The 55719-nt window shown below is 66.8% G+C and carries 54 protein-coding genes and 1 pseudogene (2 of these 55 only partly in view); 27 read left to right on the forward strand and 28 right to left on the reverse strand.

The genetic code is table 11. From position 1 onward, the window contains the following. Nucleotides 1–1281 carry the 5' portion of an ethanolamine ammonia-lyase subunit EutB gene (locus tag C7R54_RS00520; protein ID WP_129148247.1) on the reverse strand. 93 nt of this gene lie to the left of the window's left edge, so the window shows 1281 of its 1374 coding nt (coding positions 1–1281); it begins with the start codon at nt 1279–1281; its stop codon lies off the left edge, out of view. A 175-nt stretch (nt 1282–1456) separates the two neighbouring features. Between C7R54_RS00520 and C7R54_RS00525 the strand changes: the two genes are divergently transcribed. Beyond that, on the forward strand, nt 1457–3076 hold the full coding sequence (locus C7R54_RS00525; protein WP_129148248.1) for a gamma-glutamyltransferase: 1620 nt from the start codon (nt 1457–1459) through the stop codon (nt 3074–3076). After that, nucleotides 3073–4152: a sigma 54-interacting transcriptional regulator gene (locus tag C7R54_RS00530; protein WP_129148249.1), complete on the forward strand. Its 1080-nt coding sequence runs from the start codon at nt 3073–3075 to the stop codon at nt 4150–4152. Before C7R54_RS00525 ends, C7R54_RS00530 begins: the two co-directional genes overlap by 4 nt. Here the strand turns inward: C7R54_RS00530 and C7R54_RS00535 are convergent. From C7R54_RS00535 to C7R54_RS00545, 3 genes are all read right to left on the reverse strand, one after another. After that, nucleotides 4139–5098, reverse strand: coding sequence for a tripartite tricarboxylate transporter substrate-binding protein (locus C7R54_RS00535; RefSeq protein ID WP_129148250.1), 960 nt, complete (start codon nt 5096–5098; stop codon nt 4139–4141). The genes C7R54_RS00530 and C7R54_RS00535 overlap by 14 nt on opposite strands. A 104-nt stretch (nt 5099–5202) precedes the next feature. Beyond that, a complete protein-coding gene (locus C7R54_RS00540) occupies nt 5203–5535 on the reverse strand; it encodes a DUF4387 domain-containing protein (protein ID WP_129148251.1) in 333 nt (110 codons plus the stop codon). A gap of 10 nt (nt 5536–5545) precedes the next feature. Further along, nucleotides 5546–6901: an acyclic terpene utilization AtuA family protein gene (locus C7R54_RS00545; protein ID WP_129148252.1), complete on the reverse strand. Its 1356-nt coding sequence runs from the start codon at nt 6899–6901 to the stop codon at nt 5546–5548. Nucleotides 6902–7282: 381 nt separating this feature from the next. Between C7R54_RS00545 and C7R54_RS00550 the strand changes: the two genes are divergently transcribed. The 10 genes from C7R54_RS00550 (at nt 7283) to C7R54_RS00595 (ending at nt 18890) form a co-directional block, all read left to right on the forward strand. Next, a complete protein-coding gene (locus tag C7R54_RS00550; RefSeq protein WP_129148253.1) occupies nt 7283–7708 on the forward strand; it encodes a universal stress protein in 426 nt (141 codons plus the stop codon). 75 nt (nt 7709–7783) lie between these two features. Beyond that, on the forward strand, nt 7784–8953 hold the full coding sequence (locus C7R54_RS00555) for a zinc-dependent alcohol dehydrogenase (RefSeq protein ID WP_129148254.1): 1170 nt from the start codon (nt 7784–7786) through the stop codon (nt 8951–8953). 129 nt (nt 8954–9082) lie between these two features. After that, a complete protein-coding gene (locus C7R54_RS00560; RefSeq protein WP_129148255.1) occupies nt 9083–11371 on the forward strand; it encodes an FdhF/YdeP family oxidoreductase in 2289 nt (762 codons plus the stop codon). Further along, on the forward strand, nt 11368–12444 hold the full coding sequence (coxB, locus tag C7R54_RS00565; protein ID WP_240039331.1) for a cytochrome c oxidase subunit II: 1077 nt from the start codon (nt 11368–11370) through the stop codon (nt 12442–12444). Before C7R54_RS00560 ends, coxB (C7R54_RS00565) begins: the two co-directional genes overlap by 4 nt. Beyond that, nucleotides 12441–14378 carry a cytochrome c oxidase subunit I gene (ctaD, locus tag C7R54_RS00570; RefSeq protein ID WP_129148256.1) on the forward strand — a complete coding sequence of 646 codons (1938 nt, stop codon included), beginning with the start codon at nt 12441–12443 and terminating at the stop codon, nt 14376–14378. Before coxB (C7R54_RS00565) ends, ctaD (C7R54_RS00570) begins: the two co-directional genes overlap by 4 nt. Further along, a complete protein-coding gene (locus C7R54_RS00575; RefSeq protein ID WP_129148257.1) occupies nt 14375–15010 on the forward strand; it encodes a cytochrome c oxidase subunit 3 in 636 nt (211 codons plus the stop codon). The genes ctaD (C7R54_RS00570) and C7R54_RS00575 overlap by 4 nt, the downstream gene beginning before the upstream one ends. A 118-nt stretch (nt 15011–15128) precedes the next feature. Then, nucleotides 15129–16046, forward strand: coding sequence for a cytochrome c oxidase assembly protein (locus tag C7R54_RS00580; protein WP_240039332.1), 918 nt, complete (start codon nt 15129–15131; stop codon nt 16044–16046). Next, complete coding sequence (locus tag C7R54_RS00585; RefSeq protein WP_129148259.1) at nt 16043–17422, forward strand: cytochrome c; 1380 nt, start codon at nt 16043–16045, stop codon at nt 17420–17422. The genes C7R54_RS00580 and C7R54_RS00585 overlap by 4 nt, the downstream gene beginning before the upstream one ends. Nucleotides 17423–17500: 78 nt before the next feature. Further along, complete coding sequence (locus tag C7R54_RS00590) at nt 17501–17758, forward strand: hypothetical protein (RefSeq protein WP_129148260.1); 258 nt, start codon at nt 17501–17503, stop codon at nt 17756–17758. Between the two features lie 265 nt (nt 17759–18023). Continuing rightward, nucleotides 18024–18890, forward strand: coding sequence for a manganese catalase family protein (locus tag C7R54_RS00595; protein WP_129148261.1), 867 nt, complete (start codon nt 18024–18026; stop codon nt 18888–18890). Nucleotides 18891–18919: 29 nt separating this feature from the next. On the opposite strand, the gene C7R54_RS00600 is transcribed toward C7R54_RS00595, so the two are convergent. After that, nucleotides 18920–19843: a LysR family transcriptional regulator gene (locus C7R54_RS00600; protein WP_129148262.1), complete on the reverse strand. Its 924-nt coding sequence runs from the start codon at nt 19841–19843 to the stop codon at nt 18920–18922. A 154-nt stretch (nt 19844–19997) separates the two neighbouring features. Here C7R54_RS00600 and C7R54_RS00605 point away from each other — a divergent pair, with 154 nt between their 5' ends. After that, nucleotides 19998–20768, forward strand: coding sequence for an SDR family oxidoreductase (locus C7R54_RS00605; protein WP_129148263.1), 771 nt, complete (start codon nt 19998–20000; stop codon nt 20766–20768). An 89-nt stretch (nt 20769–20857) separates the two neighbouring features. Here the strand turns inward: C7R54_RS00605 and C7R54_RS00610 are convergent, their stop codons facing one another. The 13 genes from C7R54_RS00610 to C7R54_RS00670 all read right to left on the reverse strand — a co-directional run bounded on the left by C7R54_RS00610 (nt 20858) and on the right by C7R54_RS00670 (nt 35100). Then, nucleotides 20858–21217 carry a cytochrome C oxidase subunit IV family protein gene (locus C7R54_RS00610; RefSeq protein ID WP_129148264.1) on the reverse strand — a complete coding sequence of 120 codons (360 nt, stop codon included), beginning with the start codon at nt 21215–21217 and terminating at the stop codon, nt 20858–20860. Continuing rightward, nucleotides 21214–21846, reverse strand: coding sequence for a cytochrome c oxidase subunit 3 (locus C7R54_RS00615; RefSeq protein ID WP_129148265.1), 633 nt, complete (start codon nt 21844–21846; stop codon nt 21214–21216). Before C7R54_RS00615 ends, C7R54_RS00610 begins: the two co-directional genes overlap by 4 nt. Beyond that, entirely contained in the window at nt 21843–23486 is a 1644-nt protein-coding gene (ctaD, locus tag C7R54_RS00620) for a cytochrome c oxidase subunit I (protein WP_129148266.1), read from the reverse strand. Before ctaD (C7R54_RS00620) ends, C7R54_RS00615 begins: the two co-directional genes overlap by 4 nt. Continuing rightward, complete coding sequence (gene coxB / locus C7R54_RS00625) at nt 23483–24430, reverse strand: cytochrome c oxidase subunit II (protein ID WP_129148267.1); 948 nt, start codon at nt 24428–24430, stop codon at nt 23483–23485. Before coxB (C7R54_RS00625) ends, ctaD (C7R54_RS00620) begins: the two co-directional genes overlap by 4 nt. Then, on the reverse strand, nt 24427–25221 hold the full coding sequence (locus tag C7R54_RS00630; RefSeq protein WP_129148268.1) for an SCO family protein: 795 nt from the start codon (nt 25219–25221) through the stop codon (nt 24427–24429). The genes coxB (C7R54_RS00625) and C7R54_RS00630 overlap by 4 nt, the downstream gene beginning before the upstream one ends. Then, nucleotides 25218–25535: a hypothetical protein gene (locus C7R54_RS00635; RefSeq protein WP_129148269.1), complete on the reverse strand. Its 318-nt coding sequence runs from the start codon at nt 25533–25535 to the stop codon at nt 25218–25220. The genes C7R54_RS00630 and C7R54_RS00635 overlap by 4 nt, the downstream gene beginning before the upstream one ends. Continuing rightward, nucleotides 25528–26688 (reverse strand): hypothetical protein, encoded by a 1161-nt coding sequence (locus C7R54_RS00640; protein ID WP_129148270.1) that lies wholly within the window; start codon nt 26686–26688, stop codon nt 25528–25530. Before C7R54_RS00640 ends, C7R54_RS00635 begins: the two co-directional genes overlap by 8 nt. Next, nucleotides 26685–27401 carry a c-type cytochrome gene (locus tag C7R54_RS00645; RefSeq protein ID WP_129148271.1) on the reverse strand — a complete coding sequence of 239 codons (717 nt, stop codon included), beginning with the start codon at nt 27399–27401 and terminating at the stop codon, nt 26685–26687. Before C7R54_RS00645 ends, C7R54_RS00640 begins: the two co-directional genes overlap by 4 nt. Beyond that, nucleotides 27398–29407, reverse strand: coding sequence for a quinol:electron acceptor oxidoreductase subunit ActD (locus C7R54_RS00650; protein ID WP_129148272.1), 2010 nt, complete (start codon nt 29405–29407; stop codon nt 27398–27400). Before C7R54_RS00650 ends, C7R54_RS00645 begins: the two co-directional genes overlap by 4 nt. Beyond that, nucleotides 29400–32393: a 4Fe-4S dicluster domain-containing protein gene (locus tag C7R54_RS00655; RefSeq protein ID WP_192903564.1), complete on the reverse strand. Its 2994-nt coding sequence runs from the start codon at nt 32391–32393 to the stop codon at nt 29400–29402. Before C7R54_RS00655 ends, C7R54_RS00650 begins: the two co-directional genes overlap by 8 nt. Nucleotides 32394–32395: 2 nt before the next feature. Then, complete coding sequence (locus C7R54_RS00660; RefSeq protein ID WP_129148273.1) at nt 32396–33046, reverse strand: cytochrome c3 family protein; 651 nt, start codon at nt 33044–33046, stop codon at nt 32396–32398. Between the two features lie 105 nt (nt 33047–33151). Beyond that, on the reverse strand, nt 33152–34159 hold the full coding sequence (locus tag C7R54_RS00665; protein WP_129148274.1) for an SDR family oxidoreductase: 1008 nt from the start codon (nt 34157–34159) through the stop codon (nt 33152–33154). Between the two features lie 107 nt (nt 34160–34266). Continuing rightward, nucleotides 34267–35100 (reverse strand): IclR family transcriptional regulator, encoded by an 834-nt coding sequence (locus C7R54_RS00670; RefSeq protein WP_129148275.1) that lies wholly within the window; start codon nt 35098–35100, stop codon nt 34267–34269. A gap of 210 nt (nt 35101–35310) precedes the next feature. Between C7R54_RS00670 and C7R54_RS00675 the strand changes: the two genes are divergently transcribed. The 4 genes from C7R54_RS00675 (at nt 35311) to C7R54_RS00690 (ending at nt 39153) form a co-directional block, all read left to right on the forward strand. Next, a complete protein-coding gene (locus tag C7R54_RS00675; protein ID WP_129148276.1) occupies nt 35311–36321 on the forward strand; it encodes a Bug family tripartite tricarboxylate transporter substrate binding protein in 1011 nt (336 codons plus the stop codon). Nucleotides 36322–36390: 69 nt separating this feature from the next. Continuing rightward, nucleotides 36391–37320, forward strand: a complete 930-nt coding sequence (locus C7R54_RS00680; RefSeq protein WP_129148277.1) for an NAD(P)-dependent oxidoreductase — start codon at nt 36391–36393, stop codon at nt 37318–37320. Then, nucleotides 37310–38365 (forward strand): glutamate cyclase domain-containing protein, encoded by a 1056-nt coding sequence (locus tag C7R54_RS00685; protein ID WP_158021116.1) that lies wholly within the window; start codon nt 37310–37312, stop codon nt 38363–38365. Before C7R54_RS00680 ends, C7R54_RS00685 begins: the two co-directional genes overlap by 11 nt. Beyond that, on the forward strand, nt 38362–39153 hold the full coding sequence (locus C7R54_RS00690; RefSeq protein ID WP_129148279.1) for an MBL fold metallo-hydrolase: 792 nt from the start codon (nt 38362–38364) through the stop codon (nt 39151–39153). The genes C7R54_RS00685 and C7R54_RS00690 overlap by 4 nt, the downstream gene beginning before the upstream one ends. 14 nt (nt 39154–39167) lie before the next feature. Here the strand turns inward: C7R54_RS00690 and C7R54_RS00695 are convergent, their stop codons facing one another. From C7R54_RS00695 to C7R54_RS00715, 5 genes are all read right to left on the reverse strand, one after another. Continuing rightward, nucleotides 39168–40220, reverse strand: coding sequence for a tripartite tricarboxylate transporter substrate binding protein (locus C7R54_RS00695; RefSeq protein ID WP_158021117.1), 1053 nt, complete (start codon nt 40218–40220; stop codon nt 39168–39170). A 79-nt stretch (nt 40221–40299) separates the two neighbouring features. Beyond that, nucleotides 40300–40950 carry a 3-oxoacid CoA-transferase subunit B gene (locus C7R54_RS00700; RefSeq protein WP_129148281.1) on the reverse strand — a complete coding sequence of 217 codons (651 nt, stop codon included), beginning with the start codon at nt 40948–40950 and terminating at the stop codon, nt 40300–40302. A 1-nt stretch (nt 40951) separates the two neighbouring features. Then, a complete protein-coding gene (locus tag C7R54_RS00705; protein WP_129148282.1) occupies nt 40952–41620 on the reverse strand; it encodes a 3-oxoacid CoA-transferase subunit A in 669 nt (222 codons plus the stop codon). A 2-nt stretch (nt 41621–41622) separates the two neighbouring features. Then, entirely contained in the window at nt 41623–42063 is a 441-nt protein-coding gene (locus tag C7R54_RS00710) for a Zn-ribbon domain-containing OB-fold protein (protein WP_129148283.1), read from the reverse strand. Beyond that, entirely contained in the window at nt 42060–43229 is a 1170-nt protein-coding gene (locus C7R54_RS00715; protein ID WP_129148284.1) for a thiolase domain-containing protein, read from the reverse strand. Before C7R54_RS00715 ends, C7R54_RS00710 begins: the two co-directional genes overlap by 4 nt. 105 nt (nt 43230–43334) lie before the next feature. Between C7R54_RS00715 and C7R54_RS00720 the strand changes: the two genes are divergently transcribed. Beyond that, entirely contained in the window at nt 43335–44054 is a 720-nt protein-coding gene (locus tag C7R54_RS00720) for an IclR family transcriptional regulator (RefSeq protein ID WP_129148285.1), read from the forward strand. Between the two features lie 160 nt (nt 44055–44214). Continuing rightward, entirely contained in the window at nt 44215–44805 is a 591-nt protein-coding gene (locus C7R54_RS00725) for a biliverdin-producing heme oxygenase (protein WP_129148286.1), read from the forward strand. A 31-nt stretch (nt 44806–44836) separates the two neighbouring features. On the opposite strand, the gene C7R54_RS00730 is transcribed toward C7R54_RS00725, so the two are convergent. Continuing rightward, nucleotides 44837–45742: a LysR substrate-binding domain-containing protein gene (locus tag C7R54_RS00730; protein WP_129148287.1), complete on the reverse strand. Its 906-nt coding sequence runs from the start codon at nt 45740–45742 to the stop codon at nt 44837–44839. A gap of 168 nt (nt 45743–45910) precedes the next feature. On the opposite strand from C7R54_RS00730, the gene C7R54_RS00735 reads away from it, so the two are divergent. From C7R54_RS00735 to C7R54_RS00745, 3 genes are all read left to right on the forward strand, one after another. Then, nucleotides 45911–46297, forward strand: coding sequence for a carboxymuconolactone decarboxylase family protein (locus C7R54_RS00735; protein ID WP_129148288.1), 387 nt, complete (start codon nt 45911–45913; stop codon nt 46295–46297). Nucleotide 46298: 1 nt separating this feature from the next. Beyond that, nucleotides 46299–47189: a 3-hydroxyisobutyrate dehydrogenase gene (mmsB, locus tag C7R54_RS00740; protein ID WP_129148289.1), complete on the forward strand. Its 891-nt coding sequence runs from the start codon at nt 46299–46301 to the stop codon at nt 47187–47189. A gap of 119 nt (nt 47190–47308) precedes the next feature. Further along, entirely contained in the window at nt 47309–48277 is a 969-nt protein-coding gene (locus C7R54_RS00745; RefSeq protein WP_129148290.1) for a Bug family tripartite tricarboxylate transporter substrate binding protein, read from the forward strand. A gap of 46 nt (nt 48278–48323) precedes the next feature. Here C7R54_RS00745 and C7R54_RS00750 read toward each other — a convergent pair whose 3' ends face one another. Continuing rightward, nucleotides 48324–48758: a winged helix-turn-helix transcriptional regulator gene (locus C7R54_RS00750; RefSeq protein WP_129148291.1), complete on the reverse strand. Its 435-nt coding sequence runs from the start codon at nt 48756–48758 to the stop codon at nt 48324–48326. Between the two features lie 122 nt (nt 48759–48880). Here C7R54_RS00750 and C7R54_RS00755 point away from each other — a divergent pair, with 122 nt between their 5' ends. After that, nucleotides 48881–49501 (forward strand): FMN-dependent NADH-azoreductase, encoded by a 621-nt coding sequence (locus C7R54_RS00755; protein ID WP_129148292.1) that lies wholly within the window; start codon nt 48881–48883, stop codon nt 49499–49501. Nucleotides 49502–49585: 84 nt separating this feature from the next. Here the strand turns inward: C7R54_RS00755 and C7R54_RS00760 are convergent. From C7R54_RS00760 to C7R54_RS00770, 3 genes and pseudogenes are all read right to left on the reverse strand, one after another. Then, a pseudogene (locus C7R54_RS00760) lies at nt 49586–50204 on the reverse strand (hypothetical protein). Further along, on the reverse strand, nt 50192–51271 hold the full coding sequence (locus C7R54_RS00765; RefSeq protein ID WP_129148293.1) for a type IV toxin-antitoxin system AbiEi family antitoxin: 1080 nt from the start codon (nt 51269–51271) through the stop codon (nt 50192–50194). Before C7R54_RS00765 ends, C7R54_RS00760 begins: the two are co-directional and overlap by 13 nt. Before the next feature lie 32 nt (nt 51272–51303). Further along, nucleotides 51304–52176 carry a LysR family transcriptional regulator gene (locus tag C7R54_RS00770; RefSeq protein ID WP_129148294.1) on the reverse strand — a complete coding sequence of 291 codons (873 nt, stop codon included), beginning with the start codon at nt 52174–52176 and terminating at the stop codon, nt 51304–51306. A 265-nt stretch (nt 52177–52441) separates the two neighbouring features. On the opposite strand from C7R54_RS00770, the gene C7R54_RS00775 reads away from it, so the two are divergent. The 4 genes from C7R54_RS00775 to C7R54_RS00790 form a co-directional block, all read left to right on the forward strand. Next, the gene (locus tag C7R54_RS00775; RefSeq protein WP_129148295.1) at nt 52442–53020 is read left to right on the forward strand and encodes a DUF4865 family protein; all 579 of its coding nucleotides are present in this window, start codon (nt 52442–52444) and stop codon (nt 53018–53020) included. Between the two features lie 188 nt (nt 53021–53208). Continuing rightward, nucleotides 53209–53808, forward strand: a complete 600-nt coding sequence (locus tag C7R54_RS00780; protein WP_129148296.1) for an RNA polymerase sigma factor — start codon at nt 53209–53211, stop codon at nt 53806–53808. Then, nucleotides 53805–54860 carry a FecR family protein gene (locus tag C7R54_RS00785; protein WP_129148297.1) on the forward strand — a complete coding sequence of 352 codons (1056 nt, stop codon included), beginning with the start codon at nt 53805–53807 and terminating at the stop codon, nt 54858–54860. Before C7R54_RS00780 ends, C7R54_RS00785 begins: the two co-directional genes overlap by 4 nt. A gap of 136 nt (nt 54861–54996) precedes the next feature. Continuing rightward, nucleotides 54997–55719 carry the 5' end (the start) of a TonB-dependent siderophore receptor gene (locus C7R54_RS00790; RefSeq protein WP_158021118.1) on the forward strand. The gene runs 1740 nt beyond the window's last position, so 723 of the gene's 2463 nt are visible here — the first part of the coding sequence; the start codon lies at nt 54997–54999; its stop codon lies beyond the right edge, outside the window.

The following is a 55719-nucleotide window of genomic DNA, read 5'->3' on the forward strand; positions in this document are numbered from 1 at the left end:
GAACTCCGGCGCGGGCCGCCGCCCCAGCAGTTCCCGCATGGCCAGCGCATCGTGAAACGATGTGCTCTGGTATCCCAGCATGATGTCGTCGGCGCCCGGCACGCCCATGACGAAATTCACGCCCGACGCCACCAGCAGCGTCAACAACGCGTCCATGTCGTCCTGGTCCGCTTCCGCGTGGTTCGTGTAGCAGACATCGCAGCCCATGGGCACGCCAAGCAGTTTGCCGCAGAACTGGTCTTCCAGGCCGGCCCGCGTAATCTGCTTGCCGTCGTAGAGATATTCCGGCCCGATGAAACCCACCACCGTATTCACCAGGAACGGCGAATAGGCGCGCGCCACCGCGTAGGCGCGCGCCTCCAGGGTCTGCTGGTCGACACCGTGATGCTGGCCCGCCGACAGCGCGCTGCCCTGCCCCGTCTCGAAATACATCACGTTGGTCCCTACCGTTCCGCGTTGCAGCGACAGCGCGGCCTCATGGGCCTCGGCCAGCAAGGCCAGGTCGATGCCGAAGCCGCGGTTCGCGCCTTCGGTGCCCGCGATCGACTGGAACAGCAGGTCGACCGGCGCGCCGCGTTCAACCAGCCTCATGCCCGTGGTCACATGCGTCAGGATGCAACTCTGCGTGGGAATATCCAGGCGCTCCCGCATGTCGTCCAGGCGGCACAGCAAATCCCTGGCCATGGCGGGACTGTCGGTGGCGGGGTTGATGCCTATCACGGCGTCGCCCGCCCCCAGCAGCAGGCCGTCGAGGATGCTCGCCGCGATGCCCCGCGCGTCGTCGGTGGGATGGTTGGGCTGCAGGCGCACGGATAGCCGTCCAGGCAAGCCCACCGTATTGCGGAAGCGGGTGACCACGCTGCACTTCGCGGCGACCAGCATCAAGTCCTGCAAGCGCATCAGCTTGCTCGCCGCCGCCACCATTTCGGGCGTCAGTCCGGGACGCAGCCGGGTCAGGGCCGCGGTATCCGTCGTATCGGCCAGCAGCCAGTCGCGAAACTCGCCGACCGTCATGTGGGACACGGGCGCGAACGCCTCGGCGTCGTGGGTGTCAAGGATCAGCCGGGTGACTTCATCCGTTTCGTAGGGCACCAGCGCAACATCCAGGAAGGTCCGCAGCGGCAGGTCGGCCAGCACATATTGCGCCGCCACGCGCTCCTCGCTGGAGCGGGCGGCGACGCCCGCCAGGACATCGCCGCTACGCAGCGGCGTGGCGCGTGCCATGACGTCCTTCAGCCCGTCGAACACATGGCGTACAGTTCCTATGGTCGTCGCGTACACGGTTCACCCTTCCCCTTCCTGGAGTCCGCTGCCATCTTACTCCGCGTACCAGCCGGTAATCGTCTCCTGGTAATCACCCCCCTGGTACTCGCGTTCCCGCTGGTCGGCTATCCTTCCACGGTCCGCCGGGTCCGGCGTACGCACCGCCCATTCCCCCCAACCCGGAGCCCCGCCCATGGAACAGCCACAGCCTCCCGCCATCGCTGCGAGCAGCGAAAACCTGTCGCGCACGCAGGTGGTGGACAAGCCCATGGTCGAAAGCCGCGGCGGCATCGTCGCCGCGCAAAGTCGCCGCGCGGCCCTGGCGGGCGTGGCGGTGCTCGACGCGGGGGGCGATGCCGTCGACGCCGCCGTCGCCACCTCGTTCGCGCTGGGCGTGGCCGAGCCCTGGATGAGCGGCGCGGGGGGCGGCGGGGCCATGGTCGTCTGGCGCGCCGACGAGCAGCGCGCCTACGCCATCGACTTCGGCCTGCACGCCCCCGCCGGCCTCGACCCCGCCGCTTACCCGCTGGCGCCCGAAGCACCCCGCAGCGAGTTCTTCGGCTGGCCGGCGGTGCGGGACGACCTCAACCTGCGCGGCCCCAAGGCCATCGCGGTGCCTGGCACCGTCGCCGGCATGGGCCTGGCGCATGACCGCTACGGCAGGCTGCCTTGGCGCGACGTCCTGGCGCCGGCCGTCGACATGGCCAGGCAGGGCTTGCTGGTCGACTGGTACGCCGGGCTGCTGATCGCCTCCTGCGCGCGCGACCTGGCCCAGGATCCCCACGCGGCGGCCATGTTTCTCGACGACGGGCAATGGCCCATCGTGGGCGGATGGACCGCCCTTGCGGAACGGCGCCTGGACCAGGGCCCGTTGGCGCGGACCTTGGAGCACCTGGCCAGCCACGGCGCGGCGGCGTTCTACACCGGCGACATCGCCGAGGCCCTGGCGCGCGACATCCAGGACAAGGGGGGCTACCTGAGCAGCCAGGACCTGCGCCATTACGCCGCCAGGATGGAAGCGCCCCTGACCATCCCCTATCGCGGCGCCCGCATCCATGCGGCGCCGGGATACACCGCCGGCCCCAGCCTGAAGGTGGCGCTGGATGACCTGCAAGCCGCGCTGGACGCGCCGGCCGCCGGCCGCGACCTCCCTGGGCCACAGGCCTATGTCGCCATGGCACGCGCGCTGGACCGGTCGTTCAAGCAGCGGCTGGCGAGGATGGGCGACCTCGACGCGCCCAAGGCGCCCGCTTGCACCAGTCATTTCTCCGTGGTCGACCGTCACGGCAACATGTGCGCCGTCACGCAGACGCTGCTCTCCGCCTTCGGCGCCAAGGTAGTATCGCCATCGACCGGTCTGCTGATGAACAACGGCATCATGTGGTTCGATCCGGAACCCGGCCGTCCCAACTCGCTGGCGCCCGGCAAGAAATGCCTGATGAACGTGTGCCCGGTGGTGGGAGAAACCGCGGCGGGCGACCGCTACGCCCTGGGCGCGTCCGGCGGACGCAAGATCATGGGCGCGGTGCTGCAACTGTCGGTCTTTCTCAACGACTACGGCCTGACGCTGGAAGACGCCTTCCGGCAGCCGCGCATGGACATGAGCGGCAGCGGCACCGTCATCGCCAACAGCAGGTTGCCGGCGGCGGTGATCGATGCGCTGGGCGCGGCCTTTCCCACGGTGCGGACGCAGGCGACGCTCTATCCCTACGCCTATGCGTTCCCCTCGGCCGTCATGGCCAGCGGGGACCGGCATTTCGGCGCGACGGAAGTCACCTCTCCGTGGTCGGACGCCATAGGCCAGCAAGAATGACCGCGATCGCTGCCCCGCTCGCCGAGACCATCGTCGGCGACCATCCCTCCATCGTCGCCCTGCGCGACCTGGTCCTGCGCGTGGCCCGCAGCCGCGCCAGCACGGTGCTGATCTACGGCGAGACCGGCACGGGCAAGGGCGTGGTGGCGCGCGCCCTGCACGACCACTCGGCGCGCGCGGGCAAGGACTTCACCGAGATCAACTGCGCGGCCATTCCCGGCAACCTGCTCGAATCCGAACTGTTCGGCCATGAACGGGGAGCCTTTACCGGCGCCGTCGCGCGCAAGACCGGCCTGCTGGAAACGGCCAACGGCGGCAGTGTCTTCCTGGACGAGGTGCGCGAACTGGAACCCATGATGCAGGCCAAGATCCTGACGCTGCTGGACAGCCGCCGCTTCCGCCGCATCGGCGCGGTACGGGAAGTTTCCACCGACGTGCGCGTCATCGCCGCCACCAACAAGATCCTGCTGGGCGAGGTCCACGCCGGAAAATTCCGCGACGACCTTTACTACCGGCTGCAAGTGGTGTCGATCAACCTGCCGCCCTTGCGCGAGCGCGGCGAGGACGTGTTCGTGCTGGCCGAACGCTTCCTGGACCGCTACGGCCGCATGCACGCCAGCGGATTCAGGCGCCTGGCGCCAGACGTCGAGAACGTCTTTCGCCGCTATGCCTGGCCGGGCAATGTGCGCGAACTGGGCAACCTGCTCGAACGCATCTGCATCCTGGAGAACGGCGACACGGTCGGCATGGAGCACCTGCCCGCGCGCATCGTGCGCGACGCCATGCCCGACGCCGAAGCGGCTTCGGCCGGGATGGCGGCCTCCGTCGCCGAAGCGGGACCGGCCGCCATGCCCGGCACGATCGCGGCGCAGGCCGCGCCCGCAACGCCATTCGACGCGGCGCACGGGGACTATGCCGCCCGCACGGCGGCCTTCCAGGCCGGCATGATTGCGGCCGCCCTCGCGGCGACGGCGGGCAACCTGGGCTCGGCCGCCGCCCTGCTGGGCCTCTCGCGCCATGCACTGCGCCACCAGATGGCCAGGCTGGGCATGGGCAAGACCGCTACTCCACCGTGATGTGGTGGCTGCGCGCCAGGTCGCGCCACTGGGCATAGTCCCTGGAGACCCGTTCGCCGAACTCGGCGCTGGTCAGGCTTTCCGGAACGGTGCCGTCCATGTCCAGCAGCGCCGTGGTCTGCCGCGTGCGGGAAATGCGGTTGATGGCCTTGTTGTAGCGGTCCACCAGGTCCTGCGGCGTGCCCGCGGGCGCGAAGACGCCTACCCAGATATCGATGGCGAACCCGGGAACGACGCTGGACGCGGGCGGCAGCTTGGGAAACGCCGGGCTGGCGTCCTTGGCCGTGGTCGCCACCAGCTTGATCTTGCCGCCCTGCTCCAGCGACGCCAGCGAGCTGTAGTTGGCCAGCATCACATCGATCTGCCCGCCCGCCAGGTCGGAAGCCGCGTTGGCGGCGCCCTTGTACGGCACGTGCGTCATGGATACCTTCGCGGCATCGTCCATCATCACGGTCGCCAGGTGCGCCAGCGACCCGATGCCCGCCGTGCCGTAGTTCAACGTATCCGGCTTGCCGCGGGCCTGGTCGAGCAGGCTCTTGAGGTCGCCATAAGGCGCCAGCCCCGACACCGCCACCACCAGCGGCCCTTGCCCCACCATGGCCACCGGCGCGAAGCTCTTGACCGGGTCGTAGGGCATTTGAGGCTGGGTGGCGGCGGACGTCAGGAACGTGGACGAGGTCAGCAGCAGCGTCGTACCGTCCTTGGGCGACTTCGCCACGTATTCGGACCCGATGATGCCCGCCGCGCCGGCGCGGTTCTCCACGATGACGACGGCCTTCAACTCATCGCCCAGTTGCGACGCGATGGCGCGCGCGATGGCGTCGTTGCTGGCGCCGGCGGAGAACGGCACCACGATCTTGATCTGCTTGGGCACGGCCGTCTGCGCGCCGGCGGGCGACGCCAGTGCCCAGGCGGCCAGCGCCAGGCCGGACAGGATGCGTTTCATGTTGATTCCCCTTGCTTGAAACGGGGGCCGAGGCCCCATGGATGGTAGATGGCGGGACCCGGGGCCGCGCTTTGCGTAGGCGTATGCCGGGCCCGCACGGCGGTCTACGACGACACAGGCAAATTCACGGGCACGTCCAGCAGCGGCGCGTACTGCTGGGCGCCGAAGATATCGCCATCGCCCGCCGACCCGCTGGGCCGCAGACGATAGACGGTGAACTTGATCGCCAGTCCGGGATCGTATTCCACGAAATCGGAAATCCGCTCCTGCGCGATGCGGTAGAGCGCCGCCACGCTATCCCGCGTGAGGGCGCGCGAGCGCTTCACCGCCTCGTAGGTGGCGCGGTCGCGGAAAATGATGTCGAAGGTGATCTTGTTCACCCCGGCATTCTTGCTGCGTATGGTCTTGGCGAGTTCGCTGAGTTTCTTCGTGGTCATGGCGCGGCCTTCAAGCTTCGGTCATGTGGACTTGGAACAGGTCGAAGATGTCGTCGACCTCGATGGTGTGGTTCAGGGTCCAGCGATACGCGGCACTGGCGCGCACCACCTCGTCCAGGGGAAAGGACACGGACCCGGCCGTACCCTTCACGTCGGGCAGGCGCGCGTAGAACATCTGCCGCAGCCCGGTCAAGGTGACCTCTTCCGCCATCCCGTCGGTGGGGGCGACCCCTTGCACGAAGACGCACAGCTCGTGGCCGGGCTGCTTGCGCAGCGGCTCCAGCTCTCCCATCACGCCGTCGCGGCCATAGACCTTGTAGTGCAGTTCATAGCCGTCGTCGCCGAAGCGTTCGCGCACCTTCTCGCGCGCCCAGTCGATGACGCGGTCGACGTTGGCGATGGTGTAGGGATCGCGAATGCCGCACAGCCCGATGTAGCGTTCGCCGACCTTGCCGGCGCCTTCCAGCTTCACGGTCAGGCGGTCCGAAGGGATGAAGCGCGAGCCGGTGATGCGCGTGGTCTTCTCGCTGACCTGCTCGTAATGGCATTCGCGCATGTCCAGCCTGCCGCCGGCGAAGAACTCGTCATAGGGATTGGACCGCTCATACATGGCATGGCCCGCCACCGACGCGATGGTGCAGCGCTGGTCGGGGTGCATGGCCGTCACCCGCACGTCCTCGGCGCTGATTTCGCCCATGACGGTTTCCTTGCCACCGTAGGGTTCCGCGCAGAAGGACGCGCACTCCAGCACTTTGCCCAGGTAGTAGGCCTGGTCGGCCGCGTAGCCGTGATGCAAGGCCGGCGCCGCGAAGACCGCCGCGTCCGAACTGCGGCCGCCGATGATAACGTCGGCGCCCGCTTCCAGCAGCCGCAGATAAGGCTGGACGCCGGCCACGGCGACGATGCGGTCGGTGGCATCCAGTTCCGCCTCCGTCAGGTCGGCGTAGCCATCCAGCCCGGCGACGATGCCGCCATCGCGCAGCTTGCCGCGCACGAAGGCGGGATCCACTTCCGAGTAGAAATAGCCGATCTTGAAAGGCGCCAGTCCATGCTGGCGCGCCAGCTCCTTTACGATGCGGACATACAGGTCGACGCGGCTGTTCGAACCGGTGTCGCCCGCCGAGCCGATGATCATGGGCACGCCGCGCGCGCGCGCCGCCAACAGCATCTGCTCCAGGTCGTGCCGCTGCCACGCCTCGGGGCTGGTCGACGTGTCCGAACCCAGCGGCACCGGGCCGACGTCGTCGCTGCCGGAGTCGGCCGCGATGTAGTCCGGCTGGGCATCCACGCCCGCTCTAAAGCTTTCCACGCGCAGGGGCGCGAACCCCAGGTGCCCGTTGGGACAAATAATTTTCAGGGAAGGCATAAGTCGTCGCACTCTTCAGGAAAAGGGGCCACGCGGTTCGTGGCCCTATCCCAAATGCAAAGCATGTGCCAAGTTTTAGAAAGCAAACTTACCCTTTTGGATCAAGCATTTAGGATTTCTATCGCGATCCGCGTTATGCGTGATTCCCACGTATTTCGCGTGAAGCCCACGCACGATGCGGACGCATCTCGTCCCTCCATGGCTCCTTTCTTGACCTGGCGCAACAGCCCACGCGGAAAATCGCGTGATATTGTCAGGGCGTTGTCAGCCTCGGACGCCCTCTCGGAAGCCCCGTTTCCGCCGCTGGCGACGCCTGTCCTGTTCCGCCCACGAACGCCGCCAGGCCCCCGCGCCTCGCGGCATGGCCATAAGGAGGTTTGCATGAGCTGCCTGCTCGTTCCCATCGACGGTTCCGAATCTGCCCTCAGGGCGCTTCAGTATGTGGTCGACCACAAGCAGATGTTCGAGCCGCTGACCCTGCATCTGCTGAACGTCCCGATCCCCATCAACTCCCCTCATGTGCGCCGCTTCATCGACAGCAGCACGATCCAGCACTACCACCAGGAAGAAGGCGATGCCGCGCTGGCGGCGGCCCGGGCGCTGCTGGATGGCAAGGGCATTCCCTATACGGCGCATATCCGCGCCGGCAGCAGCGCCGAGACCATCGTCGCCACCGCCGACGAGCACCATTGCGACCAGATCGTCATGGGCACCCGCGGCCTGGGCGCGGCCGCCGGGATGTGGCTGGGATCGGTGACGACCAAGACCTTGCACCTGGCCAAGGTGCCGGTCACCGTGGTGAAGTAGTCATCCGCGGCACGCCGGTTGCCCTCCCCGGTCCGCGCGCGCCATCACGGCGCCGCGACGACCGAGGAGCATTCCATGAGAGCACTGCGCTGGCACGGCAAGAAAGATATCCGCTGCGATAACGTCGAGGATCCCGGCATCGAACAACCCCGCGACGCGATCGTGCGGGTATCGGCCTGCGCGATCTGCGGCTCGGACCTCCACCTCTTCGATGGCTTCATGCCCGGCATGAAGCATGGAGACATCATGGGCCACGAGTTCATGGGCGAGGTGGTGGAGACAGGCAAGGAAGTGCGGACCTTGCGCAAGGGCGACCGCGTGGTCGTCCCCTTCACCATCACCTGCGGCGAATGCGACCAATGCCGGGCCGGCAATTTCTCGGTCTGCGAGCGCACCAACCGCAATGCCGACGAAGCCGCGAAGGTGTTCGGCCACACCACGGCGGGACTGTTCGGCTATAGCCACCTGACGGGGGGCTATGCCGGCGGCCAGGCGGAGTACGTCCGCGTGCCTTACGCCGACACCACGCACGTCAAGGTCCCGGAAGGACTGAGCGATGAGCAGGTCCTGTTCCTCGGCGACATCTTCCCGACGGGATGGCAGGCGGCGGTGCAGTGCGATATCCAGCCCACCGATACGGTGGCGATCTGGGGCGCGGGCCCCGTCGGCCAGATGACGATCCGCAGCGCCCTGCTGCTGGGCGCGCGCCAGGTGGTGGTGATAGACCGGGTGCCGGAGCGCCTGGCCATGGCGCGGGCGGCGGGAGCCCTGACCATCAATTTCGATGAGGAAAGCGTACTGGACCGCCTGCGCGACCTGACGCAAGGGAAAGGTCCGGAAAAGTGCATCGACGCCGTCGGGATGGAGTCGCACGCCAGCCGGTCCATGGATTCCATGCTGGACCGCGCCAAGCAGGCCGTCATGCTGGAAACCGACCGGCCGCATGTGCTGCGCGAGATGATCTACGTCTGCCGCCCCGCGGGCACCCTGTCCATACCCGGGGTCTACGGCGGAATGATCGACAAGATTCCCTTCGGCGCGGCGATGAACAAGGGCCTGACGTGGCGCATGGGCCAGACGCATGTGCGGCGCTGGACCGACGACCTGCTCGCGCGCATCGCCGACGGGCAGATCGACCCCTCCTTCGTCATCACCCATCGGGCCAAGCTGGAAGAGGGTCCGGCGCTGTACAAGACGTTCCGCGACAAGGACGACGGGTGTATCAAGGTCGTGCTCACGCCTTGACGTGGCGGCCGGGCATAACGTTTGCTTTGCCGGGTCCGCCTAAGCACGGTTGCACGACCGTTGGCACGACCATTGCCACGACAGCCGCTCCCCCGGGCGGCTGGACTATACCTCTAAAGCGAGCCCGAAATGAGCGCCCAGCCCAAGACTACCCCCAGCAACGCCGTCGGCGGCTGGGGTTCCGCCAAGGCCGTCGCCGGCAGCCTGGCGAAGGAACACGTCCTTCTGCATGGCTCCGCGCTTCTTACTCATCAGAACAAGCCCGACGGCTATATGTGCGTCAGCTGCTCGTGGGCCAAGCCCGCGCATCCGCATCCACTGGAATTCTGCGAAAACGGCGCGAAAGCCACGGCCTGGGACGTCACCACCAAGACGGCGCCGCCGAATTTCTTCGCGGCCCACACCTGTACCCAGCTGCTCGACTGGAGCGACCACGACCTGGAGAAGATCGGTCGGCTTACCGCGCCCATGCGCTGGAATCCCGCTACCGACAAGTACGAGGAAACCAGCTGGCAGGAGGCCTTCGAGGATATCGGCGCGCGCCTGCGCCGATTGCAGCCGGATTCCGTGGTGTTCTACACCTCGGGCCGCGCGTCGCTGGAAACCTCCTACATGTATGCGCTTTTCGCGCGGCTGTACGGCACCAACAACCTGCCCGACAGTTCGAACATGTGCCACGAGAGCACGTCCGTCGGCTTGCCCAAGACCATAGGCGTCCCCGTGGGCACCGTCACGCTGGAGGATTTCCAGCATACCGACTGCATGCTCTTCTTCGGCCACAACACCGGCACCAATGCGCCCCGCATGCTCCACCAGCTGCAGGACGCGCGCGAGCAGCGAGACGTGCCCATCATCACCTTCAATCCCCTGCGCGAGCCCGGCCTGGTCGCCTTCCGTAATCCGCAGGCGCCGGCGGACATGCTGACGGGCAGGAAAACCGTGATCAGCACTCAGTATCACCAGGTCAAGGTGGGCGGCGACACGGCCGCGTTGACGGGGCTGTGCAAGTACCTGATCGAAGAGGACGACCGCGCGCGGGCGCAAGGCGGCCCGGCCGTGCTGGACCATGCGTTCATCGCCGAGCACACCCACGGCTACGAAGCGTTCGCGCAGGCCATGCGCGGCGCGTCGTGGGACCAGATAGAGCGTCACGCAGGGCTGTCGCGCGCGGCGCTGGAATCCGCGGGCCGCGCCTATGCGCAGGCCAAGGCCGCGATGGTGCTTTATGGGATGGGACTGACCCAGCATCGCAACGGCGTGCAGAACGTGCAGATGATCACCAACCTGCTGCTGCTCCGGGGCAATATCGGCAAGCCTGGCGCCGGCGTATGTCCCATCCGCGGGCATTCGAACGTGCAAGGACAACGCACCGTCGGCATCACCGAGAAACCCGACAAGGTGCCGGCCGAAAAACTGAAGTCGCTCTATCACTTCGATCCCCCGTCCAAGAAAGGCATGAACACCATCGAGGCCTGCGAAGGCATCCTGGATGGCCGGGTGAAGGCCTTCATCGGCCTGGGCGGCAACTTCGCCCGTGCCACGCCGGACCACACCCGCATGGAGCCGGCGTGGTCGACCCTGGACCTGACCGTCGCCGTGGCCACCAAGCTCAACCGCAGCCATCTGCTGCACGGACGCGTCGCCTATCTGCTGCCTTGCCTGAGCCGCATCGACATCGACCGCCAGGCCACGGGCGACCAGGCGGTGTCGATGGAAGACAGCACGGGCTGCTTCCACGGTTCCCGCGGACGCAACGAGCCGCCCAGCGACCGTCTGCTCTCGGAGCCGGCCATCGTGGCCGGCATCGCGAAAGCCACGGTGGGCGACCGCGGCACGGTGGACTGGGACGGCTGGGTGGCGGACTATGGCCGCGTGCGCGACGCCATCGAGGCGACCTATCCGGAGATCTTCAAGGACCTCAACACGCGCATGTGGAATCCGGGCGGCTTCCATCGTCCGCTCGGCGCCTGTGAACGCAAATGGAACACGGAAACCGGCAAGGCCAATTTCATCGTCCCCGAGACGTATGACGAGGACGCCGACATGCCCGAGCACGACGGCCGCGTGCTGCGCTTGATGACCACGCGCGGCGACAACCAGTTCAACACCACCATCTATGCCCTGGACGATCGTTTCCGCGGCATCAAGGGCACGCGCAAGGTCATCATGCTCAACCCCGACGACATGGTGCGGCTGGGGCTGCGGGAGAACGACAAGGTCATCGCATCCACGGTGGCGCATGATGGCCATGAACGCGAAGTCGCCGGCCTGGAAGTCCGCTCCTTCGATATCCCGGCCGGCTGCGCGTGGTCGTATTACCCGGAGTGCAACCCCCTGATTCCCCTTTGGCACCATGCCAAGGAGAGCAAGGTCCCGGCGGCCAAGTCCATTCCGATCACGCTGCGCAAGCAGGCATGAATACGCGAACAAACCGGCTGTGGCCACGGCGGCTGCCGCCGGGGCAGGCCGCGATGGCCAGCCTGGCCTGCGCCGGCTACGCCGCGGCGGCAGCCGCCGCGGACAACCAGAGCGCGCTGGCGCCGGCGGGTATCCAGGCGGCACGCATCGCCCACCTGTGGAACCTCACCTTGTGGGTCTGCACGGTGACCTTCGCGCTGGTCCTCCTGGCCCTGATCGTGGCGCTATGGCGGTCGACGCGCAATGCCCGCGGCGCGCGCGATGCGCGCCCTCTCCCTGCCACGCCCAGTGTCCAGGACGACAGCGGCCCCACGCGCGCAGTGCGTATCGCGACCATCGTTTCCGTCCTCGCCCTGATCGGCCTGGTCACCGTGGACATTTATACCGACCGCGCGCTCTCGAAACTGCCTGTCGCCGACGCCGTGCGCATACAGGTCGTCGGGCATCAATGGTGGTGGGAAATGCGCTACCAGGACGACCAGGGCAATACGGAATTCGTCACCGCCAATGAAATGCATGTCCCGGTCGGGCGGCCGGTGATCATCGACCTGAAGTCCCCGGACGTGATCCACACGTTCTGGGTGCCCAACCTGCACGGCAAGAAAGACATGATTCCCGGCCGCGACGCCACCCTGGAACTGCGCGCGGACCAGCCAGGCGCCTATCGCGGCCAATGCGCCGAATTCTGCGGGTCCGAGCATGCGCTCATGGCCTTCTTCCTGACGGCCGACACGCCGGCGGACTACGAGGCCTGGCGCCAACGGCGCCGCCAGCCCGCCGCGCCCGTGCAGGATCAGGCACTGCAACGGGGCCAACGCCTGTTTGTCGAGCACGCCTGCGCTTCCTGCCATACCGTGGCGGGTACGCAGGCCGCGGGCACCGTGGGCCCCGACCTCACGCATCTCGCCGATCGGCCCATGCTGGCCGCCGGCACGGTAGCCAATACCCGCGACCAGTTGCTGAAGTGGATAAGCAACCCGTATGCGATCAAGCCGGGCACCGCAATGCCGGCCACACCCTTGAGCAGGCAGGATGCCGAAAGCCTGGTCAGCTACCTGGAGTCGCTACGATGAGCGCGCAAGCCCCGGCCGACGACCGCCTTGTCGATGGGCCGCGCGCCCCGGCCGATCACGTCCGGCGCCTGGCCGAGACCTGGAGCGATCCGCCGGGATGGCGCGGCATCGTCTGCGCGATCAACCACAAGACCGTCAGCCGGCGCTTCATGGCGACCACCATGGCTTTCTTCCTCCTGGGCGGCCTGCTGGCCCTGGCCATGCGCACGCAACTGGCCGGCCCGGAGAAGAACCTGGTGGGCCCTGAAGCGTACAACCAGCTGTTTTCCATGCACGGCACGACCATGATGTTCCTCTTCGCCGTGCCGGTCATGCAGGCCGTCGCCACCTACCTCGTGCCCTTGATGATAGGCGCGCGCAGCGTTGCCTTCCCCCGCATGAACGCCTATGCGTACTGGGTGTTCCTGTGTGGCGGCCTGCTGCTGTTCGGCGCCTATGCGGTGGGCGCCGGGCCGGCCGCCGGCTGGTTTTCCTACGTCCCGCTGGCCAGTATCAATTACTCGCCCGGCAAGGGCGCCGACATCTGGGCCCAGATGATCACGTTCACCGAACTGGCCGCGCTGCTGGAGGCCATCGTCCTGATCGTCACCATCTTCAAGATGCGCGCGCCGGGCATGACCCTGCGCCGCATGCCCCTGTTCGTCTGGGCGACACTGGTGACCCAGTTCATGGTGCTGTTCGCCATGCCGGCCGTCATGGTCAGCAGCACGGCGCTGATCCTGGACAGGCTGGTCGGCACGCACTTCTTCAATCCGACGCGAGGCGGCGACGTGCTGCTATGGCAGCACCTGTTCTGGTTCTTCGGCCATCCCGAGGTCTACCTCATCTTCCTGCCGCCGCTGGGATTCATTTCTTCCATCATCCCCACGTTCGCGCGGCGGCCCATCTTCGGCTACCCCGCCATGGTGCTGGCCTTGCTCGCGACGGCGTTCCTCGCATTCGGCCTTTGGGTCCACCACATGTACGCGACCAGCCTGCCGCAGGTGGGCAAGAGTTTCTTCACCGCGTCCAGCCTGGCCATCGCCATTCCGTCGGGCCTTCAGATTTTCTGCTGGATCGCCACCTTGTGGACCGGCCGGCTGCAATGGAGAACGCCCCTGCTGTTCATGCTGGGCTTCTTCTTCATCCTGGTCCTGGGCGGGCTGACCGGCGTCATGCTGGGATCGGTGTCGCTGGACCTGCAAGTGCACGATACCTATTTCGTGGTCGCCCATCTTCATTACGTGCTCATCGGCGGCGCGGTATTCCCGCTATTCGGCGCCTTCTATTACTGGTTTCCCAAGTTCACCGGCCGCATGCTGGGCGAACGCCTGGGAAAGTGGAACTTCTGGCTCCTTTTCATCGGCTTCAATGTGACCTTCTTCCCCATGCACCTGCTGGGCTTGCAAGGAATGCCGCGGCGGGTGTGGACCTATCCGCGCGACATGGGATGGGACGGGATGAACCTGCTCGCCACCGCGGGCGCATGGATATTGGCCGCCGGCGTGCTGTCCTTTCTCGCCAATGTCTTCCTGAGCCGCCGGCGCGGCGCGCTGGCAGGCCCCGACCCCTGGCGCGCGGGAACGCTGGAGTGGAGCACGTCCAGCCCGCCTCCGCCCCACAATTTCGACGTGGTGCCGGTCGTCCACGGCGACAACCCCCTATGGGAGCCGGCGCGCACCCCGTCCTGCGTCAGCGGACTGGCCGTCGACGCGCGCGAAGTGCTCATCACCACGGTGACCGATGCCCGGCCAGACCTGCGCGTCGCATTTCCGGAACCGTCTGCCTGGCCTTTCGTCAGCGCCCTGGCGACCACGCTGCTGTTCATCGGATCCATCTTCACGCCTTGGGCGGTGGTCTGGTGCTCCGTGCCCGTGGCGGCGGCCATGATCGCCTGGTTCTGGCCCACGCGCAGGTCGACGGCGCGGTCCCGCGCGCTGGAGCAATTCCCATGAAGGCGGCTTCCATTCCGCCGCCGGGCGAGCCGCCTGGCGACGCTGTCGCACTCGATGTGCGGACCCTGCCCAGCTTCGGTTTCGGCCACCGCAGCATCATCTGGTGGGCGACCATCGGCCTGATGCTGATCGAGAGCACGGTGTTCGCCCTGGCGGTACTCACGTATTTCTACCTGCGCGGTCTCGCGGCGCAATGGCCGACCAGCGCGGAGCCGCCGGACCTGACCTGGGGCACCGTTAACACGCTGGTCCTGCTCGCCAGCCTGTGGCCCGCCCATCTTGCCAAGGCCGCCGCCGAACGCTGCGACCGGCGGGCGGCGGCGCGCTGGATGGACGCATGCATGGCATTCACCCTGGCCTTCCTGGCCATCCGATGGCTGGAGTTCATGCACTTGAACATCAGTTGGTCGTCCAATGCCTATGGGTCCATCCTGTGGTTCCTGCTGGGCCTGCATACCACGCATCTCGTGACGGACGCCATCGATTCTGCCGTGCTTACCGTGCTGCTCCACACTGGCCCGTTCGAAGGCCGACGCCACGTGGACGTCAGCGAAAACGCGGTGTATTGGTACTTCGTCGTTGCAAGCTGGATACCGATCTATGCGGTTATTTATCTCGCGCCTCGATTCTGAACGCGCTTCGCCGTGGCGGAGGGCGCGGGCCGGCGCGGTCGCCTGGGCCATCCGCCGCGCAACTGCCTGCGCCGCCCTTGCCGCCCTTGCCGCCCTGCCGCCGCCGGCGTCGGCCCACATGCTGGCGTCCGACGCCCCGCTACCCGACTTCCTCGCCTGGACCGCCGAACCCTGGATCGTCGCGCTGATGGCGCTGTCGCTGCTGCTCTATCTCGCGGGCTATGCCAGGCTGGCCCGCCGCACGGCGCGCAAGGACGAACAGGCGCCGGGCCGCGCGCTGCGCCGCAAGCGCCTGGCGGCCTTCGCGCTCGGCTGGCTGGCGCTCGCGGCCGCGCTGCTTTCCCCGTTGGACGGCCTGAGCGCGGCGCTGTTCTCTGCCCACATGCTGCAACACGAGTTGCTGATGATCGTGGCGGCCCCACTGCTGGTGCTGGGCAGGCCGCTGGCCATCTGGCTGTGGGCGCTGCCGCCGGGCCTTCGTCGATCCATCGGCGGCTGGCTGCATGCGCGGCGCTTTCGCGCCGTCTGGCGTCCTTTGAGCGCGCCCCTGGGCGCCTGGATATTGCACGCAACGGCCCTCTGGGCCTGGCACGTCCCCACCCTGTTCCAGGCGGCGCTGGAACATCCCGCCATCCATGTCCTGCAACACTTCAGTTTTCTCGCGACCGCGCTGCTCTTCTGGTGGACCGCCTTCCCGCAGCCGTCCGCGGGCAACCGTACGGGCCACGCCATGCTCGGGTTGTTCACCACCATGGTCCACACCGCGGCGCTGGGCGCCCTGCTGACCCTGGCGCCCGGGGTGTGGTACCCCGACTATATCGAACCCACCAGCGCCCTGGGCCTCGATCCGGTGCAGGACCAGCAGTTGGGCGGCCTCATCATGTGGGTGCCAGGCGGGCTGGCTTACCTGGCGGCGGGACTGGCCGTGGCCTCGCGCTGGCTGTTGCGCAGGAGCGCCCGGCCGGTCCACGACGGCGTCCGGACGACGCGCCCCGGCACGACGGCTGGCCAGGAACTGCCCCAGGAGTTTCCATGAACGACCGGCGCCAGGGCATCCCCCGGCGGCATGTGGTCGCCGCCTGCATCGCCGCGATCCTGCTCGGAGCGGTGGCGCTGTGGCCCGACAGCAAGGACACGCCGGAGCGGATCACCGGGGGCGTCGGCGAAAGCGCGCAGCACGCCATCCCCGCGGCTTCGTCGATCGAAGACCTGGCCAGGCGGGGGGAATACCTGGCGAAGGCGGCGGACTGCATCGGCTGCCATACCGCACGGGGCGGTGGCCAGCCTTACGCGGGCGGCTTCAAGATGACGACGCCCCTGGGCATCATCATAAGCACCAACATCACGCCGGACCCCGACCACGGCATAGGCCGCTATACCTACGAGGACTTCTCCCGCGCTTTGCGCGACGGCATCGCGCGCGACGGGCACAACCTGTACCCCGCCATGCCCTACACCGCCTTCCGTCGCATGCGGGAGGAAGACATGCGCGCGCTGTACGCCTACTTCATGCAGGGCGTCGAACCCGTCGCGACCACGCCTGCCCCCACGAAACTGCCTTTCCCGTTCAACCAACGCTGGACCTTGACCCTTTGGCGCGCCGTATTCGCGCCCGTAACCGCTTTCCGGCCGCCGGAGCAGGCCGACCCGGCAATGCTACGCGGCGCCTACCTGGTGCAGGTCGTCGGGCACTGCGGCGCCTGCCATACGCCGCGCGGCGTGGGATACCAGGAGCTCGCCTACGACGAACGTTCCGCGGACTTCCTGACGGGGCAGGTGAACGATGACTGGTATGCGCCCAGCCTGCGCGACACCGATGCCGCGGGCATACGCCGGATGCGCCGCGAAGACATCGTGTCTTTCCTCAAAACCGGCCACGCCGGCGGCAACGTCGCCTATGGCGCCATGAGCGAGACCATACAGAGCAGCACGCAACACCTTACGGACGAGGACCTGCTGGCGATCGCCACGTACCTGAAGGCGCTCCCGCCGGCCGAGGACAATGCGCATTTCCACCCCGACCAGCGCCACCGGACCGAGCGGCTCGCGGCCGAAGGCAACCGGACGCTGGACGTCCAATCCGGCGGCGCGGCGGTCTACCAAGGATTCTGCGCCCGTTGCCATGGCGCCGACGGCGCCGGCGTGCCGGGGGTCTTTCCGGCGCTGTCCGGCAATCCATCGGTCCTCGTGCCGGACTCGACCTCGCTGGTGCGGATCGTGCTGCAAGGCGCAACCTCCCCGAAGACGATGACGGGGCCGCCGCCGCAAGAGATGCCGGCGTTCGGCACGACGCTGACGGACTTGCAGATCGCCCAGGTGTTGACCTATGTGCGGGAGTCGTGGGGCAACGACGCGGGAGAGATCTCCACGAACGATGTGATGGGGCTGCGTTCGACGCTGGGGAAGCGGTGAGGCGGCAAGGCGGTGATGGGGTGATGGGTATAGCGATTGCGGTCCCTGGTCGCTTCCCATCACACCAAGAGGCCTGCCATGACCAAACCCGACCTGACGGAACCCGTCGACAAGACACCCGCGCCTGAACCCTCGCGCACGGACCAGGTCGACATCGGCGACCGTGTCCAGAAAGACCTGGGCAAGGCCAGCGACCACCGGCGCGAGCAGGAATCCCCCGCATCCGGCAAGGCAACGCAATTCGACGGCAATCCCAATCCGGAGAAAGACGACGAGGGGGGCATGTTCCGACCTCGCGACGACACGCCTTCCGTGCTGCCCGAAAAGGAAGGGTGACCGGCATTCCGGCCCGGCCCTGCGCCATGACGGTCCCGCCCTGCCGCCACTGTCCCCCATGTCGTCGCGTACCGATGCGCAAAAGACGCTCATGGATACGCCATGGTTTGAAGTTTCTTCGGAGGAATCCGCCCTCCGGCGGGCGGGGATGCCTCAAGACAAGGCTGCGGGATGGCGGATGCACATTCGGTTTCATCACGCTGGAACGGCAATTGCGTTACCCCGCCACGTTCCGACTAGGCGGAACCCTACACAGGAGTCCACGATGTTCGCTCACAACAAACGCCTGCAATACACCGTACGCGTCGCCCAGTCCAATCCGGGCCTGGCCAATCTACTGCTTGAGCAATTCGGCGGGCCGCAGGGAGAATTGGCCGCCGCCTGTCGCTATTTCACCCAGGCTATCGCCGAGGACGACCCTGGCCGCAAGGACATGCTGTTCGACATCGCCACCGAGGAACTGAGCCATCTGGAAGTGATCGGCTCGCTGGTGGCCATGCTGAACAAGGGCGCCAAGGGCGAGCTCGCCGAGGCCACCATGAAGGAAGCCGATCTTTATCGGTCGCTGCAGGGCGCCGGCAACGATTCGCATGTAACGCAGATTCTCTACGGCGGCGGCCCCGCCCTGACCAATTCGGGCGGCCAGCTCTGGAACGCCGGCTATATCGACACCATCGGCGATCCCAGCGCCGACCTGCGTTCCAACGTCGCGGCGGAAGCGCGCGCGAAGATCATCTATGAACGCCTGATCAACGTGACGGACGATCCCGGCGTCAAGGAAGCCCTGGGTTTCCTCATGACGCGCGAAGTCGCCCACATGCAGTCCTTCGAGAAAGCCCTGTACTCCATCGAGCCCAACTTCCCGCCCGGCAAGCTGCCCGGCGATCCCAAATTCTCCAACGTCTACTTCAACATGTCGCAGGGCGAAGGCGACCTGCGGGGCCCCTGGAACAACGAGTCGACCTTCGAGGTGATTTCGGAACGCGACGAGCAGATGGCCGTCGACGGCGGCGACGGGCTTCCCACCGTCAAGCTGAACAAGGACGAGCTGGCGGCGGTGCAAGGCATGGCGGCCCGCACGGCGTCCGATCTCGCAAGCGACCCGGAAACCAGCGCCGACCGGGGTTCGTAACCGCCAGCGGGACTACCGCGGTGGCCAGGTCACCGCGGGTCGAACAGCGCCGCCAGGCGCTTCCTGCGAAAGGCTTCCACCGCGAAATCGATGAAGGCGCGCGTCTTCAGCGGGACGAGTCTCTTGTTCGGATAGTAGATCGACAGCTGGCCCAGGTCCGCATACCACTCCGGCAGCAGGCGGACCAGGGCGCCGCTTGCAATCCAGCGCGCGGCGTGCGGGGTGGGCAGTATCGCCACGCCGTAGCCCAGCATCGCCGCGTGCGCCATGGCTTCCGGATCGTCGAAGATCATGCGGATGCCGGCTTCCGCGGGCGCTTCCTGGCCCGCGGCATTACGCAGGGTGCGGGCGCGCAGGCGTCCCGTCGGTCCCGAGCGTCGCACGATGCCCTCCAGGTTCGCCAGGTCGGCCGGATGCCGGGGCACTGGGCGACCGGCCATATATGCGGGCGACGCCACCACGATGGCATAGATGGGGGCGAGCTTGCGGGCGATCACCCCTTCGGTCAGTTCTATACCGCCGGCGATCGCGGCGTCGTAACCCTCGCCGACCAGGTCCACCGCGCGGTTCTCGAAATGCCAATCCGGCACTATGCCTGGATAACGCGCCAGGAAGTCTCCCAGCAAGGGCACGATGTATTCGTTGCCGAACCCCAATCCCACGCTCAGGCGCAGCACGCCCGATGGCTTGCCTTCGCGCTGGGCGGCATGCGCGAAGGCATCCTGCAGGCTGGCATAGGGCCCGGCTGCGTTCTCCAGGAACTGCTCGCCCTCCCCCGTCAGCGCCAGCTTGCGGGTGCTGCGATGAAACAGCCGCAAGCCCAGATCTTCTTCCAGCCGCGCCACGTTCTTGCTTACCGCCGCTGGCGTCAGGCCCAGGCTGCGCGCCGCCGCCGAGAAGCTTCCCAGCTGCGCGCTGCGGATGAAGGCGTCCAGCAGGTTCAGGCTTTCCACGGTCGCATCCGTTCCATTTGATTGTCCCAGTTGATATTCAACTATTAGTTGAAAATCATACAACCCATTCATGACTATTTGGAATGGGCAGAACGGGGAATACTGCATCCGTCGTTCACATCCATCCCATTCCTTTCCTGAAAGGTCCTACATCATGAACACGCTATCCTCTTCCACCTCCACCGCCCTGCCCCTGGCCGGCAAGACCGCGTTCGTCACCGGCGGCAGCCGCGGCATCGGCGCGGCCATCGTCAGGCGCCTGGCTCGCGACGGCGCCGCCGTGGCCTTCACGTATCGGGGCTCGCCCGAGCAGGCGCAAGCACTCGCCAAGGCGGTCGACGCCGAAGGCGGCCGCGCGCTGGCGCTGGCGGCCGACGCTGCCGACCCGGCGGCGGTGCGGCGCGCCCTGGCCATGGCGACCGATGCCCATGGCCCCATCGACATCCTCGTCAATAACGCGGGGGTATTGCTGCTGGGATCCGTCGAGACGTTCACGCTGGAAGACTTCGATCGGACCTGGGATGTGAACGTGCGCGCGGTGTTCGTCGCATCGCAGGCGGCGCTGCCCCGGATGAACGACGGCGGGCGCATCGTCAACATCGGCAGCGTCAATGGGGACCGCATGCCCTTCCCTGGCGGCGCGGCCTATGCCATGAGCAAATCCGCCCTGCAGGGCCTGGTACGCGGCATGGCGCGCGACCTGGGGCCGCGCCGCATCACGGTGAACAATGTGCAACCCGGACCGACCGACACCGACATGAATCCGGAGAAGGCCGATTTCGGCAAGTCGCTGCACGATTTGATGGCGCTGCAACGCCATGCGCATCCAGACGAAATCGCGGGCATGGTGGCCTACCTGGCCGGCCCGGACGCGGGCTTCGTCACCGGCGCCAACCTGACGATAGACGGCGGCTTCGGCGCGTGACATACGGCCCGACGCGTCGCGGCGTTGTCGCGGGCGGCTTGTATTTCGGCAGGCGATACCGCCGCCTCATGTCCAGTCTGGCGCCGGCGCTACCTGGCGGCGCCAGACTGGACAGGGGGCGGCGGCGTGTTGCTGCCCCGGTCCCGCGTGTAGTAGTCCACGCCGCTCAGCGCGAACATCACGGCCAGCATTACCCCCGCAATGACGCAGGTCATGCGAGGCACCGCCTGCGGGGCCGCCAAATGCATGAAAAATACGCCGATCAGCATCACCTTGACGCCGGCGATGAGAATATTCAGGAGCATGTTGAAGCTGCCCAGCGGAATGTAGGCGGTGCCCACCGTCAGCGCCGCCAGGAACAGCAGCAGGCCCCAGATCAGCAGCAGGCGGCGGCGACGGCGGCCCAAGCCGTCGTCCGGTTGTCGGGCTGCGCGGATGCCGGCTTTCATGATGCGCGGCCCGCCAGATAGAGCACGGGAAACAGGAAAACCCATACGGCGTCCACGAAATGCCAGTACAGTCCCACGATTTCCAAGCGGCGAGCCCACGGCGTCCCCGGGTTATGGCTGCCCGTCACCAGCATGTAGGAAACCAGGGATAGCCCGACCATCATGTGCACCGCGTGCATTCCGGTGGCGACGAAATAGACGAAGAAGAACAGCCGCACGCCCTCCAGCCCGCCTGCCGCTGCCGTGCGGAAGTCGGCATTTGGGAACAAACCCTCCCGCAGATCGTTGGCATATTCATAGCCCTTGATGGCGAGAAAGACGCCACCCAGGAAGAGCGTCAGACGGAGCAGGCGCCTCGCCCCTTGCTGGGCGCCAGCGTGGGCATATTCGACGGCCAGGGCGATGGCCGCGCTGCTGCTCAACAGGACCATGGTGTTGGTGGTGCCCAAGGCGACGTCCGTCAGGCGGCTGCCCGTCGCGAATGCCTCGGGATGGTGGAAGCGTCCGATCGCGTACGCAAGGAACACGGGGCCGAAGAACATCAATTCGGACGCAAGAAACACCCACATCGCCAGCCGGGACTTGTACGCCTGCACGACGTCGGGCGCAGAGAGCGTGGCGCCGCTCATGATTCGTTCCTCCCCGCATAGTCGTACGGGTCATGTCCGCCGTCGGGCGGCGTATCGAAATTCCACGTGGGCGGCGGCGAGCGCGTCCGCCACTCCAGGCCGCTGGCCTGCCAGGGATTGGCGCCGGCGGGCGCGCCATGCAGCCATGACCACGCCAGGTAGCACAGCGGCAATATGTAGCCGACCGCCAGCACCGCCGCGCCCAGCGAGGAAACGACGTTCAGCACCTGGAACTCCGGCGGATACGCATGGTAGCGCCGCGGCATGCCCTGATATCCCAGGATGTATTGCGGAAAGAACGTAAGGTTGAACCCGAGGAAGATCGTCACCGCCGCGATACGTCCCAAGGTTTCCGGGTACCGCCGTCCGCTGATCTTGGGCCACCAGAAGTGGATGGCTCCCAGGTAGGCCATGACCGCGCCCCCCACCATGATGTAGTGGAAATGGGCGACGACGAAATAGGTGTCGGTGACATGGACATCGATCGTCAGTGTCGCCAGGAACAAGCCGGTAAGCCCGCCGACCATGAACAGTCCGACGAATCCCAGCGCGTACAGCATCGGCGCCTCGAAGGTGATCGAACCCTTGTACAGGGTGGCGATCCAGTTGAATACCTTGATCGCCGACGGCACCGCGACCAGGAAGCTCAGGATGGAGAATGTCATGTTCGCGTAGACCGACTGTCCGCTGACGAACATGTGATGTCCCCAGACCAGGAAGCCGATGACCGCGATGGCCAGGATCGCGTAGGCCATGCTGCGATAGCCGAACACGCGCTTGCGCGCGAAGCACGGAATGATTTCGCTGGCCACGCCCATCGCGGGCAGCACCATGATGTAGACCGCCGGATGGGAATAAAACCAGAAGAGATGCTGGAACAGGAGCGGATCGCCGCCCAGCGCGGGATCGAAGAAGCCGATGCCGAACAGCCGCTCGGCGGCAAGCAGCAGCAAGGTCACCGCGAGCACGGGCGTGGCCAGCACCAGGATGATGCTGGTCGCGTAGATCGCCCACACGAAGAGCGGCATGCGAAACCATCCCATGCCCGGCGCCCGCATGGTATGCACCGTGACAATGAAGTTAAGGCCGGTCAGGATGGACGAGAAGCCGACGACGAATACCCCGAACAGCGTGACGATCACATGGCTGTGGGAAAACATGCTGGAAAACGGGGTATAGAAGGTCCATCCCGTGTCCACGCCGCCCAGCACCAGGGCAGCGAGGGTAAAGCATCCGCCGATGACGTATAGGTACCAGCTCGCCAGGTTCAGGCGGGGAAGCGCCAGGTCCTCCGCGCCGAGCATCAGGGGCACCAGGAAATTGCCCAGTACCGACGGGATGGACGGGATCAGGAACATCCAGACCATGATGACGCCGTGCGCGGTGAAGAGCTTGTTATAGGTATCGGCGCTGACCAGGTCGCCCTGTGGCGTGACCAGTTCCAGGCGCATGAGCGCGGCGGCGCAGCCTCCCAGTACAAAGAATGCCGTGATGCTGACGGCGTACAGGATGGCGATGCGCTTGTGGTCGCGCGTAAGCAGCCAGGAACGCAGCGTGTGTCCGGCATTCAGGTAGGTATGCGAGGCCGTGCCTGCCGGCAGGGTCGATGCCGGAGCGGCCGGACCGGGTAAGGTGCTCATGGCGGCGGGGCCTCCTTGGAACGATGGGAGTGCAGGTATTGCACCAGCGCCATCAGGTCTGACTCGCTGAACTGTCCGGCGAAAGATGGCATGACGGGGGCATAGCCGGCGACCACGTCCTTGCCGGGCTCCAGGATCGAATCGCGGATATAGGACTCGTCGGCGACGACGACGCGGCCATCCTGCAGGAACACCCGCCGTCCGAACAAATTCGTCAGGTCCGGCGCATGGACCGTGGACCGGGCGTCATGGCACCCCGCGCACCCGTGTTCCGCGAAGAGCCGGTAGCCCCGCGCGGCCAGGTCCGGTCCCGTCTCGCCCCGCGCCGCCCACTTCCGATACTGTTCCGGCGGCATGGCGACGATGCCACCGCCCATGCTGGCATGGTCCGTCCCGCAGAACTCGGCGCACAAGAGATGGTAGGTCCCGGCCTTGGTCGCCGTGAACCAGATGGCTGTATAGCGTCCGGGAACCACATCCTGCTTGATGCGGAATGCCGGGACGTAGAAACTGTGGATGACATCCTGGGACGTCATGAGCAGGCGCACGGGCTGCCCCACCGGCACGTGCAGTTCGTCTATCTCGCGTGTGCCGTCCTCATGTTCCAGCGTCCATACCCATTGCTTTGCCACGACGTAGACCGGCATCGCCCCGGGGGGCGGCCGCGTCAAGGCCGCATAGTCGCGGGCGCCCCACAGGAACAGGCCGATGAACGCGAGCATGGGCGCGATGGTCCAGGTCCATTCCAGGCCGTACGCATGATCCGGCGCCCGGCTGCGGTCCGCGCCGGAGCCGCGCCGGTATCGGACGCAGAAGACGATCGCCAGCACGGTGAGCGACAAGGCCATCACGGCGGACAGGCCTACCAGGCTGAGGAAAAGATGATCGGTCGGCGGCGCCGTCGACGAGGCCGCCACCGGCATGAGGGAAGACAACCCGCTCATGACGTCCTCCCTGCCCTGCGCCGGCGGCGCGACAGCCACAGGCCGGCCACCAGGAGGCCCAAGGTGCCCAGCCCCACGGCCCGCGCCATGGTCATCGCCGCGACGCTATAGCGCCCCGTCCTGGGGTCGTAGTGCGAACACAGCAGGACAAGCTGGTCCGCCAGTCCCCCCACCATCCCGCCCGAAGCCTCCACCAAGGCCAGGCGGATGTCGCGCGCGGACTGGCCGATACCTGGTAAATAGCGGGATATCCGGCCTTGCGGCGTCAGCACCAGGAAGCCGGCCGGGTGCAGGTACTGGCCCGTTTCCGGATCGCGCCGGTAGGGAAAGCCGGCGGCATTCGTCAGCGCCGAGATGGCCGGCGCCGAGGCGGTCAACAGATGCAGGCGGTCACCCCCTCCCGGCGGCATCAGGCTGGCGTAGTACGCATATTTTCGATCGGCGTCGGTCGGCGTTTCCGCCGGATCGATGCTGACGGCGACGACCTCGTGCGGGATATCGACCGTCTGCAAGGCCTGGAGCACCGCGTCCATGAGCGTCGAACAAAGGACGGGACAGCGGTAGTACCCCAGGATGAAAACCACCGGACGCCGTCCCAGATAGTCGGACAATCCTACGTCACGCCCCTGTTCGTCGCGCATGCCCCGGACCCTGGGCAGCAGCTGTCCCGGATGCTGTCGAAAGGCGAACTCGGCGACATGCGCCTCCGGGGAGACATCGGACCGGCTGGCGGCGGGCGCAGCGGCGCCCAGGCACAGCAGCAAGATGGGAAGCCAGCGCACCGTGCTCATGGACGCGCTCCCTGGGACACTGCCTGCATCGCCACATCCAGGGGAACGCGGGCAACGCCATGCGCGCGGTCGACCCAGGCGTAGCTGTCCAGCAGCTTGCGTTTGCGGGTCAGGTAATCCGCCATATCGAGTGGCGGATCCGTTTCCAGCAAGGGCCCTGCTATCCAGTTGCCGGGCGGTGCGGCGGCCGAGGGCGGACGCGCCCTGTCCCAACGAGACGTCAGCAGCATGGCGGCCGCCACGACCACGGCCAGGACTCCCAGGCCGGTCAACCCCATGCGGACGACCTTGCGCACGTGGATACCGTCATGCATGGTCCACCTCCTCATGCGGCGACGTTACGGAAGACTCCGACGACCCGGTGGGTTGCGGCGGCGCCGGCGGCAAGCGCGCCGGCCAGCGCAGCGCGGTTCCCCGCAGCACCAGGCCCATGCCCAGCCCGGCGACGACCGCCATCCAGGCGGCGGGCCAGCGCAGCCCCGGGATCGATGGAAAGATCCACCATGCCGCCTCGCACGCGCCGACAACAAGCAGCAGCAGCGACAGTCCGCGCAGGCATGCCGCATTGCGCTTGAAGCCGCGCGAAAGCAGCACGGCCAGCGGCAGCGCGAAACCCAGTAGCGCCAGGGCCAGGCCGGCGGGGGCCCACGGCCCCGCCACGCGCGGCAGATACCAGGAGATTTCCGCCGGCAGGTTCTCTGCCCAGATAATCTGGAACTGCGTGAACGCGATATAGGCCCAGGTCAGGACGTACATCATCAGCAGATTTCCCAGGTCGCCGCGCGCGTCCGGCGTGGCGATTCGCGCGCCGCGGTATGTCGCTGCCGCCATGGCCAGCTTTAGCTGCGCCACCAGCACCACCAGGCCGAAGGCCGTCGAATACCAGGAGGGCGTCAAGGACATCAGCATGTCCACCGCCGCCAGGCTGATGCTGAGGGCGTAAAGCAGCAATCCGGCCGCTGCCTGGCCGTGGCGCCGCGCCGCCGCGCCGCCACGGCCGTCAAGGCGGGCCAGCCACGTCCATAGCAGCACATAGACCACCGTTCGCGCCATGAATCCCGCAGGCTGGAACCAGACGTCGCGGAAGACCGTCTCCTTCGCGGGATCCAGCCAGTCGGGCCGCGCCCACGGGTAGATCGCGTGCAGGCAGGGAAAAACAGGAATGACGAGGATGGCCAGCGCCGGCGTTCCGGCACGCAAGCCATTGAGGGTTGCGGCGATGGGCACGATCCACCGCCCACCGGTCAGGCGCTGCATCCAGAGGGTGCCTTGCGCGCCCAGGACCAGGCCCGCCCAGCACCACCAGGCGGCGAGCCACGCGGCGCCGAAGTCCGGCCTGTTCCAGAGCAGGCCGTAGACGCAGAGCGCCAGCACCAGCACGGCGCCGGCAAGAAGCACGCGGGCGCCGCCGCGCGGCGATGGCGCGCGCGGTCGCGCCCAATGACCGAGCCGACGCGCCGCCTTCATGGCGCGCTCTCCTTCGCCCCATGGCTGGCGGCAGGCGACGCCGGCGTGTCCGGACCGCTACCCTTGCCGTTACCGTCCCTGTCACTGCCACCGACCGCCGCCTGCGCCAATCCTTCCCGAACCGGCCCCCGCAGCGCCGGCGGCAACCGATCCGGCACGGCGTGCTGGCTCAGCTGCAACGCGCGGACGAAAGCAACGATGGCCCAGCGATCGGCGGGTTCGATGCGATTGCCGTAGGCCGCCATGACCCCGTAGCCATTGCTGATCACGTCGTAGAAATGACGGTCGGGCGCCTCGCGCAGGCGATCGCTGTGGTACGAGGGCGGCGCGGGAAAGCCCCGCTCGACGATACGTCCATCGCCATCGCCGGCCGGACTGTGGCAAGGCAGGCAGTACACCCCATAGAGCGCCTGCCCATGGCGCAACATCGCGGGCGTAACGGGGTCCGGCAGCGCCGTGGCGGCGCGTGCCTGCCGGTCGCGCTCGACGCCCGCCGTGCCCTCCCTGCCGCTGCTCGTGTCCGCCGCGCTGCCGCGCGCGTAGGCCTCGGTGCCCGGCGGCGGCGTGCGGGACATGGCGCCATCGGGGAACAGCGCCCCGGCCTTGTAGGGCTTTCCGCGCGGCTGGTCGTACATGTTCTGCGCGGCGCGTTCGCAGCCTGCCGATGCCAGCACGGCGACAAGCGCCAGCACGCGGCCGATCCGCCCTCTCATAGCGGCACCTCCCGCAACGCCAGGGCCGGCTGCCGTTGCAGCGCCGCATACGCGGCTCGGCAGTGCCGGTCGCCCTGGATCGCCTCCTCCGGCAAACGCACGCACAGGAAGAAGCGATCGCGGCTGGCAAGGTCGAAGTCCGGCGTATCGAAGACCGGGTGGTTCAGGCGCGGCAACCCGTTCGCCCACAGCATGCCCAGCACCGCGAAGACCGCGCTGCAAAGTATGGTCGTTTCGAATGTGATCGGAATGAACAGGGGCCAGCTGTGCAAGGGCCGGCCGCCGACATTGATGGGGTAATCCACCGCGGCGGAGTACCACTGCATCGCGTAGCCCGCGACACCGCCCAGCACGCCGCCCGCCAAGGTCGCGCGGGGAACCGAGCGGCTGCCCGGGTAGCCGACGGCCTCGGGCAGTCCGGGAACGGGGAAAGGGGCGTAGGCCTCGATCGTGAAGCCGCCCTGGTCCCGCACGTCGCGCGCCGCGTCCAGCAAGACCTCCGGTTCCCGGAATTCGGCCATTACGCCGTAAAGCCGACGCGGTGGCGCGCCGGTCGCCGCGATGCCGACGCGGGGCCCGGCTTTCGCGGCCGCGCGCCGCGCCGGCTCATATCCATCCGCGCGCGTATTGTTCGCCGCCCCCTCTCCGGCCGCACCCTCGCCCTCCTCCTCGTACGCCATTTCCCGCACCTCGCTCATCGAAATCATTGGGACGAAGCGCAGGAAAAGCAGGAACAGCCACGCGAAAAAGCCGATGGAAGCGAGCAGGAAGGTCCAGTCCCACGCCGTGGGACGAAATATTCCCCAGGACGATGGAAGGAAATCCCGATGCGTGCTTTGCACGACGATCATGAATCGCTCCATCCACATCCCCAGGTTGATGACCAGGCTCACGGCGAACAGCCAGCGGGGACTGGTCCGTACGCGCCGGCTCCAAAGCACCTGGGGAATCAGGACATTGCACACCAGCACGGACCAATAGACCGGCGCGTAGGCGCCGAACCAGCGGTCGCGGGTCATGGCGATCTCGAACTCATCGCCACCATAGAACGCCATGAAGGCTTCCGATGCATAGCCGTAGGCGACGATGGCGCCCGTCGCCAGCAGCACACGTGCCGCCAGCGACAGGTGCCGGATCGTGATCAGGTCGTGCAGGCGGAAGAAATGCCGCAGCGGAATCGCCAGCGTCAGCACCATGGCGAACCCCGAGTACAGCGCGCCCGACACGAAATACGGCGGGAAAATGGTCGAGTGATATCCCGGGGTGTTGCCGATCGCGAAATCCAGCGACACCACCGTATGCACCGAGACCACCAGGGGCGTCGCCAGGCCGGCCAGCAGCAGGTACGCGGACTCGTAGCGGGCCCAATGGCGCGCCTCGCCGCGCCACCCCAGCGCGAACAGGCCATAGGCGACCTGCTTCGCGCGGCTCTTCGCGCGATCGCGCAGGGTGGCCAGGTCCGGCAGCAGCCCGACATACCAGAACATCAAGGACACCAGCAAGTAGGTGCTGATCGCGAAGATGTCCCATACGAGCGGGCTGCGCCATTGCGGCCAGAGGTCCATGCGGTTCGGATAAGGCATCAGCCAATACGCGAACCATGGCCGGCCCAGGTGCAGGATGGGAAACAGGCCCGCGATGCTGGCCGCGAACAGCGTCATCGCCTCGGCGAAACGGTTGATCGACGTGCGCCATTTCTGGCGCAGCAAGAGCAGCACGGCGGAAATGAAGGTGCCGGCGTGCCCTATCCCTATCCACCAGACGAAATTGGCCAGCGCATAGCCCCAAGCCACGGGAATATTGACGCCCCACAGCCCGACGCCCTCATAAAAGAGCCAGGCGCTGGCGCCGAACAGCACCAGCGTGGCGGCGGACGTGACGATGAACGCCGTGCGCCAGCGCCAGTGCGCGCGCCAACCGCCGCGAAATCCCGCCTCGCGCGCCCGCCCGCGCGCCAGCACGATATCGGAGATGCGATCGGTGATGCTGGCGTAGGTGTCAGGCATCGTCGGGCTCCAGGCGCGCGGCAGTATCCTCGCGACGCGCCAGGTAGCGGGTGCGCGGCCGGGTATTCGTCTCTTCCAGCAAGGCGTAGGCGCGCGGCGACGCGCGCGACGCGCTGACCCGGCTGTCCGGGTCGTTGAGATCGCCGAAGACGATGGCCTGCGTGGGACAGGCGGCCTCGCAGGCCGTGACGACCTCGCCGTCGTGCAACGCCCGGCCCTCCTTCTGCGCCTGGATACGCGCCCGGCTGATGCGCTGCACGCAATACGTGCACTTCTCCATCACGCCGCGTTGCCGCACCGTGACGTCCGGGTTCTGATGCGCGGCCGCCGATGCGCCGTGATCGGCGAAGTCGAAGAAATTGAAGCGGCGCACTTTATAGGGGCAGTTGTTGGAGCAGAAGCGCGTGCCGACGCAACGGTTGTAGACCTGGGCATTCAAGCCCTCCGAGTCATGCACCGTGGCTCCCACCGGACAGACGGCTTCGCAGGGCGCGTTCTCGCAATGCATGCACGGCACCGGCTGGAACAGCGTCGCTTGCGCCTCGCGATAGACATCGACGCGTATCCAATGCATGACGCGGCCATGCCTGACCTGCTCCGAGCCCACCACCGGAATATTGTTCTCGGCCTGGCACGCCACCGTGCACGCATTGCAGCCTATGCATAGATCGAGATCTATCGTCATGGCCCAGGCGTAGTCCGGATAGTCGACCTTCGGATACAGCGAAGGCGGCTCTGCCGCCGGCAATGCCGCCGGCGCGTTCAGGTCCTCGACCCGCACGATGTCGCGGCCATGCATGGACATTTCCGTCTGGACGTGGGCGTAGGCATGATGACCTTCGGCGCGCGCCACGATGGCCTGCACGGTGGACAGGGGATCGCCGTGTTCGTCACGGTCCTGCAACGCATAGGCATCGACGCCCACCCCCGTCCCCACGCTGCCCGCCTGTCGACGGCCGTAGCCCAGGTGCAAGGTGACGAGGCCCTCCGCATGGCCAGGCAGGATGTGGACGGGCGCGGCCACGCCCGCGCCGCCGGACACGGCCGTCAGCGTTGCGATGTCGCCCGTATCGAGCCGCAGCTTGCGCGCGGTCTCGGGTCCCATGAACGCGGCGTTGTCCCACGTCAGGCGCGTCAAGGGCCGCGGCAACTCCTGCAACCACGCGTTGTTGGCCAGGGCGCCGGCGCCGAGATAGGGGTCGGCCAGCAGTTGCACGGTGATGCGCGGCAAGTCTTCCGCCTGCGTCGCCCTGGCGTCGCCCATGCCCGTCGCGGCGATGGCCGCGCGTCCCCCCCTCCCTCCCCGCCGGTCGCCGCCATGGTCCGATGGCGGCTGCCCCGCGTGCGCTTCGGTCCCCTGGCCCAGCTTGTCCGTGTCGATATAGCCGGTGCGCAGCGCGGCCTGCCAGCGCTCATCGCCAGCCCGGTTCTCGCCAACCCCGTTCCCGCCGGCATCGGCTTGCCCGGCGGCCGCCTGGCGATCCCCGCCCCATCGTGCCGCCCAGGTCTGGCGCACCACCGTCAACGCATCCGTATCCTCGCCTTCCACCAGCACCTGCAGCACCGTATGCGGAGAAATGCCCCCATGCAGGGGCGCGATCATGGGTTGCTGGATCGTCGGCGTCCCATCCCAGGCCAGCACGTCTCCCCATGATTCCAGTTCATGCGCCCGCGGCACATGCCAGGTACAGGCGCGCGCCGTCTCGTCGCGATAGAGCCCGACGTGCATGGACCAGGGCACCCGCCGCAAGACCTCCTCGAACCGCGCCTTGCCGGGGGCGTCGTAGACCGGGTTGGCATCCAGCACCAGCAGCGTCTGCACCTCCCCGGCAGCCGCCGCCTCCACCAGCGCGCCCAGGCCCGGCGGGGACCGGACCGGCACCGGCGTCACCAGCTTGTCCACCGCGCCCAGCATCGCATTGATCCGCCATGCCAGGGCATGCACGTCAGCCGGCAAGGCGGGCCCCACGACCAGCACCGCCTCGCCTGCGCTCCCACGCAGCAGATCGGCGAGGCCGGATTCCCATGCCGGTCCCTCAGCGGATCCTCCTTCCTGTCCCAGCGTGGCCGAGCCGCCCAGGCTTGCCGCCAGGCGTTCGACCAGCCCGCCCATCTCCGCCGGTGTCATGCTCCAGCGCTGGTCGGCCATGGCTCCCGTCAAGCCGGGCATCGCTTCGATGGCATACAGCCTTGCCCGCGCGCCGGACCGCGCCTCGCCGCGTCCGTGCGCGAATTCGCGGGCAAGGCGCACGCCCTGGGGGGTGTCGATGAACAGGTCGGCGCCCACGGTGACGATGACGCGGGCGTGCTCCAGGTGATACATGGGCTGGGCCGCCCGCCCCAATGCGCGCCGCGCGCCTTCCTCTGCCGCCAGGGGATACGCCGGGTCGTGTCGATGCCATTGCATGCCGGGATACCGCGCCGCCAGCGCGTCCAGCTGCCGCAACAACGTCGGCGACGTCACATTTCCCGTCAATACCCGCAACCCGGCGCCGTCCCTGTCCGCCATCGCCGCGCGCCTCGCCAGCAGGGCCTCCCGCGCCGCATCCCAGACGGAAACGGCGTCTCCATGAAGCACCATGTTGGACCGGTCCGGGTCCCATAGCTGCCAGAGCATGGCCTGCGTCCGCGCGTCGGTCGACCCCAGGCTCATCGGATGGCGCGGATTGCCTTCGATCTTGGTAGGCCGGCCATCGTGCGTTTCCACCAGCACGGGCAGCGCGTATCCCGCGTGCGTCACCGCGGTCGCATAGAACACGGGATCGTTGCCCGGCCCGCCCTCCGGCATGTTCGCGTAGGGCACGATCGCTTCCTCCGGCGGCCCGCTGCAGCCCGCCCCGGCCAGCGCCGTGGCGGCCGCCATCCATTTCAGCAGTGCGCGCCGCGACGGATCGGCGGGCCCATCGGCCTGGTCGCCGGCCGCCGCCGTGTTCGCCGACAATCCGTCCGGGACGGGAACGATGGGTATGGTGCGGGCCTTGTCCATGATCACCGATGACAGGTTGTGCAGCTGGTCATGCGCGCCTCGCTTTCAAAATGGAAGACGCGCTGCAAGGTGGCGACGTCGTCGTCGGACAAAGGCGGCACGTCCCGCATGACGAAGACCTGGTCCACGGGTCCCACATGTTTCGCGGGCGCGCGATGGCAGTCCAGGCACCATTGCATCTGCAGTTCCTGATGACGCAGCAGCACCGGCATCTTGTCCACGCGCCCATGGCACGTGACGCACGCCACCCCCTTGGCCACGTGCACGCTGTGATCGAAGAACACGAAATCCGGCAGGTCGTAGACACGTTGCCAATGGATGGGCACGCCGGTCCTCGCGGCCTCGCGCAAGGGCGCCAGCACCGGCGCGTCCTTGAACAGCACGGCATGGCACGTCAGGCAGATCTCCGCCGAGGGCATGCCCGCCGATGCCGTTTTCTGCACGGACACGTGGCAATAGCGACAATCGATCCCGTCGTCGCCGACATGGTGCTTGTGGCTGAACGGGATGGGCTGCGCCACCGCCACGCCGGCGGCCACCGGCGCGGTCATCTGCCAGGCCACGGTCGCGATCGAGACAAGCAGCAGCGCAAGCGTGGCCAGCAAGACCAGCTTGATACCCAGCACCGCCGCTTTGTCGAAAACCTGTGCCATGCGAAATGAAGCGCGCCGCGCGCGACATGATCGGAGTGCCGCTGCGGAGCAAGCACTATGCCGAGCAATTCGTCACCACGCCTTCAGCTCGCGGTCAGGCAGCGCTTATCCGGGACTACCTGTCACGGGAAGGATCAAGCCGGTGATGTAGCTCGCGCAGGCGGGGGCCGCGAGAAAGACATACGCGGGGGACAGCTCCTCCGGCTGCGCCGGCCGGCCCATGGCCGTTTTCTCGCCGAAGTGCTTCACCGCCTCGGGCGGCTTGTCGGCGGGATTGAAGGGCGTCCACACCGGACCGGGCGCGACGGCATTGACCCGTATTCCCTTTTTGGCGAGGCTGCTGGCCAGCGACATGGTGAAGGCATGGATCGCCCCTTTTGTCGTGGAGTAGTCCAGCAGCCCTCCACTGCCCCGTAGCCCGGTAACCGAACCGGTGTTGATGATGCTGCCGCCTTCCTTCAGGTGAGGCACGGCGGCCTTGGCCATATGGAAGTAGCCGTAGACGTTGGTGCGCATCGTCTCGTCGAAACGCGCTTCGTCCAGGTCCTCGATGGACTCGGCGTGTTCCTGGAATCCGGCGTTGTTGACCAGCACGTCCAGCTTGCCAAACGCCTGCAAGGTCTGGTCGACTGCCTTGCGGCAGAACGCCGGGTCCTTCACGTCGCCGGGTATCAGTACGCAGCGCCGTCCTTCCCCTTCGACGTGGCGCCGGGTTTCCTCCGCGTCCTCGTGCTCGTTGAGATAGACGATGGCGACGTCCGCCCCTTCGCGCGCGAACAGGATCGCCACCGCGCGGCCGATGCCCGAGTCGCCGCCGGTGACGATGGTGGAAAAGCCGTCGAGCTTGCCGCTGCCGCGATACCCCGGCGCCGAGAATGCCGGGCGCACTTCCATATCGGCCTCCAGCCCCGGCTTTTCCAGGTGCTGGCCCGGCAAGGGGGGTTCCGGATAGTCGCGTTGCCCGGCCTGCATCGCCTTCTTTTCCCCGGATGAGGATGACGCCGCGGCCTTTTGATCGTTCTGGTCCTGTTGTTGCTGGATGGCGCGCTGCTTGTCGGCGGCGGCCTCGGCCTGCCCGCGCCCATCCTTCATGCCTTCCTTGAGTTCGCTCATGGATCGTCTCCCGATAATCGCGCCTCGTTCGCAACTATCGGACCCGGCATGCCCATCCACGGCGCGGCGACAAGTGTGCCGGCACGCTTCCCCGCGCGCTTCGTATATCAGGCGTCGCGCCCTTCCTGGTCCGATCGTGCGGTCAACAGGCGTCCCACCCCTTCGGCCTCGCGGCGCAGGACGGCGAGCACCATGGCCTCGCGTTCGGGCGTCATGCGCATGGCAATGGCCGCCACGCTCAACGCGGCCACCGGCCTGCCGGCTCCGGTCAGGATGGGCACCGCCACGGTGCGCGCGCCCGGCACGTCCACCACGTCCATCGCCACATGCCCCTGGCCACGCGCCTCGCGCAACATGGCACGCAGCCGTTCTTCGTTCATACCCGCGTAGGCGCCCAGGCGGGGCACATTGTTGGCGAGGACCAGCTCGGCCACGTCCTCGGGCAACGCGCTGAGCATGGCCAGGCTGCCCGCCCCTATGCCCAGGGGACGCCGCGTACCGACGTCGACGATGAAGGTCTTGATCGGATAGGACCCGACGGCGCGGTCCGCGCAGATCGCGTCATCGCCGCTGCGCATCATCAGGAACACCGTGTCGCCGGTGTCGTCGGCGATACGCGCCAACGCCGGCTTGCACAGCTGCGGCAGGTCCAGGCGCTCCGAGGCCGCCAAGCCCATGTCGTACGCCAGGTGGCCAAAGTGATAGCGCCGCGTCGCGCTATCGAAAGCGAGCACGTCCTCTTCGGCCAGGCACTGCAACATGCGCCGCGCGGTGCTGCGGTCCAGCCCCGTGCGCGCGGCCAGTTCCGCGGACGTCGCGCCGCGCCGTTGGGCGGCGACCAGGGCCCGCAAGAGGCCTATCGTGCGGCGGATGCTCTGGGTGCCGCCCGCGGACGCGGCGGCCGGTGGCTTGGACACGGTCATCCTTGGCATATCGGTCATATTGTGATCATCAAATAGGACTCACCCCTAGCTTGGCGGGTCCAATTCCTATAACTTTGCGCCGCCGTATCGGTTTTTTGGGGCACTTATTGGATCAGACCACAAAAAGGCATTGGTCACAATGTGCCCGATCCGGGAGCAAAGCACCGGCGATACGGGAAAAATGAAAAACAGGGCCCCGCCCATGCATAGCATCGAGGAGACATCACCATGAACCGAAGCATACGCACCCCCTTGGCGTCCCTGGCGTTCCGCGTCGCCGTCGCCACCGCTTGCCTATCCGCCCTGCTCTCGCCCGCCACCGCCGCCACGGCAGCCGCCAACTACCCTACCAACCCCATCCGCATCATCGTGCCTTTCGCGGCGGGCGGCACCAGCGACCTCGTCACGCGCATCCTGGCGCAAGCCATGGGCACCGAACTCCATGTGCCCGTCATCGTCGACAACCGCCCCGGCGCGGGCGGCAACATCGGTTCCGAGTTGGTGGCGCGGTCCGCGCCTGACGGCTATACCCTGCTCATGGGGACGGTGGCGACGCATGGCATCAATACGAGCCTCTACAAGCGCATGCCGTTCGATCCGGTGAAGGACTTCGCGCCCGTCAGCCTCGTGGCATCGACCCCCAGCGTGCTGGAAGTCAACCCCTCCTTGCCGGTCAAGTCCGTGGCCGACCTGATCGCGTACGCCAAGGCCCACCCCGGCAAACTCTATTTTGGCTCCGCCGGCAATGGCAGTTCCCACCATCTGGCGGGCGAACTGTTCGACTCGATGGCGGGCGTCAAGATGAACCATGTGCCCTATCGCGGCACCGCGGCGGCGGTCACCGATACGATAGGCGGCCAGGTGCAAGTGATCTTCGACACCCTGCCCTCGGCCATGCCCTTCGTAAAATCCGGCCAATTACGCGCCCTGGCCGTCACCAGCGCGCAGCGCGATCCGGCCTTGCCCGACCTGCCGACCCTGGCCGAGGCCGGGCTGCCCGGCTACGAGGTCGGGTCCTGGTACGGCTTGCTGGCGCCGGCAGGCACGCCGCCGGCCGTGGTGGACCGCATCGGCAAGCTGGTGGCGCAGATTGTCCGCCGCCCTGACATCCAGCAGAAACTGCAGGCCCAGGGCGCCACGGCCGTAGGCAGCACCCCGGCGGAGTTCGCGACGCACATTGCCAGCGAAATCCGGAAATGGAAGCCGGTCGTCCAGGCATCGGGCGCCCAGGTCGATTGATTCCGCGCGCGCCGTCCTCCAGGCACGCCGCGCCACCCCCCCTTATCACTACATCTGGAGCTGTAGATCATGAGTGAAGAAAAGCCGACTGTCGGCGTCATAGGCCTGGGCAACGCCGGCATGGCCCTGGCGCGTCCCCTCGCGCGCCACTACGACGTGCTGGGCTACGACCGCGACGCCGCCCGGCTTGCCCTGGCGCGGGACATGGGCGTGCGGGGCGCGGCCGACGCGGCGCAGGTGGCGCGGGAATGCCATCTCATCCTTCTGTCCCTGCCCACGCCGGCCGCCTCGCTGGCCGCCGCCGACGCCTTGGCTCAAGGCGCAACGCCGGACGCCGCGCGCGGCTGCCTGCATGATCGCCTGGTCATCGAGACCAGCACCGTCAGCCCCCAGGACGTGGCGGCGCTGCAAGCGCGCGTGGCCCCGCATGGCGCCCGCGTCATCGACGCCGCCATCATCGGCGGCGTGCACAAGCTGGCCGAAGGCAGGACCACCTTCCTGGTAGGCGCCGCGCCCGCGGACTACGCCCGCGCCCAGCCCGTCCTGCAAGCGGCCGCCGAGGAAATCTTCCACCTGGGCGCGACGGGCAGCGGCATGCGTGCCAAGCTGGTGAACAATGCCGTCGCCCACACCACCATGGTCATGCTGCTGGAGGCCGCCGCGCTGGCGCTGAAGGCAGGCGTGCCGCTGGATGTCTTCTACACCTTGATGCAAAGGGAATCCGGTCTCATGCGTCCGTTGACGCATCGTTTCGGCGAGCGCATACGCCAACAGGATTTCGAGGGCGGCATGCCGACGGCCAACGCGCGCAAGGACTCCGCACTGGCGCTGGACCTTGCGCGTGAACTGGGCGTGCCCCTGTTCACCATGCAGGCGTCCCATTCCGTGTATGAGATCGCACGCGGCGCCGGGCTCGATCGCCTGGACTATGCATCCATTTCCAAATTGTGGGAACAGTGGATGGACATCGGTTTCGGGAAGGACGCCCATGCGCACTGAACATCCCGACGCCGCCGGCCTTTCCTGGTACTACGAATATCTGGACCAGATCGCCAACCTCGAACTGAAAAACAAGCCTGCGCAGCAAGGCGGCACGGCCCTGCGCTATCGCGCGGCGCGCGACGCCCAGGGCGGCGGCCCGCTGTGCGCGCGCATCGCCCGCACGCTACTGTCCCTGCGACCGGGTGGGACCGTCATCCTGGTGACCGGGACAGGTAATCCGCAATGGTTGCCCCACGGGGAAACCGACGGCCCATCCGGCGTGGCGGTGCTGGCGCGCGCGTTCGGCGCGCTGGGATTGCGCAGCTGCATCCTGTCCGAAGCGCGCTTCCTGCCAGGCATCGCCGCGTCGGTGCGCGCCGGTGGCACACCGCTGCTGGACGAGCCGGCCTGGCGCGAACGCGCCAATGCCGCGCTCATGCTGCCCTTTCCCACCGGGGCGGCGGCGGCCGGCCCCTTTATCGACGATCTGCTGCGGCGCCTGCCGGATATTGCCGCCGGCTTCTTCATCGAAAAACCCGGACCCAATACGCAAGGCGTCTTTCACAACAGCAGCGGCAAGCCCAAGGATAGCGACTGGGTGGCGCACGCGCACCTGCTGGCGGCGGGCTTGCGCGCGCGCGGCCTGCCCACCGTCGCGGTGGGCGACGGCGGCAATGAAATCGGTTTCGGACGCATACAGGGCCCCGCCAGGGACGCGCTGGCCGCTGCCATGCCGGGCGCAAGCGACTGCGGCTGCCCTTGCCACGGCGGGCTGCTGGATGCGACGGAAGTCGACCTGCTCATGTCCGCGGCCGTCTCCAACTGGGGCGCCTACGCCATCGCGGCGGCGCTGGCACTGGCCCACGGGCGCCCGCGCCTGCTGCCGGACTGGCCGGAAGTAGCCGCGGGCATCAGCGCGCCTATCGCCGCCGGCGCCTACGACGGCTATAGCGGACTGGCGCTGGACACCGTCGATGGCACGTCGCGAGCCGCCAACCGCGCCATCCATCAGCTGATGGCGGAAGTCCTGCGCCTGGCCGGCGAACAAGGAGCGCAATCATGAAGATCTTCCATTGCGGCGGTACTTCCGTCTATATGGTGGGCGGCGGCGGCATGGGTTTGTCGCACCCCTGCGACTCCCATGTGTATGTCATCGAGAACGGCGGCGAGGCCGCCATGATCGATGTCGGCAGCGGCATCGCCCCCGAGGAAATCCAGGCTCGCGTCCTGGAGGATGGGATCCCGATGTCGACCATCAAGACCCTCATCCTGACACATTCCCATTGGGACCATGGCCGGGGCGCGGCGTGGTGGGTCGCGGCGACAGGCGCCCGGCTGGCCGTGCATCGGCTGGGCGTGCGAACGCTGCAAGAACAGTTGTGGCCGTCCTCGCATGTACAACGGCATGGCGTGGCCTCGCGCCGCGCCCGGGTGGACCTGCCACTGGAGGACGGCGACTCCATCGAGGTCGGCGCCCTCGCCCTGGAAGTCGTGCACACTCCCGGGCATAGCGACGACTCGATCTCGCTGCTGGCGCGTGTCGACGACCGCAAGCTGCTGTTCGGCGGCGACACCTGCTTCGCCGAAGGCGGGCACGGAACGGTCAACGCGGATACGGATTTCCGCGCCTATCGCGCGTCCGTGCGTCGTCTGGCGGCGCTGAAGGTGGACATGCTCTTTCCCGGACACAAGCAGTTCGTGCTGTCGCGGGCCCACGCGCACGTCGCCATGCTGGATCGCCGGATGTCGGGATCGTGGACCAGCATGGTGGACACGCGCGTGCCCTTCTTTCCCACCTGGTGGCTGGAGCACGACGCTTCACTGTACGAAGACGCCGCGCGTGTCGTGTGACGGCGCCCGCCCCGTCAGTTGGCCTCCACTTTCATCTTCGCCAGCACGCCCTTCCACGCGGTGGTCTGCTGGTTGATGAACTGCTGGAACTGCGCGGGCGTGCTGCCCTTGGGATCGGCGCCGCTCAACAGCAGCTTGTCCTTGAAGTCCGGATCGTCCAGCGTCTTGAGCAGGGCATCGCTGAGCGTCGCGACCACATCGGCAGGCAGATCCTTGGGACCGACCAGTCCATACCAGGTCGACATATCGTAGCCGGGCAGGCCCGCTTCCTCGATCGAGGGGATGTCGGGCGCCGCCCCGGAACGCGTGCGCGTGGTCACGCCCAGCGCCCGCAACTGGCCGCCCTTGATAAGGGGCAGCGCGGTGGGCAGGTTGGGGAACGCCATGGTCATGCGGCCGGCGATCAAGTCGGACATGAAGCTGCCGCTGCCCTTGTAGGGAATGTGCACCACGTCCAGGCCGGACAGGGCCGCGAACAGTTCGCCGGAAAGATGCACAGACGTTCCCGTGCCGGACGACGCGAAATTCAATGCGCCCGGACGCGCCTTGCCGTCGGCGATGAGCTGCTTCATGTTCTGGTACGGCGAATTGGCCGGCACCACCAGCACATTCGGCGCGCTCATGATCTGGCCGATGGCGGTGAAGTCGTGCGCAGGATCGTAGCGCGCCGTCTTGTACATCAGCGGATTGGTGACGAAGCCGATGGACGTGTAGTACAGCGTATACCCGTCCGCCGGCGAACGCTGGGTATATTCGGTGGCGATATTGCCGTTGGCGCCCGGCTTGTTCTCGACGATGAAGGACTGGCCGAGGCGTTCGCCCAGCTTGGCCGCCATCAGGCGCGCGACGGCGTCGGTGCTGCCGCCGGGCGTGAACCCGACGATGATGTGGACGGGCTTGTCCGGATAGCGCGCCAGCGCCGGGGCCGGCGTCGTTGCCACGGCGGCCGCCAGCATCGCGATCGCCATCGACCAGCGGCCGCGCCGCTTTTGCCGGGCTGTCTCTTCCCACTTCACGCTTTCCCGCTTCACGTTTTCCCGCTTCGATTCTTGTTTGATGTCGTCCATGCTGTCTCCAGTATTTTCCCCACGGCCGGCTTGCGCCTTCGGCCGCGCCCTTGCTTCTACTTTTGTTTCAGTCATCCCGTCATGCGCGCAGCAGTCGCAACTTCGAGATCTCCTCCAGGCCCTCGTGCGTCAGGCCGTCGACGCGGTCCACCACCAGCAAGCCCTCCGGCGTCACCGCCAGCGTAGCCAGGTCGGTGTAGATGCGGTCGACGACGCCCACGCCGGTCAGCGGGTAGTCGCACGTCTCGACCAGCTTGGACTCGCCGCTGCGCGTCGTGTGCTCCATCATGACGAAGACCTGCTTGGCGCCGCGCGCCAGGTCCATGGCGCCGCCCACCGCCGGGATGGCGGCGGCGTCGCGCGTGCGCCAGTTGGCCAGGTCGCCGCGCACGGAAACCTGGAAGGCCCCGAGCACGCAGATATCGATGTGGCCGCCGCGGATCATGGCGAAGGAATCGGCGTGGTGCACGATGGAGCCGCCCGGCAGCAGGGTGACGAACTGCTTGCCCGCGTTCACCAGTTCGGTATCTATGTCGTCGCCCTCGGCCACGGGCCCCATGCCCACGACGCCGTTCTCGCTTTGCAGGATGATCTCGCGGTCCGGCGGCAAGAGATTGGAAATGGTCATCGGTTGGCCGATGCCCAGGTTGACGTAGGCGCCCTCGGGAATATCCTCGATCAGGCGGCGCGCGACCTCGGGAACGGTGCGCGGGGTATACGGTTTGCTCATGTCAGTTCGCTCCTGCGAGGACGACCCGCTGGACATACACGCCCGGGGTGATGATGTGTTCGGGATCCAGGCCACCGAGATCCACGATGTGGGACACCTGTGCGATGGTGCAGCGTGCCGCCGCCGCCATCACCGGCCCGAAGTTGCGGCCGGAGCGCCGGTAGGTCAGGTTGCCCCAGCGGTCGCCCGTATGACCCTTGATCAAGGCATAGTCGGCGCGCAAGGAGTACTCCAGGATGTGCTCCACGCCGTCGATGACCCGGCTCTCCTTGCCCTGCGCGAGCTCGGTGCCGGCGCCCGTCGGCGTGAAGAAGCCGCCGATGCCGGCGCCGCCGGCGCGGATCCGTTCGGCCAAGGTGCCCTGCGGCACCAGCTCCAGTTCCAACTTGCCCTCGCGATACAGGTCGTCGAAGGCGTTCGACCCGGGCTGGCGCGGGAAGGAACAGATGAACTTGCGCACCTGGCCCGCGGCCACCAGCTTGCTCAGGCCCTTGCCCAGGCTGCCGGCGTTGTTGCTGATGATGGTCAGGCCACGTGCGCCCTGGCGCACCAGCGCGTCGACCAGCTCGAAAGGCAGGCCCGCCCCGCCGAAACCGGACACCATGAGGACGGCGTCGTCCGGAATATCGGCCACGGCGGCATCCAGGCCGTCCACGATTTTGTTGATCATTGTCAGTCTCCCGCAGCTTGTGCGTCGGTAGCCGGTTCGAAGACCGGCAAAGGATAGGAACCGTCGGTAGCGGCGAAGGTCACCCTGACGGCGTCGCCGATCGCCCAGCCGTCCGCCGGCGCATGCACCAGGTGCGTGAGCATGGCCGGTCCTTCGGCCAGGGTCACGAAGGCCAGCACGAAAGGCGTGTCGGCATGCGCCACCGTCGTGAAGGAATAGACGCGGCCATGGCCGCTGCCCTCGGTCCACGCGGTCTGGCCGCCGCATAGCGGGCAGCGCGGACGCGGGTACCAGTGCGCCTGTGCGCAGGCCTCGCAACGCCGCAGCAGGAAGCGGCCCTCGGCGGCCGCCTGCCAGAAAGGCAGGGTATCGGACGATGGGATGGGGGCGGGATGTATGCGGGCGGGCGCGGTGTTCGTCGGTGCTTGAGGCTGGCTGTTCATACACGCTCCAGGATCAATGTCGCGCTGCCGTGGCGGGTGGCCAGCATGCCGCCCGTGCCATGGGCCAGCGCCAGGTGGCAGTCCGGCACCTGCACGGCCGGATGCGCCTCGCCGCGCAACTGCCGCACGGCCTCGATCACCTTGGTCATGCCGCCACGATTGCCGGGATGGTTGTTGCACAGGCCGCCGCCATCCGTATTGAAAGGCAGCTTGCCGACGCCGGAGATCAGGTTACCGTCGGCCACGAAGCGGCCGCCCTCGCCCTTCGCGCAGAAGCCGAGGTCTTCCAGCTGCATCAGCACCGTGATGGTGAAGCTGTCGTAGATGGACGCATAGCGGATATCCGCCGGCGTCACGCCCGCTTCCTCGAAGGCCCGTGCGCCGGACCAGCGGCCGCCGGAATACGTGAGGTCGATATATCCGCCCCCGGTATGCTTGACCGCCTCGCCGGCGCCGCGCACTTTCACCAGCGGACGCCGCAGGCCGCGCGCGACCTCTGGGCTGGCCACCACCAGGGCGCCGCCGCCGTCGCTCACCACGCAGCAATCCAGGCGATGCAGGGGATCGGCAACCAGCGGAGAATCCAGCACGTCACGCACCGTGACCGGCTTGCGCAGCATCGCGTCGGGATTGTGCTGCGCGTGCTGCGAGGCGGCCACCTTGACCCAGGCCAACTGCTCGTTGGTGGTGCCGTACTCGTGCATGTGGCGCCGCGCGCACATGGCGTAGCCGGCCGCGTTGGCCAGGCCATACGGGAACTCCCATTGCGCGTCCGGCTGGTCCGGACTGCGCATGCGGGCCTTGGTGCCCGTGGCCACGCCCTCGCTGCGCGGACGGCCCGCCAGCGTGATCAGCGCGATGCGGCACTTGCCGGCGGCGATCGCTTGCGCGGCATGAGCCACCAGCGCGATATAGGACGCGCCGCCGAGGTCGGTGTTGTCGATGTGGCGCGGTTGCAGGTTCAGGTAGTCCAGCATGGACGTCGCGCCCAGCCCGGGCGTGTCGCCCGAACAGAAATAGCCGTCCACCTCGGCGGCGGGAATGCCAGCGTCCGCAAGCGCTCCCACCGCGACTTCCGTGTGCAACTGCGCCAACGAGGTGTCGGGCGCCTTGCGCAAGGGGTGCTCATACGCCCCCACTATGTAGGCTCTGCCATTGATGCTCATGCTGCTACGGGTGCTCCTCCGCGCGTTTTTAAAAAATAGAATTAACTTCTATTTTTATTAGAATAAACTTCTATTTTCTTGTCAATCACGCATCCCGACATCGACATGCCCGCCAAACGCATTTCTTCCGCCGCCCCCGAAAAACCCGAGGGCGTGGCCGCGGTGAACCGCGCCCTGACGGTCCTTCAGGCCTTCAACCAGGCGCCGGACGGCCTGACCCTGGCCATGCTGGGGGCCGCCACCGGCCTCTACGAAAGCACCATCCTGCGCTTGCTGGATTCATTGATGCTGGCCAACTACGTGAAGAAGCTCGCCGACGGCCGCTACGTGGTGGGACCGGGCGTCATGCCGCTGGCGGAGATGTACCGGCAGTCATTCAAGCTGTCCGACTACGTGCTGCCGCGCCTGCGCGCCCTCACCGCGGAGACGGAGGAATGCTCGGGCCTGTACGTGCGCGAAGGCGACCAGCGCATCTGCCTGCACCACATCCAGCCCCAGCGCTCGGTGCGCTCGCATGTGCGCGAAGGCGTGCTGTTCCCGCTCGATCGCGGCGCGGCCGGGCGCGTGATCCTCGCGTTCGATTACCAGCTCGAGGGCGAGCCCTACGACACCATACGGGCCCAGGGGTACGCCATCACGCAAAAGGAGCGCGATCCCGAAAGCGCGGCCATCGCCTGCCCGGTCTTCGGACACGACGGCAAGCTGGTGGGGGCGATGTCCATCGTCATTCCGCTCTACCGCTATTCGGACCAGGTGGTGAAGCGCGTCCTGCCGGCGATACGGAAGCAGGCGCGGCTGCTGAGCCAGGACCTGGGCGGGGCTTGAAGGCGCCGGCGTGCCGCCCTGGGCCTCCTTTTTGGGGTACAACATCGGTACGTATGGAGTACAACGCCGTTACGTATGGGGCACAACCCCGATAAGTGGGGCACAACCCGGGTACAACCCCGGACGCAACCCCGACAAGCATCGATTCGGATTTCCTGCCGTGAACACTGTCCTCGACCTGCCCGCCACGCTTTCATCCCGTCTCAAGCGCGAAACCAGCGACCAGCACGAGCGCATGCACTCCCTGATGGAACAGGGCCGGCCATTTGCGTCGCGCGAACGCTATGCGCGCTTCGTCGCCGTGCAATACGTCTTCCAGCGGGACGTCGAGCGCCTGTTCGACGATGCGCGCGTCCAGGCCGTCGTGCCCGACCTGGCGGTGCGTGGCCGCGTGCAAGCCGCCGCGGCGGACCTGGCGGACCTGGAATGCGAACTCCCGCGCGTCGCCCTGGCCACTGCCGACGTCGCCATGCCGCAAGCGCTGGGTTGGCTCTATGTCTCGGAGGGGTCGACGCTGGGCGCCGCCTTCCTGCTCAAGCAGGTCCAGCAAACGTTGGGACTGGACGGCGATTTCGGCGCGCGCAATCTTGCCGCGTATCCCGACGGCCGCGCCCTCGCCTGGCGCCGCTTCGTCGCGGCCCTGGACAGCAAGACCATCCCGGCCGACGAGCACGAAGCCGTCCTGGCCGGCGCCAATGCCGCCTACGACCGCTTCGGCGCCTTGCTGGGGCGGTATTTGCTGGCGGCCTGAGTTACTGGCCCATTGCTGCGGGCCCTGCCCGCTATGCCGGCGCCGCCTCCATCGTATCCACATCCTCCACCAAGGTCTGGATGAAGGCCTGGCATTCGGGACGCAGCGGCTCGAAAGTCGATGTCAGCAGATAGACCGCGGCAGGAATGTCCAGGTCCAGGGCCTTGACCGCGAGGCCGCGCCACAGCTCTTCGTCGACGCAGTACTGGTTCACCAGGGCGGCGCCCAAGCCCTCGTTCACCAGCGCGCAAGCCTGCTCGGAGCGGTTGATTTCGACCAGTGGCGCCTGGTCTATCCCGGCGGCGCGCAGCCGATCGCGGATCACCGCGCCCATCGGCATGTCCTGCTGGTACAGGATCAGGGGCATTCCACGCAGGTCCTTCAACTCCACCTTCTTGCGGCGCGCCAAGGGATGGCGCGCGGGGATCACCAGGCAGATGCGTCCGCCGAATAGCGGACGACAGTCCAGGTTGGGATGATCGACCGGCCAGATCGACAGTGCGAAGTCGCAAATCTTGCCTAGCAGCTCCGCCGGCATGTCCTTGATCAAGCCCGTGCGATAAGCGAAAGACACGTCCGGGTTCTGCTTCAGGAAGCGCTTCATGGCACGCGGCACCACCCGCAGCCCCAGCGCCGGGCTGCTGCAGAAACTGATGCGCTGCTTGCGCCTTTCCTTCAGGTTCTCGACCAGGCTGTCGATGCGCCCGGCCGCGCCGTACAACTCGTCCACTTCGCGAAAAATCACGCGGGCGTTATCCGTGGCCTTGAGCATCCCGTTCTTGCGATCGAACAGCGTCAGGCCCAGGCTGCTCTCGATATGCGCCAGGGTCCGGCTTACCACCGGCTGCGATACGAACAGCATGCGTGCGGCGCCGCTGGTCGATCCGGTCAGCATGATGGCGCGAAACACCTCCATGTGCCTGAGCTTGAATTTCATGTTCTCCCCACTGTCCCGCAAGCCGGGCGCGCTTGCCCGGCGGCCTATGTCCTATGGCTATACCCACCCCCCGCAATCGCATATCCGCGGGCGGCCGCCCGTTCCTAGAATACCGGCCGGGGCGGCGCTCGGTGCGCTGCCCGATGAACTGCCATGGAAAGGAGACCCATGTTGGCACTCAAGGACACCGGACGCGCGATCCTGCGCAAGGTACTGGGCGAACGCTATTTCGAAAAGCGCGAAGCGGGGCGCAATGCATTCAACGCCGACGCGCGTGAACTGGTCGAAGCATACTGCTTCGGCGCCATCTGGGGGCGGCCCGGACTGCCGGCCGCCACGCGCAGCCTGCTGGTGCTGGCGATGCTGACCGCGCTGGGCAAGGGCACGGAACTGAAGATGCACGTCCTTGGCGCGCTGAACAACGGCTGCTCCGTCGAGGAAATCAAGGAGGTCCTGTTGCAGGCCATGGTGTATTGCGGCGTGCCGGCCGGCGTCGAGGCCATGCGCGCGGCCGAGGAAGTGCTGGCCGAGCAACAGCTGATCGCGCAGGCCTGACATGGCGAAGATCGGATTCATCGGATTGGGGGCAATGGGCCTGCCCATGGCGAGAAACCTTCTCGCGCGCGGCCACCACGTTTGTGGACACGACGCCTCGCCGCGCGCCATCCAGGCATGGGTGGACGCGGGCGGCGCCGTCGCGCCCGACCTGGCCGACCTGGTCGCCGGCGCCGACGTGGTGATCACCATGTTGCCCAGCGGTCCCATCGTGCTGGACGTATTCGAACGCGGCATCTGGCCTTACGCGCGCAACGGCCAGGTATTCATCGACTGCTCCACGTCGGGCGTGCCCAGCGCGCGCCGCCTGCACGTGGCGGCGGCGGAACGGGGACACTCGATGCTCGACGCGCCGGTCACGGGCGGCGTCGCCGGCGCCGAGGCCGCGACGCTGACCTTCATGGTCGGCGGCGACGCGAAGGTCTTCGAATCGATGAAGGACGTCCTTTCCGCCATGGGCGCCAAGCTGGTCTACACGGGGGGCCCCAGCACGGGCCAGGCCGTGAAAGTCTGCAACAACATGGCAGCCGGCATCATCAAGATCGCCATCAGCGAGGCTTTCGTCCTTGCCCGCAAGCTGGGCGTGGAGGACCAGGTGCTGTTCGATGTCGCCAGCGCCGGCAGCGCCCAGGCTTTCGCCTTGACCCGTACATGCCCGGTTCCCGGCCTGGTCGCCAGCTCGCCCAGCAGCCGGGACTATCGCAACGGCTTCGCCACCAGCCTCATGCTGAAGGACATGATCCTGGCCCAGGAGGCCGCCATGAGCGCGGGTGCGCCCACTGTGCTGGGCGGCGCCGCCACCCACCTTTACCAGCTATGCGCCGGCGCCGGACTGGGCGATCTCGACAACGGCATCGTGTACCAATATCTGCTTGGACAACAACAAGGCTAGACAGGCGGCCGGACCATGCATGCGGCGGACCGACGTCCGCTGCGACAGGACATGGGACGTTGCATTCATTACGTCGGGTGCAGCGTGTCCCACGAATAAACATCAGGAAGAGACAATTCATGAAAGCTTGGAAACTTGCGTTGGCATTGACATTCGCGTCCGCCGGGCTGGCGTCGACCGCCGCGGCGGCGTCGCCCTACCCCGCGCGCCCGGTCTCCATCGTGGTCGGCTTTGCCGCCGGCGGCAGCACCGACATGCTGGCCCGCACGCTGGCCAAGGAACTCTCCGACAAGTTCCATCAGTCCTTCATCGTCGAGAACAAGCCGGGCGCCAACAGCAATGTCGCGCACACCTATGTCGCCCGCGCGAACCCGGACGGCTACACCCTGTTGATGGTGCCTTTTGGCCTGGCGGTCAATGAATACCTGTACAAGGACCTGCGCTACAAGCTCGACGATTTCGCGCCCATCGCGCTGGTCGCGCAAGTGCCGAATGTCCTGGTGGTCAACAAGAACCTGCCTTTCAACAACGTAAAGGCCTTCGTGGACTACTCCAAGGCGCATCCCACGGAAATCACCTATGGGTCGCCGGGCGTGGGATCGTCACTGCATCTTGCGGGAGAACTGTTCCGCTACGCGACGGGCGCGGAGATGCTGCATGTCCCCTTCAACGGCAGCGGACCGGCCTTGATGGCCGTGCGGTCGGGCGAGGTGAAATCCGCTTTCGATAATCTCTCCACCGCGGCGCCCATGATCAAGTCTGGCGACCTGAAGGCCCTGGCGGTCACCAGCTCGCGCCGCTCGGACGCCTTTCCCGACCTGCCCACCATCGCAGAATCCGGCTATCCGGAATACGAGATCTCGTCGTACTTCGGCCTGGCCGCGCCGGCGGGCACGCCGCCAGCCGTCGTGGACACGCTCAACCAGGCGGTGATGGAGGCCTTGAAATCGCCCGCCATACAGGCGCAATTCAAGACCCTGGGCGCCTATGCGCAACCGAACACACCCGCGCAATTCTCCGCGTTCCTGCACAAGGAGAACCAGAAATGGCGGGATGTGATCAAGGCTTCGGGACTCAAGCCGGATTGACGGCATGAGGCTGGCCTGCCGGCGTCATGGCGGCAGGCCGAAGTCCCTAGCGGCGTTGATAGACCACGCCCTTGATCAGTACCTGCTCGACGTCGGGCTCCTCGTCGTAGCGCTGCCGCGCATCCTCGATGGCCATCTGGTTCTCATTGGCCCAGGCGATCAGCGCCGTCACGGGCTGCAGCAGCGTGCGCCCCATTCCAGTAAGTTCGTAATCGACGCGCGGCGGAATCGTGGGATACACCGTGCGCGTGAGCAGTCCATCGCGTTCCAGATTACGCAAGGTCAGCGTCAACATGCGTTGCGAGATGCCGTCTATCTCGCGCTTCAGTTCGTTGAAACGCCGCGGGCCGCCGGACAGCGTCGCGATGAGATAGAGGCTCCATTTGTCGCCGATCCTGTCCAGGATAAGACGGGTCGCGCGGCAGCCTCCAATCTCAGGTTTTGGGATCGCGCCAGGCTGCCTGGTGTGACTCGGTGACATGCGTGTGCCTTCTTGTGGGGCCGAGGCAGGAACCATACCATCCTCCGTACCTGCTGGTAATTAAAGCGCCTTTAATTACCTGGTTCCTCTTTTATACCTGGTTTTTATACCTGGAGTCCCGCATGAGCAACATCCTGCTGATTACGTCGAGCCCGCGCGGCACGGAAAGCCTGTCCGCCCGTTTCGCCGGCGACTTCGCCCGTCGACTGCGCCAACAGCGCCCCGGCGCCACGTTGACGGTGCGTGACCTATACGCCCAGCCACCGGCGCATATCGATGAAGCCTATATCGTCGGCCGCGGCCTTCCCGCCGACACCCGCACACCGGCGCAGGCGGCGGCCGTCGCCCACGCGGAAGCGCTGATCGCGGAACTGCATGCGGCGGACACCGTGGTCATCGGATCGGGCATGATCAACTTCGGTCCGCCGACGCAACTGAGGGCCTGGTTCGACTACGTCGCCTGGCCGGGCGTGACCTTCCGATACGTGGAAGGCAAGATCGAGGGCTTGCTTGGCGGCAAGAAGACCTACCTGGTCACGGCGTCGGGCGGGGTATTCTCGAACGGCCCCCGCGCCGCCGTGGACTTCCAGTCCAATTATCTGAAGTACCTGCTGGGACTCATCGGGCTGACCGACATCGAACACATGCGGGTGGAAGGCCTGGCCTACGGTCCGGATGCGGCGAAGGCAGCCATCGACAATGCGCAAACAGCGGTGCAAGCCTTGCTGGCCAAGGCCGCATGAGTCACGCGCCGGCGGGCATGCCCCCGGCGCGGACGCGCTTAAGCCTGAGCGAGCACGCCGGATCCTGCCCGTGCCACGGCGGGATCACCGCATAGTCCGCTGCCGAATGCCCAGAGCCCGCAACCAGGCGTCCACCTGCCCGAAAGAATCCAGTTGCCACTGTTCTGGCGTGCGGTCGCCCAGCACGCGCGTAGCTTCAACGAAGCGCCGCACACAGGTGGGGCCGAAACCTTCAACCGCATCGAATTTATTGGCGATGTGCTGGTAGCCCTTCATACCGCTAGCATGCTCCAGCAGCGGCAGGCAATCTTCAGCCAGGACTTGCGGTCCACCGGGATAGTTCCGGATGCAGTAGTAAATGTCGTACGCATCCTGCATCGATCTGGCGGACCAATTGGAAACGCTTGAGTTTTTCACGTTGCACATAGCCATGTCCCAGCAACTCGTCCACCAGACGGGCGTATTCGCCCTCTCCCAACGCTCCGGAATTCAAGCCGAGATCCAGGTCCAGCGTTCCGACGTGGGGCATATCTTCGTTGTCGCCCAACAGCAGCCAGGGTACAGCCCCGCCCACAACGGCGAACTTGTCCTTGAAACTGCCCAGAATCTGGCCGATTTCGATCAGCACGGATTTGACGGCCGCAGTCGTGCGGTCGTCGTAGTCGCTGGCGAACTGTGGCTCGCCCGGTGTCATGTCAGCCATTGCAATATTTCTTGCCGAAGATGGTCGGCCGCCTCCTGCCCGCGTTCTCCTGCATCGGTGAGATCTAGATAGGTCTGCACAGGACTGGTACATGACACTCCCGTCGCGGGCTCCACGGTGTCACGAAACAAGCCGGGGTCATCAAGCACCGTCACGATAACGTTCTCGCCCTTGCTAGCAGCGGTAAGTTGCAAGACCGCGCGCAACTGTTCCAGCCCCGCCTCGTCGGCATAGAAGTACTGGGTACCCGTGCGACCATAAGGCGCCAGCCACTGAGCTGCGGAGAACGAGGCTAGCGCCACCAGCCCGGTGTCGGCCGAGCGGCGAGGCAATGCGCGAATGGATTCCGTCAACGCGGACCCGTGCAAGGTGGTATAGAAACCTTGCCGCTTGCCTGCAGGTCGCTCGTAAGCACTCCGCCACGCATTCAGCAGTGCATCCGGTTTGGACAGGAATACCCCCTCACCCGACACCTCCGCCCACTCTCGGCTGAGAAGCGCAGTACGCACCTTGCTGACATGCCCGAGACTGACCCCCGCCGCCTGCGCCAGCTCGATCACCCGCCATGGGCGGGCCGGATGTCGTAACAGTTGCCGAAGCACCTGGGCAGACTTGGGTTTGAACAGCGAGCGCAATTCCCGCCGTTCAGCGACGGGCTTGCCGGCGAACTGGCGCAAGATAAAGAAAGTTCCGAAGGCCAAGCGAGCGTTGCCTTCCAGGTCCAGATACCCCACTTCGTACTCCCGGCAGAGATCCTGGGCCTCGGCCGACAGGTAGGGCGCGATGAGCACCGGCGTGACAGGTTCACTCTGGCCTGCGACGTACTCCTTCAGCATCAACAGCTCGGGTCGTATTTGCCGGGGCTGGCCGCTGGAGCTCACGCTCGCGATCAAGGTGAATCGGCGCCCAAAAGTGTCGATATTGGCGAGCAGGTCTATCGAGCGATCATCTTCGTTCGTCGCGGCGCGCACTTCGAGATGCTCGATGGCAGGCACTTCGTGCAGGGCGCCACGAAGCGCCTCGGCGGCTCTTTGCTCGACTTTCACTGTTTTATGCGTTTTCACCATTTGATGAAACTACCACTCTGAGTGAAAACCAGTCAAGGCGCTTGCATCGAATTCGTTGTCGTCGCCCTGATGGCGGCGCCGAGCGCGCGCAGGGCGCCGCGGGCCTGGGCGTCGACGGGGCCGGTATGCAGCACCACGTCCCGGGCAGGCAGCGGCGGCAGGCCCAGGCGGGGACCCAAGTCCACCGTACCCACCGGCGCCACCCGCCGGCCCAGCGCCGCCACGGCCAGGCCGGCCGATACCGCGGCGCCTATGGTAGACACGCCGCCGCCCACGAACACCTCGGTCCAGGGCACGCCAGCCTGCCCCAAGGCATCCACCGCCATGGCGCGCACGCTGCAGGGTTCGGCCTGCGTCGCCAGCCGCAAGGGCTGGCCAGGCATCCATTCAAAATCGGGCGCGCCCATCCAGCCGTAGCCCTCCTGCAACAACACCTCGCCATCCAGGCGGCGGCTATCGTGACGCAACACGACACCGGCATCGAGCCTGCCCGCGTCGAACTCGTCCAGCACTTCGCTCGATGACGCGACCCGCATTTCCACGATCAGCGCGGGATCAAGACGGTTCAGGCCCTGCAACAAACGAGGCAGCTCCGAACCGACCACATGATGGCTGACGCCCACGACCAGCCGGCGCGGCTGGGCATGCGCGAATGCATTGAACGCGCCCTGGTGCGCCGCGACCAGCGCCCGCGCCGCTGGCAGGAAAGCGCCGCCGTCCGCCGACAGCCGTACCAGGCGGGGCGTGCGGTCCAGCAGCCGGCGTCCCACCATGGATTCCAGGCGACGGATCTTCAAGCTGATGGTCGACTGCGTCGTATCCATCACCTCGGCCGCGCGCGTAAAGCTTTTCATGTCCGCGGCCAGCACAAAGGCCTGGACGGCTTCGATATCGAGGGTTTTCATGCTTGGTCCTCCCGAGGCGGCGCGAAGTCGGATGCCGGCAGCCCGTGGCAACGTTGGCCGGTGCCCAATGATTTAATTTCTAAATTATTGAAATCCGGATAAAACGAGTTTTCAAATGATAGTGCCGGCGATAGGCTGCGTCCATACCGGTCGAGCACGCTCTTTCCTTGCAGCGCGATCCGTACGACTTTTTGCTTCCGTCCTTGCGCCCGTCGCCCTGCATGGCGCCGCTGTGCCGGACTTGTCCCACTTTCTGGAGCTGATCATGCTTATCGCCCATTACACCCACCGCCTTCCTGCTGATTACGACCTGGACATCATTCGTCGCCGCGCCAGGGAACGTGGCAAGCTTTGGGACGCCACGCCGCGCCTTTACTTCAAGGGTTTCCTGCTTCGTGTAGCGGGGCAGCTGGGCGCGATCAGCCACAGCTATTCATCGCTGTATCTCTGGCAGGACGACCAGGGCCTGCGCGATTTCCTCCTGGATAACCGCTACAAGACCGTCACCGACAGCTTCGGCCGCGCCAGCATCGATACGCGCATCGTGCTGGATGCACGGCGCGGCGCCGGCAAGGACGCGCGCTATGTGCAGAAAGAAGAAGTCGATATCCCGCTGGACCAGGACCTGGCCGAAGCCTATGCGCTGGAACTGGAGCGCAACCGCGCCGTCGCGACGCAACGCGGCGTCCTTGCCGCCGCCGTGGGCGTGGACACCGCCGCCTGGCGCGTCACGCGCGTCGCCCTGCGCGAAGACAACGAAGGCGCCGCCAAGGACGCCGTCACGTACGAGGTGCTGCACCTGGCGAAGCCCCTGCTGGATCAACTGCCGTTGGCGGCGGGGTGATCATCGACGCATGATCATCGACGGGATAATCAGATAGAATTGCGACCTATTCGCATTTAAGCAATTCAGGTTTCCCGCTCGATGAAGGGTGTCCGCATCTTCCCCGTCTCTTCGCGCTGCCCCCGATACGCAGGGGGTGGCAGCGCGACGCATGACGCGGCGCCTTCGGAAGCATCGAGGGGCTGCCCTTGACCGCGCCCTCCGACGATGCCCGCTCCTGGCTGAGCCAGATGTATGCGAGCTTTCGCGTCCCGCTGTTGCGCTTCCTGCAGCACCGCCTGGGCGATCGCCATGAAGCCGAAGACGCGCTGCAAGAGTCCTTCACCCGGCTCGCGGCCGCAGGGCAGGCGACGTCGCCGCGGAACCAGCGCCCTTACCTGTTCCAGATCGCCGCGAACCTGCTGCGCGACCGCGCGCGCGAACAGTCGCGGCAAGGACCGGTGAAGATGGTTTCCTTCGACGATCCCGAAACGCGTGCCGACGACGTGCCGGTGGACGCCTCCGCGTGCCCGGTCTCCAGCACCGCGCATCGCGAACGCCTGCATCGATTGGGACAAGCACTCCAGGAGCTTCCGGAACGCCAGCGCGAGGCCTTTGTGCTACACCGCTTCGATGGCCTGACGCAGGACGAAGTCGCCGACCGCATGGGCATTTCCCGCCGCATGGTGACCAAGCACCTGAGCCGCGCATTCGCCTACTGCGAGATACGCGTACGCTATGCCAGCGCCGACCAGATGACGAGCGGCCAGCGCGACCGCATGGAGAACGGATCGGAGGAGCAAGCATGACCCACGCCGACGATGCCCTGGCATTGCACGAGGCAGCCGCCGAGTGGTATTTGCGGCGCCAGGCAGCGGATTGGAGCCAGGCCGACCAGGCCGAGCTCGATGCATGGTTGCAGGCCGATCCCCGCCACGGCGAAGCGATGAGCGCCCTCTCCCGGACCTGGCTGGATTTCTCCGGCGTCACGCGCCCGGCCCTTGCCTCGGACGCCAAGGCACGAGCCACTATCGCGGCCCGGGCGCCGTCCGCCGCAAGCCACGGCGGACGCGACCATCGCCATGCCGGACGCCCCTGGCATTCGAGCCTGGTCAACATGCTGCGTTCGCCCCGCGTGGCCGGCACGCTGGCCGCCTGTCTCGTGCTGGCCGGCGCTGGCGGCTGGTTCGCGTATGACAACTTCCCCACCTACAAGCTGGACGTCGCCACCGCGCATGGCGAGACGCGTACCCTGGACCTCCCCGACGGTTCGCGCATCGCAGTCAATATGGATACGCAGTTGAGCGTGCGTATTTATCCGCGCCGACGCGAGGTGCGGCTGCAACGGGGCGAGGCCTGGTTCCAGGTCGCCCATGCGCCGGCGCATCCCTTCACGGTCGCTTCGGGCGACAACGAGGTGCGCGTAACCGGCACCGTCTTCGATGTGCGCAACGTGCCTGGTCGCACCACGGTACAGGTCCGCGAGGGGCGCGTGGAAGTCCGCGGCGCCCGCCACTGCGGCGAGCCCGCGGTGCTGACCGCCAGCCAGGCGATCACGATGGGCGGCAACTGCTCGCACACACCCATCTATGGCGTCACGACGGACATGGTCGGAGATTGGCGTGAAGGCCAGTTGGTCTTCCGCCGCACCACGCTGGAAGATGTGGCGCTGGAACTGGCGCGCTACCTGGGCAAGCCGGTGCGCGTCGCCGACCCGCGCGTCCGCGCCCTGCCCGTATCCGGCTTCGCCTCGACCGCGCGACCGGCGGCCTTCCTCGAATCCTTGCCGGATCTGCTTCCGGTCCGGGTGACGCCGGATGCCGGTGGTGGCTACCGGATCGAGCCGGCTGCCCAACCTTGATCGTATCGGCCGCCCCGCCGCGCCGACTGTTACAAAATAATTTCCCGTCCCCGGGTTCCCAGTTCTCCCGCGAATGCGTCTCACCTAGATGTCAGCGCGACCTCCGCGCGTATCCCTTTCCTGGAGAACCTGCTCAATGAAATCCGGACTTCGGCCGCGCCGTCGCGGGCCCCTTTCCGCCTTGTCCCTGCGCGCCGCCTTGCGCCCGCGCTCGACGGCGCTCGTTCTCGCCATGACGGGCGTCTATGCGGCCATGGCCACGCCGGCCGCCTTCGCGCAAGAGGACGCCCGCGTCAGTTTCAACATCAGTTCCCAACCTTTGTATGGCGCCCTGCGCGCCTTTTCCGCGCAAGCGCAGCAGCAAGTGCTGTTCGATGAAACCACCGTCGCGAATCGCAATGCCCCTGCGGTCCAAGGCTTGATGTCGCCACGCCAGGCCTTGGATCAGCTATTGGCCGGCTCCGGCATCCAGGTCATCTCGCAGCGCGCAGGCGCCTATACGCTCAAGGGCCCCGGGACCGGCGGACAGGACGTCACGCAACTGCCCACGGTGCGCGTGACCGCCGACAGCCAGACCGGGACGGGCCCCGTCATCGGCTACGTGGCCGAACGCAGCCTCTCCGCCACCAAGTCAGACACCCCGCTGATCAAGACCCCCCAGGCCATTTCGGTGGTGACGCGCGACCAGATGACTACCCAGAACGTGCAAAGCGTGGCTCAAGCGCTGCGCTATACGTCGGGCATCACGCCCGAGCAGCGCGGCACCAATACCGATTCGCTCGAATACCTGTACGCGCGCGGCTTCCAGGTGGAGCAATACTGGAATGGCCTGCGCCTGCCCGGCGCCTCCGCGGGCTAC

The sequence above is a fragment of the Achromobacter aloeverae genome (assembly GCF_004121055.1).
In the GTDB taxonomy this organism is placed as follows: Bacteria; Pseudomonadota; Gammaproteobacteria; order Burkholderiales; family Burkholderiaceae_B; genus Bordetella_C; species Bordetella_C aloeverae.

Bases quoted from the DNA above. Each gene is read 5' to 3' on its own strand.
- C7R54_RS00555 (WP_129148254.1), top strand. From the start codon at position 7,784: ATGAGAGCACTGCGCTGGCACGGCAAGAAAGATATCCGCTGCGATAAC.
- ctaD (WP_129148266.1), bottom strand. From the start codon at position 23,486: ATGAGCACCTTACCCGGTCCGGCCGCTCCGGCATCGACCCTGCCGGCA.
- C7R54_RS00575 (WP_129148257.1), top strand. From the start codon at position 14,375: ATGAAGGCGGCTTCCATTCCGCCGCCGGGCGAGCCGCCTGGCGACGCT.
- C7R54_RS00770 (WP_129148294.1), bottom strand. From the start codon at position 52,176: ATGAAAACCCTCGATATCGAAGCCGTCCAGGCCTTTGTGCTGGCCGCG.
- C7R54_RS00585 (WP_129148259.1), top strand. From the start codon at position 16,043: ATGAACGACCGGCGCCAGGGCATCCCCCGGCGGCATGTGGTCGCCGCC.
- C7R54_RS00525 (WP_129148248.1), top strand. From the start codon at position 1,457: ATGGAACAGCCACAGCCTCCCGCCATCGCTGCGAGCAGCGAAAACCTG.
- C7R54_RS00750 (WP_129148291.1), bottom strand. From the start codon at position 48,758: ATGTCACCGAGTCACACCAGGCAGCCTGGCGCGATCCCAAAACCTGAG.
- C7R54_RS00735 (WP_129148288.1), top strand. From the start codon at position 45,911: ATGTTGGCACTCAAGGACACCGGACGCGCGATCCTGCGCAAGGTACTG.
- C7R54_RS00730 (WP_129148287.1), bottom strand. From the start codon at position 45,742: ATGAAATTCAAGCTCAGGCACATGGAGGTGTTTCGCGCCATCATGCTG.
- C7R54_RS00615 (WP_129148265.1), bottom strand. From the start codon at position 21,846: ATGAGCGGCGCCACGCTCTCTGCGCCCGACGTCGTGCAGGCGTACAAG.
- C7R54_RS00660 (WP_129148273.1), bottom strand. From the start codon at position 33,046: ATGGCACAGGTTTTCGACAAAGCGGCGGTGCTGGGTATCAAGCTGGTC.
- C7R54_RS00785 (WP_129148297.1), top strand. From the start codon at position 53,805: ATGACCCACGCCGACGATGCCCTGGCATTGCACGAGGCAGCCGCCGAG.
- C7R54_RS00775 (WP_129148295.1), top strand. From the start codon at position 52,442: ATGCTTATCGCCCATTACACCCACCGCCTTCCTGCTGATTACGACCTG.
- C7R54_RS00715 (WP_129148284.1), bottom strand. From the start codon at position 43,229: ATGAGCATCAATGGCAGAGCCTACATAGTGGGGGCGTATGAGCACCCC.
- C7R54_RS00595 (WP_129148261.1), top strand. From the start codon at position 18,024: ATGTTCGCTCACAACAAACGCCTGCAATACACCGTACGCGTCGCCCAG.
- C7R54_RS00590 (WP_129148260.1), top strand. From the start codon at position 17,501: ATGACCAAACCCGACCTGACGGAACCCGTCGACAAGACACCCGCGCCT.
- C7R54_RS00710 (WP_129148283.1), bottom strand. From the start codon at position 42,063: ATGAACAGCCAGCCTCAAGCACCGACGAACACCGCGCCCGCCCGCATA.
- C7R54_RS00765 (WP_129148293.1), bottom strand. From the start codon at position 51,271: ATGGTGAAAACGCATAAAACAGTGAAAGTCGAGCAAAGAGCCGCCGAG.
- C7R54_RS00645 (WP_129148271.1), bottom strand. From the start codon at position 27,401: ATGAGAGGGCGGATCGGCCGCGTGCTGGCGCTTGTCGCCGTGCTGGCA.
- C7R54_RS00605 (WP_129148263.1), top strand. From the start codon at position 19,998: ATGAACACGCTATCCTCTTCCACCTCCACCGCCCTGCCCCTGGCCGGC.
- C7R54_RS00550 (WP_129148253.1), top strand. From the start codon at position 7,283: ATGAGCTGCCTGCTCGTTCCCATCGACGGTTCCGAATCTGCCCTCAGG.
- C7R54_RS00610 (WP_129148264.1), bottom strand. From the start codon at position 21,217: ATGAAAGCCGGCATCCGCGCAGCCCGACAACCGGACGACGGCTTGGGC.
- C7R54_RS00670 (WP_129148275.1), bottom strand. From the start codon at position 35,100: ATGACCGATATGCCAAGGATGACCGTGTCCAAGCCACCGGCCGCCGCG.
- C7R54_RS00650 (WP_129148272.1), bottom strand. From the start codon at position 29,407: ATGCCTGACACCTACGCCAGCATCACCGATCGCATCTCCGATATCGTG.
- C7R54_RS00700 (WP_129148281.1), bottom strand. From the start codon at position 40,950: ATGAGCAAACCGTATACCCCGCGCACCGTTCCCGAGGTCGCGCGCCGC.
- C7R54_RS00640 (WP_129148270.1), bottom strand. From the start codon at position 26,688: ATGAAGGCGGCGCGTCGGCTCGGTCATTGGGCGCGACCGCGCGCGCCA.
- C7R54_RS00680 (WP_129148277.1), top strand. From the start codon at position 36,391: ATGAGTGAAGAAAAGCCGACTGTCGGCGTCATAGGCCTGGGCAACGCC.
- coxB (WP_240039331.1), top strand. From the start codon at position 11,368: ATGAATACGCGAACAAACCGGCTGTGGCCACGGCGGCTGCCGCCGGGG.
- C7R54_RS00630 (WP_129148268.1), bottom strand. From the start codon at position 25,221: ATGAGCACGGTGCGCTGGCTTCCCATCTTGCTGCTGTGCCTGGGCGCC.
- C7R54_RS00675 (WP_129148276.1), top strand. From the start codon at position 35,311: ATGAACCGAAGCATACGCACCCCCTTGGCGTCCCTGGCGTTCCGCGTC.
- coxB (WP_129148267.1), bottom strand. From the start codon at position 24,430: ATGAGCGGGTTGTCTTCCCTCATGCCGGTGGCGGCCTCGTCGACGGCG.
- C7R54_RS00655 (WP_192903564.1), bottom strand. From the start codon at position 32,393: ATGGACAAGGCCCGCACCATACCCATCGTTCCCGTCCCGGACGGATTG.
- C7R54_RS00690 (WP_129148279.1), top strand. From the start codon at position 38,362: ATGAAGATCTTCCATTGCGGCGGTACTTCCGTCTATATGGTGGGCGGC.
- C7R54_RS00695 (WP_158021117.1), bottom strand. From the start codon at position 40,220: ATGGACGACATCAAACAAGAATCGAAGCGGGAAAACGTGAAGCGGGAA.
- C7R54_RS00560 (WP_129148255.1), top strand. From the start codon at position 9,083: ATGAGCGCCCAGCCCAAGACTACCCCCAGCAACGCCGTCGGCGGCTGG.
- C7R54_RS00705 (WP_129148282.1), bottom strand. From the start codon at position 41,620: ATGATCAACAAAATCGTGGACGGCCTGGATGCCGCCGTGGCCGATATT.
- C7R54_RS00755 (WP_129148292.1), top strand. From the start codon at position 48,881: ATGAGCAACATCCTGCTGATTACGTCGAGCCCGCGCGGCACGGAAAGC.
- C7R54_RS00535 (WP_129148250.1), bottom strand. From the start codon at position 5,098: ATGAAACGCATCCTGTCCGGCCTGGCGCTGGCCGCCTGGGCACTGGCG.
- ctaD (WP_129148256.1), top strand. From the start codon at position 12,441: ATGAGCGCGCAAGCCCCGGCCGACGACCGCCTTGTCGATGGGCCGCGC.
- C7R54_RS00745 (WP_129148290.1), top strand. From the start codon at position 47,309: ATGAAAGCTTGGAAACTTGCGTTGGCATTGACATTCGCGTCCGCCGGG.
- C7R54_RS00580 (WP_240039332.1), top strand. From the start codon at position 15,129: ATGCTGGCGTCCGACGCCCCGCTACCCGACTTCCTCGCCTGGACCGCC.
- C7R54_RS00665 (WP_129148274.1), bottom strand. From the start codon at position 34,159: ATGAGCGAACTCAAGGAAGGCATGAAGGATGGGCGCGGGCAGGCCGAG.
- C7R54_RS00530 (WP_129148249.1), top strand. From the start codon at position 3,073: ATGACCGCGATCGCTGCCCCGCTCGCCGAGACCATCGTCGGCGACCAT.
- C7R54_RS00540 (WP_129148251.1), bottom strand. From the start codon at position 5,535: ATGACCACGAAGAAACTCAGCGAACTCGCCAAGACCATACGCAGCAAG.
- C7R54_RS00635 (WP_129148269.1), bottom strand. From the start codon at position 25,535: ATGCATGACGGTATCCACGTGCGCAAGGTCGTCCGCATGGGGTTGACC.
- mmsB (WP_129148289.1), top strand. From the start codon at position 46,299: ATGGCGAAGATCGGATTCATCGGATTGGGGGCAATGGGCCTGCCCATG.
- C7R54_RS00685 (WP_158021116.1), top strand. From the start codon at position 37,310: ATGCGCACTGAACATCCCGACGCCGCCGGCCTTTCCTGGTACTACGAA.
- C7R54_RS00545 (WP_129148252.1), bottom strand. From the start codon at position 6,901: ATGCCTTCCCTGAAAATTATTTGTCCCAACGGGCACCTGGGGTTCGCG.
- C7R54_RS00720 (WP_129148285.1), top strand. From the start codon at position 43,335: ATGCCCGCCAAACGCATTTCTTCCGCCGCCCCCGAAAAACCCGAGGGC.